Origin of the sequence: Uliginosibacterium sp. TH139, assembly GCF_002855595.1 — a bacterium.
Taxonomy (GTDB): domain Bacteria; phylum Pseudomonadota; class Gammaproteobacteria; order Burkholderiales; family Rhodocyclaceae; genus Uliginosibacterium; species Uliginosibacterium aquaticum.
In genome coordinates this window covers 1-56321 of record NZ_PKRR01000005.1, presented here as the reverse complement: position 1 = coordinate 56321, position 56321 = coordinate 1, and the positions used below count along the sequence as shown (strand labels likewise).

The following is a 56321-nucleotide window of genomic DNA, read 5'->3' as shown; positions in this document are numbered from 1 at the left end:
TCCTGATTCCTTATCTGGATGCGGTGGCCTACAAGGTCACTACCAAGGACATCATTCTCGATGTGCAGGAGCAGGAGGTGATCACGCGTGACAATGCGGTGATCCTTACCAATGCGATTGCTTTCATCAAGGTCACCGATCCGGTGCGTGCTGTGTATGGAGTGTCGAACTTTTCGGAAGCGATCCGCAATCTGGTGATGACGACCCTGCGCTCTATCATCGGCGAGATGGAGCTGGATGAGGCGCTGTCCTCCCGCGACAAGATCAAGGCCCGTCTGCGCGAGAGCATCGCGGATGAGGCCCTTGACTGGGGGATCAGCATCAAGACGGTGGAGATTCAGGACATCAAACCCTCTGAGTCCATGCAGCGTGCGATGGAGTTGCAGGCTGCCGCCGAGCGTGAGCGCAAGGCGGTGGTGACGCGTGCCGAGGGGAGCAAGCAGGCCGCGATCCTGGAAGCTGAGGCGCGCCTCGAGTCGTCCAAGCGCGATGCCAATGCGCAGGTGGCGCTGGCGACCTCCTCGGCCGAGGCCATTCGCCGGGTGACCGAGGCTATTGGCACGCACAGTACACCGATGATGTTTATCCTCGGCGAGAAGTACATCAGCGCCATCGAAAAGCTGGCTGCGTCCGACAACGCCAAGATGGTCGTGTTGCCGGCCGATCTGCAGGAAGTTGTGAAGCGCTTCGTGTCGCCGCGCAGTTAGTGGTGTTTTGGACTGTGTGGTGGAGCAATGAAAACGCCCCGGATAGGGGCGTTTTCATGGGGAGCGCTGACTGCGGGTCATCAGGTGCGGAGTTTTCGCACGCGCTCCGAGGGTGTGATGATGTCGGTGAGACGAATGCCGAACTTGTCATTCACGACTACCACTTCGCCTTGGGCGATGAGGGTGCCATTGACCAGCACATCCATTGGCTCGCCGGCCAGCGCATCCAGCTCTACCACCGAGCCGTGGGCCAGTTGGAGGAGATTGCGGATCGAGATGCGGGTACGGCCGAGTTCGACGGTAAGCTGCACCGGAATGTCCAGGATCAGCTCGTAGTCGTTCATGCTGCCGGGCTTGGCGCCGCCATCGAAGTTCTGAAAGGCGACCGGCTGAGCCAGCGCTGCGGCCTCCTTGGAGGCGGCTACGGCGTCGACATCGGCCTGCTCCTGCATGGCCGCAGCCCAGTCGTCTTCACTGATCTGCTCTTCGGCGGTGTTGCTGTCTTCTTCAGCCATGGCTGTCTTCTCCTTGCACGCCCAGCTTTGTGGCGATCAGGTTGATTTCGGTGTCTTCCGGGCGGATGAATTTCTCCACCCGCAGGGCGTAGTGGCCACCCTGCACGCCGTATTTGCATTCGAGTACCTTGACGCCATCGACATGGGCCTCGATGTTTTCCGGGATCTCCAGCGGAACGATATCGCCCACCTTGAAATTGACGAGATCGCGCAGGCTCACCTTGGTGGTGCCCAGATCGGCGACGAGCTTCACATCCACGCCATTGATCTGCTTGGACATGAGGCTGACCCAGCGCTTGTCCTGGGTGATGTGATCGGACTGCATCGAGCTGTAGAGGATGTCGCGGATCGGCTCGATCATTGAATACGGGAAGCAGATGTGCATGTCGGCTTGAGCACCGCCGAACTCCAGCGTGAACGTGGTGGCAACGACGATTTCGCTGGGCGTGGCGATGTTGGCGAACTGCGAATTCATTTCGCTGCGAATGTATTCGAACTGGATTTGGAATACCGGTGACCAAGCGCGTTCGTACTCGGCAAATACGACGCGCAGTAATCCCTGGATGATGCGCTGTTCGGTGGCGGTGAAATCACGCCCTTCGACCCGGGAGTGAAAGCGGCCGTCGCCGCCGAACATGTTGTCGACGACGAGGAACACCAGGTTCGGATCGAAAACCACCAGGCCGGTGCCGCGTAGCGGCTTGGCCATCACCAGGTTCAGATTGGTGGGGACGACAAGGTTGCGGACGAACTCGCTGTACTTCTGCACCCGGATCGGCCCTACCGAGACTTCCGCGTTGCGGTGCATGTAGTTGAATATGCCGATGCGCAGGTAGCGCGCGTAGCGTTCATGGATCAGCTCGAGCGTGGGCATGCGCCCGCGCACGATGCGCTCCTGGGTGGCGAGGTTGTACGAGCGTATGCCAGCGCCGTCTTCGCCGCCGTGCTCCGGCTCGTCGACTTCACCGGTGACGCCCTTGAGTAGCGCGTCTACCTCTTCCTGAGAGAGAAAGTCCTGGCCCATCTGGCGCCTCTATGCTTTCTGCGGGATCTTTACTGCACGATGAACTGGGTGAAGAACACGGATACGACCGGGCCGACCTCTTCCTCCTCGGCCCCCTTCTTCTTTTTGCCCTTCTTTTTCGGCGGCGGCTCCCAGCCGAGCACTTCGTTCATGATGTCCTTCATCTCCAGTGCCAGCTCTTCGCGTCCATCCGGAGTGGTAATTTCGGAGGCTTTCTTGCCCGAAAGCAGCGAGAGGATTTCGTGGCGGATCTGCGGCATGAAGGATTTGACCGTATCACCCACATGCGCATCGATGACTCGCACAGAGGCAACGACCTGCAGGAACTGCTCGCCGTTCTCGGGCTGCAGATTCACCGTAAAGGGCTCCAGCGGCATGAAGACCGGAGGCTTCTTGGGGTCGTAAGCGGGCCACTGGTGTTCGGCATGAGAGCTCTCTGCGGCGGCTTCTTCCTCGCCGTCAGCCGCCGCCTTTTTCTTGCCCAGCAACATGAATGCGCCACCACCAATCAACCCGAGTACCAGTACGGCCACCACGATCAGGATGAGCAGTTTCTTGCTCTTCTTGGGGGGCGCAGCCTCACCGTCTGTTGCATCGTCTTTCTTCGGGGCTTCCTTGCTGGTTGCCATGATTGCTTGTCCTCGTCCAGTTCTGAGATTGTGCTGCCTGGTGTCAGGCCCTCAAGCCTTGAATAACGGACGTTGGCGGCCCTTTATGAAGGGTATTGCCAGAAAACTCATGATTCCCTCAGGCGAAGGTGTCGATCATTCCGCTACCACTGCGGGCCCAGCTCGCGTGGCTGGCCGCCACCAGCGGCTCCAGACTGGTGGTATCGCGCTGGCCGTAGCTTCCGCCAGTGCTGCGCTGGCTGGGTGTGTCGCCCTGAGTCTGCTGGCCGCTGTTGCCGGCATTCACGTTGGCCTGGCCGAGCTGGATACCGGCATCGGCGAGCACTTCGCGCAGGCGGGGCAGGGCGTCCTGAAGGGCTTCGCGGGCGATCGGGCTAGCGGCCACGAAGCTGGCGCTGGCCTGATCGCCATTGAGATTGATCGAAACCTCGATACGCCCCATCTGCGGCGGGTTCAGCACGAGCTCAGCGCGGCCCTTGTCCTGGGTGGCGACCCAGCTGATCTTCTGGCCCACTTCATCAGCCCAGCCGCGCGTCGCGACCGGGGTGCTGACTTCGTGGCGCGGCACTACCTCGTTCGAGCGTGCTGGTTGCAGGCCCGGATGGGTCTGGCTTGACTGGCTGGCTTGAGTGGCCTGGTTCTGAGCCAGCGTCAGCTCGCTGGCGAAGCTGTTGCTACGGTCGCTGCCCTGGTCGGAAGCGCGGGCAGCTGTTGCCGCAGGATTGAACTCCACATTATTTGCGGTGGCTCGTTCGCTGATGCCGGCGCCTGCGGGCAGGTCCTTACCTTCCGCACCCCGCCGCGTGTCGGTAACACCAGTAGTGTCTGCGAGCCCTTTTCTGCTCTCTTCTGAGCCGAGCGTCGAGCCATTCGGGCCGCTTTGGGCGGCGCCTTGGCCGGCAAGGTTTGCCGCTGCCGCAGCAAGGGCTGCCGCTGCGCTTGCCGGATCCTGCAGGGGGATGGCCGCAGCGGGCTGATCGCTGAGCAGGGCCAGGGACGGATCGGTGGCCAGGGGTTCGTCCTCCGTACCGATCTCGTCCGAGTCGGACTCGGCCTGCGTTGCATGAGCGTCTCCTAGCAGCAGCGCCAGCTTGGCTGCATCGCCGGGCAGGGGGCTGGTGCTGTCTTCGGCCGTCTCCTCCGGCTTGCCCGAAGCCTGGGTGGAAGCCTTGTCCGGCAAGCCTTCTGCTTTGCTGGAGGGTTTGCTTTCGGTGGGCTTTGAGGCCTTCTCGGCGGCCTGGGTGCGTGACTTGAGAACCTGGGAGAAGCTCGGCTGGTCCGGCTGCCCGGTTTGTGCCGAACTGCCCTGTGGGGCGCCATTGCGCGGGGCGACCGGGGCGATTGCGGCAAGTGCGGAAACGGTGTTGGCGGCCATGGCCTGTTACCTCGATGTGCGGTGCTGTGTGCTCATCTCTGCAAGGGCTGTGCCAAGTGTCGATTAAGGACCCCGGCGGCAGGCATGAGGTTCTTCAGCTACCGCCTTCATCCTGTTGGCGGCGGTAGTGCTTGATCGCATGCTCGTCGCTGAGGCGTTGTTCCTGCTTGTTCTGGCGCTGCATTTCCTGCAGGTGCTGGCGCTGGCTGAGGGTGTCGAAAGCTTTCGCGCGGGAGTGTTCGGAGGCCCACTTTTCCTGACCTTTAACGGTGGCATCGCGGGAGTTGTCGACCATCGCCTGCTGAGCGCGGATGGCGTCGTCGAGTTTTCCAAGGAAGGCGCTGAAATTGCGCAGGGCGGAGAGGTCCAGGCCGTTACGCGACATCTGGGCGAACTTTGCGTAGTACTCGCTGCGGTACTGCAGCAACATGCCCAGCTTGGATTCACAGGCCTGCTCGCTGGAAATCAGCTCGCCGAGCCGGCGGGTGGCTTCGTCAACCCGGGTGTGGGCCAGATCCTGCAAGGTCTTGAGCGGACTTTTGTGCGTCATGGGTACAGCCTTACATCGTCAAACCAAAGAGCCTGTGCAGTTGCTCAAGGCTCTGCTCGTAATCGGCACGTTCTTCAATGGCCTGCTGCAGAAAGCGCTCGAGTTCCGGATATATGCGTACGGCCTCGTCGAGCAGCGGGTCGCCGCCGGGCTGGTAGGCGCCCACCGCGATCAGGTCGCGCGAGCGCTGGTATCTTGAGAATAGCTGCTTGAAACGCCGCACGAGATCGAAGTGGCTGGGCCGGATCAGGCCGTGCATGGCGCGTGAGATGGATTGCTCGATATCTAGTGCCGGGTAGTGGCCCTGATCGGCGAGGTTGCGCGAGAGCACAAAGTGGCCGTCCAGAATCGCGCGTGCCGAGTCGGCGATCGGATCTTGCTGGTCGTCGCCTTCGGCCAACACGGTGTAGAAGGCAGTGATCGAGCCGCCGCCATCCGGCCCGTTGCCGGCACGCTCCACCAGTGCCGGCAGGCGTGCGAAGACCGAGGGTGGATAGCCACGCGTAACCGGCGGTTCGCCGATGGCCAGGGCAATTTCGCGCTGGGCCATGGCATACCGGGTGAGTGAATCCATGATCAGCAGCACTTGCTTGCCCTGATCGCGGAAGTGCTCGGCAATGGTGGTGGCGTAGGCGGCGCCCTGCAGGCGCATCAGCGGGCTGGTGTCGGCGGGGGCCGCTACGACCACCGAACGCGCCAGGCCGTAGGCGCCGAGGTTCTGCTCGATGAACTCTTTTACCTCGCGGCCGCGCTCGCCGATCAGGCCGACCACGACTACGTCGGCCGAGGTGTAGCGCGCCATCATCCCGATCAGCACCGACTTGCCTACGCCCGAGCCGGCGAAGAGCCCCACGCGCTGGCCGCGGCCGACCGTCATGAGCGCATTGATGGCGCGAATGCCGACATCCAGGCTGTTGGTGATGGAGGCGCGCGCCAGCGGGTTGATCGGGCGGCTTTGCAGCGAGCGGGTCTGGGTGGTCAGCAAGGGGCCCAATGAATCGAGTGGCCGGCCGGCGCCATCCACCACCCGGCCGAGCATCTCGTCTCCCACCGGCAGGTGTTTGGCGCGGTCTGAGGCACGGCGGCGCGGCTCTACCCGCTCGCTGGCCGTCGGCGTGGGCTGCACGGGCTCGTTGGGCATGACTGGTGCGCCAGGCGCGAGGCCGATCACGTCGTCGGTGGGCATCATGTAGAGCTTGTCACCGTTGAAGCCGACGACCTCGGCCTCTACCGTGCCACCACCCGGCACCATCACGCGGCAGCCCGAACCCAGGGGCAGTTTGAGGCCAGCGGCTTCCATCACCATGCCGTTGATGCGGGTGAGCCGCCCGAGGACCTGGAAGGGCGGGGTGGCGCGGGTGAGCTTGCGGCAATCGCCGAGAAAGCCTTTCCAGACCGGAGCGAAATGTTCGCGCGAGCTCATGCGGCCTTACTCCTCGTCCAAGGCTGCGGCATTGCGACTGAAGTTCTCGACGATGCGGCGCCAGCGGGTCTGCAACTGGGCATCGATCTGGCCACCGGAGGATTCGATGATGCAGCCGCCGCGTGCGACCGAATCGTCCTCGGCGACGCGGTGGGCCAAGTCTTCGTAATGCTCGCCGACGTAGCGGCGCATCAGTTGCACGTCTTCCGGATTGACGCGGATCGTGGCGCTTTGCTGGGGCAGGTTCTGCATCGCTTCGCGTACCACTTCGAGCACGCTCTCGGGCTTGGCGGCAATGCTGTCACGCACCACCTGGCGGGCGATCTCGATGGCCAGCGCCTGGAGCTCTTCGGCGACCTCCTGGTCCACCTGGCCCAGCGCTTCGTCGAAAGACTGCACCAGTTGATGCAGTTCGGCCGCCTCCATGCGCCCGCGTGCACTGCCTTCTTCATAACCGGCGGCGTAGCCCTCGCGCTGGGCTTCCTGCACGATGCGTTCGATGTCTTCCAGCGTGGGCAGCTGCACTCCCGGAGCAATTTCCAAGGGGCCGCCGGGCGTGGCTGCTTCCATGACGGGGGGCTGCTCTGGTGCGGGCGGCGGAGCGTCGAACTGATCGAAGGCCAGGCGCTGATAGGCGCTGGAAGCCTGGCTGCGTGGGATGACTTCGGCCATCTATCGCGTCCCCTGTGGGAGCCATTTGCTTGAGGGCTCAGACGAAGGCATCGTCGCCTCCCTTGCCGCCGAGCATGATCTGGCCTTCTTCGGACAGGCGTCTGGCGGTCTTGAGGATTTCCTTCTGCGCCGTTTCCACTTCCGACAGGCGCACCGGCCCGCGCGATTCCAGATCTTCGCGAAGCATTTCGGCCGCGCGGCTGGACATGTTCTTGAAAATCTTCTCGCGCATTTCGGGGTTGGCGCCCTTGAGCGCGATGACCAGTTGGTCGCCCTGCACTTCGCGCAGGATGGTCTGGATGCCGCGGTCGTCGCAATCCATCAGGTTTTCGAATACGAACATCTCGTCGAGGATGCGCTGGGCGAGATCCGGGTCGTATTCGCGCACGTTGTCGAGAATCGCGGTTTCAGCCGCTGCACCCACGAAGTTGAGAATATCTGCCGCATGGCGGGTGCCGCCCATAGAGGCTTTCTTGAGGCTGGTGCCAGAGCCTGAGAGCACGCGGGTGAGCGCTTCGTTGAGTTCCTTGAGCGCAGCCGGCTGCACGCCATCCAAAGTGGCGATACGCAACAGCACATCGTTGCGCAGGCGTTCGGTGAAGTGGCGCAGGATTTCACCGGCGTGGTCGTACTCCAGGTGCACCAGGATGGTGGCAATGATCTGCGAGTGCTCGTTCTTGATCAGATCGGCGGCGGTGGCGGCATCCATCCACTTGAGGGATTCGATGCCCGCAGTGTCCGAACCTTGCAGCACGCGCGAGATCAAATTGGCGGCGCGTTCGTCACCAAGCGCCTTGGTCAGCATGACGCGGATCACTTCCTCGTCCGGCTCGATGTGCGAGCCGCGTGCTGCATGCAGTTGCAATTCCTCGATCAGCTTCTCAACGCGTTCGCGCGGCTGCGGCGTCATCTTGGCCATGCCGGCGCCGAGCTTCTGCACCTCGCGCGGCGACAGATGCTTGAGAATTTCCGCGGCCTCATCGCCCCCCAGGGTGAGCAGCAGCAGGGCGCTCTTTTCCAGCCCGTCGTTAGCGTCCTTCGCCACTTGCGCCTCCTCCCATCCATTCCTTGATCAACTGGGCGACCATCTTCGGATCCTTGGCCGCCACTTCGCGCGCACGCGCCAGCTTCTTCTCGAAACTCATCTTGGCGAGTTCCAGTTCCAGCACTTCCGGCGGGATGTCATCGTCCGTGCCCAGGGCGCCTTCTTCGCCACCCTCCGCCTGGGCGTTGTAGGCTGCAATCGCGCCTTCCGCCTCGGCGCCAATCGCAGGCTCCGGTTCGGGCGGCGCAAAGGTGCGCATCAGCGGCTGGATGACCTTTTTATAGACCAGCAGGATCACCAGCAGCAGTACCAGCCAGCGCGCCAGTTCCTTGGCAAGGTTGATGGCCTGCGGATCCTGGTAGATCGGCAGTGCGGCGACCTCTTCCCGTGCCGGATCAGTGAACGCGGTGTTGGTGACATTGATCGTGTCACCCCGTTTTTCGACGTAGCCAACGGCTTCGCGCACCAGATCATTGATCTTGCGGACTTCTGCCTCGCTGAGCGGGGCTGTCTTTACATTGCCCTTGGCGTCCTTCTCGGCCTTGTTGTTGACCACCAGTGCCACCGACAGGCGACGAACCTGGCCGACCGCACGTCGCACGTGGGCGACGGTCTTGTCCACTTCGTAATTGATGGTGGCGGTCTTGTTGGTGTTCAGCGGCACCGCCTGCGGGCCGGACTGTACGGCCTGGCCGGGCACGGCCGGCGTGGTGATCGGTGCGGTGGCGGGCACGGGGGGCTGGTTGGAGAGCGCGCCCGGCACGCCGATTGGCCCCGGCTGATTGGAGATGTTTTCGGCCGTCTGCTGGCTGCGTACCGCCGTATCGGGGCTGGGATTGGGCTTGTAGGTTTCAGAGGTCTGCTCGGCGGCGTCGAAATCCACATCGGCCATCACCTGAGCGCGGAAGTTGCCCGCCCCCAGTACCGGATCGAGGATTTTCTGGATGCGCGTGATGTAGCTCTCTTCAACGTTGCGCACGTATTCGAGCTGGGTGTCGTCGAGCGCCACGCCATCCTGCTTGCGTTGGCGGGCCAGCAGGTTGCCGTTCTGGTCGATCACGCTGACCTGATTGGCGGCCAGCTCCGGCACGCTGGAGGACACCAGGTGCACGATACCGGCCACCTGCGCCGCATCCAGGCGGCGACCCGGGCGCAAATTCACCACGATCGAGGCCGTGGGCTTCTGTTCGTTGCGCAGAAAGGCTGTCTGCTTGGGGATTGCCAGATGCACGCGTGCCCCGGCCACTGCGCCGATGGACTGGATGGTGCGGGCGAGCTCACCTTCTAGAGCGCGCTGATAGTTAACCTGTTCGTGAAATTGGGAGAGTCCCAGCTTCTGGGTTTCCAGTAATTCGAAACCGACCGAGCCACCGCGTGGCAAACCCTGGGCGGCGAGCGCGAGGCGCAGCTCGTTGGCGCGGGCCCCCGGCACCATGATCGTGGCACCGCCGTTTTCGACGCGATAGGGCACGTTCTGCTGCTGCAGCGCGGTGATGATGGCGCCGCCATCCTTCTCTTCCACGCCCGAGAACAGCACCGAGTAGGGCGGCTCCTGGCTCCACAGCCAGACCCCCACCAGCAGTGCCACCGCGAACGCAAGTGCCGCCGCACCGGCCATTTTCTGGCGCGGCGTGAGGCGGGCAAAATTGTCCATGATCGCCTGCAGCGGCGTAGTCGGCGGGTTTGGCAATGCTTCTTCGGCCATGTATCGCGCTCCGTTACGGCTACTTTGCAGCAGCCTTATTGACCACTTGTCAGTGGCCTTTTTCACGAGCGCATTCTGCGCCGGGGTCGGCAAGTGGCAGCGGGTAATAAACGGCAGTTTTTGCCGGTTAATCCGGGGCTCTGCGGGGCTGTGCAAGGCCTACAGTGGCGAGCATCCCGCCAAGTGCGTCACCGCTCATGAATCCGACTACGCCACCGATGGACGCTGCCAGTCTTGCCGAAGCCTTTCAGGCCTTCGCACGTGCTTCTGGCGAGCTGACCCAGGCTTACAACGGTCTGCAGGGGCAAGTGAGTGCGCTGACTGAGCGCCTCACCCAGCTGATGGCTGCCCTGCCGGCCGGCGTAGTGCTGCTTGATGCCAAGGCGGAAGTGGAGCAGGTCAACCGTGCGGCTCTGAACATGCTTGGCCAGGTGTTCGCCGGCACCCACTGGAGCATGCTGGCCGCCCGTTTCGAGCCCACCGATACGCCCGGCGAATACTTTCTCAATCATGGCAGCGAAGTCCGGCGCATTGCACTCTCGGAAAGCCCGCTGGACATGCATGGCGGGCGTATCGTGCTGCTACACGATGTGACCGAAGCCTGGCAGATGCGCATGCACAGCGCGCGCAGCGAACGCCTCGCGGCAATGGGCGAGATGGTGGCGAGTTTGGCCCATCAGCTGCGCACGCCGCTGGCCGCTGCTTTGCTCTACACCGGTCATATGGCTAGCACCGAGCTCGATTCTGCTGCGCGGGCCAAGGTGGCTGATCGTGCGCTGGAACGCCTGCGCCATCTCGAAAAACTGATTCACGACATGCTGATCTTCGCGCGTGGCGAAGCGCTTGGCCGCGAATCCTTCACCATCTGCGAGCTGGTGGGCGAACTTGCCGCCACCATCGAACCGGTTGCCGCACGCCGCGGTATAGCCTTCGAGGCCGATTGCCGGGCCGGACGGCAACAGCTCTTTGGCAACCGCAAGGAAATTTCCGGCGCGCTCATCAATCTGCTCGAAAACGCCCTGCAAGCCGTGACGGCAGACGGCAGGGTGAGCTTTACGGCACAAGTCGAAGAGAGCGGAGCGGTGTTCCGCGTGGAAGACAATGGCCGCGGCATCCCGCCGGATCTGCAGGAGCGCCTCTTCGAGCCTTTCTACACCACCCGTGCCGATGGCACCGGCCTCGGGCTGGCCATCGCGCGGGGTGTGGCCCGAGCCCATGGCGGTGAAATCGCTTTGCGCTCAACTTTGGGCGCGGGCAGTGAATTCACCCTGCGCCTGCCGCTGGCCCAGCCTGCCAATCCCTCCAATCCCCCCGAATCCAGCGAATCCGCCCTCACGGGAGCCCAGCCATCATGATCGAAACCCTCTCCATCCTCGTTGTAGATGATGATCCCAGTCTGCGCGATGCGATCAGCCTGATTCTGGAGTCTGCCGGCCACCGCGTGGTGCTGGCAGCCAGCGGACCGGAAGCCCTGGGCGCACTGGAGCGCGAGCGCTTCAATCTGGTTATCTCGGACTTGCGCATGGATCCGATGGATGGCCTTGAGTTGCTGGCCCGCATCCGCGCCGTGAATCCGCAACTGCCGGTGCTGCTGATGACGGCTTTTGGCGATGTGGACAAGGCCGTTTCGGCCATGCGCGGTGGGGCTTGCGAATTCCTAATGAAGCCGTTCGAATCCAGCGTGCTGCTGGAGAACGTGCGCCGCTACGCTACCGTCACGCCGAGCCAGGACGATATGGTGGCTGAAGATCCGCGGACCCGGATGGTGCTGGCCATGGCAGCCCGCGTGGCAGAAACCGACGCCTCGGTACTGCTCACTGGCGAGTCCGGTACCGGCAAGGAAGTCTTTGCGCGTTACCTGCACCAGCATTCGCGGCGCAAGAACGGCCCTTTCGTGGCGATCAACTGCGCAGCGATTCCCGAAAATCTGCTTGAAGCCACTCTCTTTGGCTACGAGAAGGGCAGTTTCACAGGCGCCCAGAGTTCGCAGGCCGGCAAGTTCGAGCAGGCCCAGGCTGGCACCATCCTGCTTGATGAAATTTCCGAAATGCCTATGGGTCTGCAGGCCAAGATGCTGCGTGTACTGCAGGAGCGAGAAGTGGAGCGTGTGGGCGGCAAGAAACCGGTGTCGCTGGATATCAGGGTGTTGTCCACGAGCAACCGCGACATGCTGCGTGAGGTGCAGGCCGGACGCTTCCGCGAGGATCTCTACTACCGCCTGAATGTTTTCCCGTTGGAGATCCCCAGTCTGCGCGATCGCCCGGCCGACATCCTGCCGCTGGCCCGCCATTTCATCACCCGTCATGGCGAACGGATCGGCAAAACGGCAAGAATTGCCGGCAGTGCGGCGGAAATTCTTGCCGCCTGGCGCTGGCCCGGTAACGTGCGCGAGCTCGAAAACACCGTTCAAAGAGCCCTGATTCTTGCCTCCGGTGACACCATCGTGGCTGACGACGTGAAACTGTGTCTGCCGGACTGGGGCAAGGCTTCACCACTGGATGCTCCGCAAGGCTTCAGTGGTTTGCCGTCGTCGCCGGCAGCAGCGCTGGCACCGTACTTTCAGACCCCGGCAATGCAGCAGGCAGGCGCTTCCGAGGCGACCCCGACCAATATGAAAGACCTTGAAAAACAACATATTCTCGATGTGCTGCGGGCGGTTGGCGGCTCACGCAAGAAAGCGGTCGAGAAGTTGGGGATTTCGGAACGGACCTTGCGTTACAAGCTTCAGCAATACCGGGATGAAGGCTGGGTAGAGCAATGAGGCTGGCTGGTTTGACACAGCGAAACATTTGGGCACAAAAACTGCTTAAACAGCTCAACTGAACGGAGCTTCACATGGACACTCGTGCAATCGAACAGATGATCGGCCAGATGCAGGCTGCCAGCGAAGTTGCTGGCGGCAAGGCATCCGCCAGCACGGCTGCCGGTGGTGCGGACTTCAGCGTTGCCCTGCAGAACGCGATGGCCGAAGTCAGCCAGGCCCAGCAATCGGCCCAGCAGATGGCACAGGATTTTTCGGCCGGCAACAGTGAAGTAAATTTGCAGGATGTGATGGTGAATCTGCAGAAAGCCAACCTTTCCTTCCAGCAAATGGTGCAGGTACGGAACAAACTCGTTTCCGCCTATCAGGACATCATGAACATGCAGGTTTAAGGACGTCCAGTGGAGTTCTTCCTGTGTGTTTAAGTTATTGAAAAAATAGTCTTTGTTGCACAAATTGCCTGCCCGCCAGCGTGTGGCCGATAGACTTGCAGGATGAGCAAGCCTTTGATGCCGAAGTACCGGACGAGCAACTGGTCGACCTACAACGATTCCTTGTGTCAGCGTGGCGCGTTGCTGCTGTGGATCAACAAGGACATGGAGTGGGCTGGCGCCCCCAGCGGCCAGCGCGGTCGCTCCCCATCGTTCTCGGATGCTGCCATCCAGTTCTGCCTGATGATCAAGAACCTGTACGGTCTGGCACTTCGGCAGACGACTGGCATGGTCAGAAGCCTGCTGAAGCTGGCCGGACTGAACTGGGATGTGCCGGACTTCAGCACCTTGAGCCGGCGCCATAAACACCTGCAAGTGACGCTGACGCATCAGCGACGAGGCGAGGCGCTACACCTGCTGGTCGACAGCACGGGCATCAAAATGCTGAGCGAAGGCGAGTGGAAGCGGAAGAAGCACGACGCGGACTACCGCCGGCCATGATGCAAGGTGCATCTGGGCATCAATGCACAGACCTTGGAGGTGCGAGCCACCGAGATCACCGCCAACAGCGTGGGGGATGCTCCGATGCTGCCGGCCCTGCTAGAGCAGATTCCGCCAGAAGAATCGTTGGCCAGTGTCGGCGCTGACGGTGCTTATGACACGAAGGCGTGCCACGCAGCCATTGCCAGCCGAGGGGCCAGCGCGCTGATTCCGGTGCGCAAGAATGCGCAACCTTGGAAAGAAGGGAGTGCGGGCGCCCGGGCCAGAAATGAAATTCTGCGAACCACCCAACGTCTGGGACGGACAATCTGGAAGAAGTGGAGCGGTTACCACCGGCGCAGCTTGGTCGAAACCAAGATGCGGTGCTTCAAGTTGTTCGGCGAGCGCGTGATGGCCCGCGACTTTGATCGGCAGGTCGCGGAGCTACAAATTCGCGCGGCACTGCTCAATCGTTTTACCCAACTCGGAACGCCTCAAACCGTGCGCGTGGCATAAATCCGTCTGGGGTCAGGGGAATTGCACCCTCGGGCTGATTTGTGCAACAAAGCCACATCGGGCCACAGTAGGCTGCGGTTTCCTCCCTTGAGGTTTGTCCGACGCCTGCCCGCACAGGCCTCGTCTGGCTTGAACCTTTGCGCGCGCAGGGGCAGACATCAGACAACCCTAAGCCATTGCTGCCGTTCGGCTGTATGACATATTCAGGCTGTTTTGAAGGCAAAGCAGACTTTTCTTTATGGAAAGGAACGAAGTTCGATCCAGCCAGAGGCGCACTGCTTCGTTGCAGGATTGATGATAAATTGGGCTCATGCGATTCCATGCCGACGGCCCTTCGATACCGGACATCCTCTTGGAACGATGTGATGCTGGTCGAGTTGTATTTCTGTGTTGCGCTGGAGTTTTGGTGCCCTCAGGAATGCCCAGGCTTACTTGCCAATGCTCACCATGAACAGCACTTCCGCGCAGTCCTTCCTCGCTCGTGTACGCGAAAGCCTGCCCAGCCTGCACCCTACTGAGCGCAAGCTTGCCGAGTTCATGCTCGATTTTCCCGGCGAGCTAGCCAGCTATTCGGCCTCGGAACTCGCGCGGCTGGCCGGCGTGTCGAATGCCACCGTGACGCGTCTCATCAAGCGCCTCAACTACCAGAAGTACGACGAAGCACGGCGGCAGGTGCGCGAGGAGAAGCAGACCGGCTCGCCACTGTTCCTCGCCGACCGCGCCACGGGCATCGAAAAGTTGTTTGAGGCGCGTGCCGAGCAAGGACAGGACAATCTGCAGCGCACTTTCGCGCGGCTCAGCGAGCCACAGGTGGCCGCCATCACGCAGACTCTGCTGTCGGCGCGCAAGGTGTGGGTGGTCGGCTTTCGCAGCAGCCATGCCGTGGCCAGCTACTTCCGCTGGCAGATCTTCCAGGTCAAGGAAGACATCCACGTCGTACCCCATGCCGGCGACACGCTGGGCGAATACATTGCCAGCATCACGCCACAGGATCTGGTCGTCATCTTCGGCCTGCGCCGCCGCCCGGCACACCTGCGCGACATCATTACGCAGACCGTTGCCACCGGCGCTCCTGTGCTCTACATCACCGACGAGGCGCTGGCCGAGCACAAGGAAGTCACCTGGCACATCCGCTGCGCCTGCACTGCGCCGGGCCCGCTCGACAACCACGCCGCTGTGATCGCCCTGTGCCACCTGCTGGCCAACTGCATCATGGAGACATCCGGCGCCAGCGGCCGCGACCGCCTGACGGCCATCGAGGCAGCGCACGATGCGTTTGGCGAGATGTAGGGCGCCAACGCAAAAGCGCGCACCTCGGTAAAGTGCTCGCTGCACTTAAGCGGGGCGCGGCAGGCCCGACACTACAAATCTCTGCCGCATATCGGCCCAGCTTTCGTGACGATTACCTGATCACCGCCTGAACCAAACGGCGTGTCAAGCCAACAGCCAAGGGCCTTGCGGGCGGAGCAGGGTGGTTTGTGCATGAAAATTATTTTTCATGAATTTTTTGGCATGAAAACAGCTTATCTCTGGCATCCCGGGACGCTCCGGTTTCTTTTCTGCCACGAGGTCTGCCATGCACATTGCTTCATCCGTCACCTCTCTCTTCCGCCAGCGCGCAGCAGCTCCCCGGCTGTTGCGTAGCGTGGCGCTCGCCGCTGCGCTGGCCTGCGCGATGGGCGCTGCCCACGCTGCCGGCACCTTGCGCGTCGCCATGACAACATCCGACATTCCTTTGCCCAACGGCCAGACCGATCAGGGCAGCGAGGGCATGCGCTTCATGGGCTATACCGTGTTCGAAGCACTGATCGGCTTCGATCTGTCGTCCTCGACCAAGCCGGTGACGTTGATTCCGGCGCTGGCTACTGAGTGGGCGGTAGATCCCAAGGACAAGCTGCGCTGGGTGTTCAAGCTGCGCCCCGGCGTCAAATTCCATGACGGCTCGGCCTTCAATGCACAGGCCGTAGTGTGGAACTACGAGAAGATCCTCAATGACAAGGCCGAGCAGTACGACCCCAAGCAAGCCGCACAAGGCCGTGGGCGCATCCCGACAGTCAAGGGTGTGAAGGCGATTGACGACCTGACTGTGGAATTCACGACCACTGAGGTCGATGCACTGCTGCCCTACAAGATTCTGTGGGTCGTGATGTCCAGCCCGGTGCAGTGGAATGCCGTCGGCAAGAGCTGGGACGCCTTCCTGCCCAAGGCCTCGGGCACCGGACCCTGGAAACTGCAAACCTACACCCCGCGCGAGCGCGCCGTGCTGGTGAAGAACACCGGCTACTGGGATGCCAAACGCGTGCCCAAGCTCGATTCAATGGTGCTGCTGCCGGTGCCTGATGCCTCGGCCCGCGTTGCTGCGCTGCGCTCGGGGCAGGTCGACTGGATCGAAACGCCGCCGCCCGATGGCATCGACAGCCTCAAGGCCGCCGGCTTCAATATTGTCAGCAACGTCTATCCGCATGTCTGGCCCTGGCACTTCTCGCGCGTCGAAGGTTCGCCATGGAATGACATCCGCATCCGCAAGGCGGCCAATCTGGCTATCGACCGCGAAGGCATGAAGGCACTGTTGGGCGGCATGATGGCCCCAGCCAAAGGCATGGTGCCGACGACCAGTGCCTGGTTCGGAAAACCGGGCTTCGATGTGAAATACGATGTGGCCGCAGCCAAGGCGCTGATGGCACAGGCCGGTTACTCGAAAGAGAAGCCGCTCAAGATCAAATCCATCATCTCGCCCAACGGCGGTGGCCAGATGCAGCCGATGCTGATGAATGAGCTGATCCAGCAGAACCTGGCCGAGATCGGCATCCAGGTCGAGTTCGATGTGCGTGACTGGAACGCCCTGCTCGCCAACTGGCGCGCTGGAGCCAAGGACCCCGGCACCAAGGGCGCTACGACCACCAACAGCTCCTACTTCAGCCAGGACCCCTTTACCGCGCTGATACGCCATGTGGATAGTGGCCTGATGCCGCCCAAGGGCACCAACTGGGGCTACTACAGCGACCCCGAGCTGGACAAGATCTTCGATGCCATTCGCACCGAATTCAACCCCGCCGCGCAGACCGCCCTGGTGGCCAAGGCACACGAGCGTTTCGTCAATGAGGCTCTGTTCCTGTTCGTTGCACACGATGTGGCACCGCGCGCGATGAGCAAGAAGGTGAAGGGCTTCGTGCCGCCGTTCAACTGGTATGTGGATTTCTCGCCCATCTCGATGGAGTAATGCGCGATAAACGGGCTGCGCACACGCCCAGCGTTGTTGGCTCGCTCGCCGTGCATGAGCACTGCTCTGCGCGAGCCGCCTAGCTGGACGCGCGCTCGATCCGCTTTCTCACACATTACGGGCTTGTCATTGTTCGAAATTGAAAGCCGGTAGGGTGGGCACGGTGTGCCCACGCGGTCTGTGAGTACTTCAACCCGCTACGCGTGGGCTCGCCGAGCCCACCCTACAGTTTCATCCCAGCAGCCAGCGACCTGAACCGGGCCAAGCACCATGCTCACCTACTTCCTCAAACGCCTCGCCTTCGCCCTGCCCATCGCGCTGGCGGTAAGCGCGCTGTGCTTCTCGCTGGTGTACCTCGCGCCGGGCGATCCGCTCTCGGCCGTGCTGCCTTCCGACGCCTCGCAGGAGATGATCGAGAAGGTCAAGGCCAGCTACGGTCTCGACAAGCCTATCGTTGTGCAATATGCGATCTGGCTGGGCCATGCGCTGCAGGGGGATCTGGGCCAATCAATCAGCACTGGTCGTGCTGTCGCGTCAGAGATCGGCGCTGCCATCGGCAATTCGCTGATGCTGGCGCTGCTGGCCTCGGGCATCGGCTTCACGCTGGGTGCCGCGCTGGGCGTGATCGCCGGTTACACCCACGGTTCAAAACTCGACCGCCTGCTCTCCGCCATCGCCATCTCGGGCGTGTCGATTCCGCACTACTGGCTGGGCATCGTGCTGGTCGCCATCTTTTCGGTAAAGCTCAACATGCTGCCCGCCATGGGCGCGGGCGCCAGCGATCTGTGGAACTGGGAACGCCTGAGCTACATGATCCTGCCCGCCATCACGCTGGCGGCGATCCCGACCGGCATTGTCATGCGCTCGGTACGCGCGCTGGTCGCCGACACGCTGGGTCGCGAATTCGTCACTGGCCTCGTCGCCAAGGGCATGGGGCGTGGTGTTGTTTTCCGCCACCTCATCAAGAACATCGCGCCAACCGCGCTGGCGGTCATCGGCGTGCAGCTGGGCTACCTCATGGCGGGCTCGATCCTCGTTGAGACGGTTTTCTCCTGGCCGGGCACCGGGCTGCTGCTCAACAACGCCATCCAGCAGCGCGACATCCCGCTGCTGCAGGGAACCATCCTCGTGCTCGCCATGTTCTTCGTTGGCCTTAACCTGCTGGTCGACATGCTGCAGCCGCTGTTCGACCCGAGGATCAGCCGCTCATGAGCACAACGATACAAACTCAGGGTTATTGGTCACGCGTGCTGCGCAAGCTCGCGCACGATCCGCTGGCGATGATCTGCCTCGCCATCCTCGTGCTGATCCTGCTTGGCGCCATCTTCGCGCCCTGGCTCGCGCCGGGTGATCCGTCCGTAGGTAGCGTCATCAAGCGCCTCAAGCCCGTCGGCACCGCAGGCCATCTGCTGGGCACTGACGAGCTGGGCCGCGACATGCTCACGCGCCTGCTCTACGGTGGCCGTACGACGCTGCTGATGGGCACCGTGCCGGTCGGCCTCGCCCTGCTCATCGGCGGTTCGCTGGGCATGCTGGCGGGCTTTGCCGGTGGGCGCATCAATGCCGTAATCATGCGCTGCACCGACGTGCTGTTCGCCTTCCCCTCGGTGCTGCTGGCAGTGGCGATTGCCGGTGCGCTGGGTGCCGGGCTCGCCAACACCTTGCTGGCGCTGACCATCGTGCTGGTGCCGCCGATTCTGCGGGTGGCCGAGAGCGCCACCACGCAGGTGCGTTCGCTCGACTTCATCGAAGCTGCGCGCGCCAGCGGGGCGGATGACTTCACCATCCTGCGCGTGCATGTGCTCAGCAATGTCATCGGCCCGGTGCTGGTGTATGCGACGAGCCTCTTGTCAGTCTCGATCATCATGGCGGCGGGCCTCTCGTTCATCGGTCTCGGCGCCAAACCGCCCACGCCAGAGTGGGGCCTGATGCTCAACACCCTGCGCAACGCGATCTACTCGCAGCCCCTGCTGGCAGCGCTGCCGGGCGTGCTGATCTTTGCCGTCTCGCTGTGCTTCAACCTGCTGGCCGATGGCCTGCGCAGCGCCATGGAGGTGAAGTGACATGAACGTTGTTGAAGTCAAAGGCCTCGCCAAACAGTTCAAGACACGCCAGAAGCGCTGGGGCGAAAAGCCGCGCGTGGTGCATGCGGTGTCCGACATCTCATTCGAACTCGCTGCCGGGCAGACGCTGGGCATTGTTGGCGAGTCGGGCTGCGGCAAGTCCACGCTGGCCCGCCTCTTGATGGGCTTGATCCCGGCCGACGGCGGCACGGTGCGCATCGCCGGCGTCGAGCTGCAACAGAACGCCTCGCAACTGAAGGCCCTGCGCCGCAAGATGCAGATGGTGTTTCAGGATTCCTACGCCTCGCTCAACCCGCGCATGAGCATTGAAGACGCCATCATGTTCGGCCCGCTGGTGCACGGCACCCCGCGCAGCGAGGCCCGCGAGCGCGCCCACAAGCTGCTGTCGCGCGTCGGCCTCGACCCGGCACGCTTCGCTTCGCGCTATCCGCACGAAGTGTCGGGCGGTCAGCGTCAGCGCGTAAACATTGCGCGAGCCCTCGCCCTGTCGCCCGAAGTGGTGCTGTTCGACGAGTCGGTGTCTGCACTCGACAAGTCCGTCGAGATCCAGGTGCTCAATCTCCTGCGCGATCTCAAGGAAGAATTCGGCCTCAGCTACCTCTTCATCTCGCACGACCTCAACGTCGTGCAATACATCAGCGATGTAGTGCTGGTCATGTACCTCGGCAAGATCGTCGAGATCGGCCCGGCGCAATCGCTCTACGAAAACCCGGCGCATCCTTACACGCGCGCCCTGCTCGCCTCCATGCCCAGCATGGACCCCGCACAGCGCACGACGAGCGCACCGATCACCGGCGACCCGCCCAGCCCCATCGACCCGCCCTCGGGTTGCCGCTTCCGCACGCGCTGCCCACATGCGCAGGCGATCTGTGGCGAGGCCGAACCACAACTCGCAATGCTGTCGGCCAGCGACATCCAGACCAATCCCCACCGCGCGGCCTGCCACATGCTGGTGTCGCAGTCCGGTCACAGCGAAAGTCCCGCCGCATGAGCACGCCGCTCGATCCACTCCACACTACGCTCGCCTCGGTGCGCGATCTCACCGTGCGCTTTCGCAGCGCACAGGGTACGGTCAGCGCCGTCAATGGCGTGAGCTTCGACATCGCGCCCGGCGAGGTGCTGGGCCTGATCGGCGAATCCGGCAGCGGCAAGAGCGTCACCTTGCGTGCGCTGATGAAGCTGCTGCCCGAAGACCGCACAACCATCGACGGCAGCATCATCGTCGGCGGGCGCAACATCATGGCGCTGTCGCGCAGCCTGCTCAGCGACTATCGCGGCGGCACCACAGCGATGATCTTTCAGGACCCCTCGCTCGCCCTCGACCCTGTCTACACCATCGGTCAGCAGATCGAAGAGGCCATCCGCCGCCACACCAAAGCTTCACGCAGCGAGGCCCGCGCACAGGCGCAGGAATATCTTGAGCTGGTGAAGATCCCGTCGGCCGCCGAGCGCCTGAAAAGCTACCCGCACGAGATGTCCGGCGGCATGCGTCAGCGCGCCATGATCGCGCTGGCCCTGTCGTGCAAGCCCAAACTCATCCTCGCCGACGAGCCCACCACGGCGCTGGATGCCACGGTACAGATCCAGGTGCTGCTGCTCCTGCGAGAGCTGCAGCAGAAGATGGGCACCAGCGCGATCTTCGTGACCCACGATCTGGGCGTCGCCGCCGAGATCTGCGACCGCATCGCCGTGATGTACGCCGGCCGCATCGTCGAGATCGGCACGGCCAGCGAAGTGCTGCGAAGCCCGCAACACCCCTACACGCAAGCCCTCATGGCCTCGACCATCCACGGCTCGATGCGCGGCCAGCGCATCACCGGCATCGCCGGCGCGCCGCCCGATCTGGCGCACCTGCCTGCCGGCTGCGCCTTTCGCGAGCGCTGCACGCGCGCTGGTGAGGGCTGCGCGCAATCGGTGCCTGCGCTGCGGGCCCAGGCGGCGCAGGCAGTTGCCTGCTTTTACCCCGGCACGGCACAGGCATGAGTATGTCGATCAAGCGCATCGCTCTGCTCAACCCCAATACCAATGCCAATACCACGCAGATGATGCTGGGCATCGCACAGCAGGCGCTGACGGCGGGTGTGCTGATTGAGGGGCGCACGGCGCCCACCGGCGAACCCCTCATCGTTAACGAAACTGCCCTCGACGCCGCCGCCCTCGTCGTGCAGGAATACGGCGTGCAAGTCGCCGCCGAAGGATTCGACGCCCTCATTATCTCGGGCTTTGGCGACCCCGGCCTGCTGGCCCTGCGCGAGCGTCTTGGCATCCCCGTCACCGGCATCGCCGAGGCCGGCATTGCCGAGGCTGCTGCCGGGGGACGTCGTTATGCCATCGTCACCACTACGCCAGCACTTCTAGATAGCCTGAGGCGTACTGCCGAGCAATACGGCCACGCCGACACGCTGATGTCGGTGCGCATCACCGCAGGCGACATGATGCACACCATGCAAAGCACCACGCGCATGGCCGCAGCTTTGCTAGAAAGCTGTCAACAAGCCATCCGTCTTGACGGTGCAGAAGCAATCGTCATTGGCGGCGGGCCGCTCGCTAGCGCTGCACGAATCATCGCGCCACAGCTGGACGTGCCACTTATCGAGCCTGTTACTGCCGCCGTGCGGCTCGCTGTGCAACGCTGCCGCGCATCAAATTCGTAGCACTGGGCTAGATCGCGCGGCATAGCACTTTTGATTGCCAATGCATTCGCCGGGCTATCGAGACGAGTTCAGCCGAACGACAGGCTCGGCAGCCACTGCGCGATCTACGGAAAGTGGGTCAGGATCGCGATCATCCACACCAAGGTCAGGATGAAGGGAGTCATGCTTTCAAAGACTTCCTTGATCTTGCCTTCGCTACGCGAGCCCTGGATGACGTAGAGCATCATGCCCACGGGTGGGCATGATCAGCGAGATTTCGCATATCAGCACCCTGAGCACGCCGAAGAACACCGGTCGATTCCTGCCGCGACGACCAGCGGGAACACCAGCGGCACAGTACCGACCAGCATGGGCAGGGTTTCGAAGAGCACGCGGTGGTGAACCGCATGGTGGCGTGGAAGGGGTTGTGCAGCATCTCGGGACTTTCCGTTGCTGGTGACGCTGGCGGTGAAGCAGGTCACGGTTTAATCCCAAGCGCTTGCACCAAGGCCTCAGTGCTCCGAAATCCGCGCAAGTCTTCGCCCGAGGCTGGAACTTCTCCGCCTGTCGGCCGTATTGCAGACCGCCGTATCATTCACCGGAGTGTGATCAGGATCTGCCGTGCAGGAATTGATCGTGCTGCTGGATCATCTGATCCGCACTGAAAGCTCAGACGAAAGCCCGCTGTAAACAACGTGATCAAGGTCTGCAGCAGGGGCGGAAATGGGTGCCAGCAATGCTCGGGCCGCCGCCGACACATTGTCTATCACCGGAAAAGGCAAGCGCTCTGCGAGCGCCTCGCCCATGCCCGCCAACGCTGCGCCTCCGATCAATACGATCTCGGCTTGCTGCGTCCGCACGCAATCCTGTGCGGCTGCGGCGAGCAGATCGAGGGCGCGCGCGCGATCTGCCAGCAGCTCGGCACCTGTCTCACGCAGTATATGGATGGCGGCCAATTTTTCGGCCACCCCTGCCGCCGCTGCGCGGCGCTTCAGGATAGGGCGCCAGCGCTCACCTCCGGTGATAATCGCAAAGCGTCCTAAAGTCGCCGCTTCGAGCATGGCGGCTTCGGCCAGGCCGATGACAGGGATGCCGGATATTTCACGCAAAGCTTCAAGGCCAGGATCACCAAAACACCCGATGACGATCCGGTCATACTCATTTGTACTGGTGGCCCAGGCGTCGAGTACTGCATGTGCCGCAATGGCATAGCCTGCCTCGGAGGCTATGTAAGCACCACCAAACCTTGCCGTGACGCTATCCAGCGCAAACGTCTGAGGCAAGTGCTCACGCAAATGGGCGTGCAGCATCTGTGTGACCTGTGTCGAGGTATTGGGGTTGATGACCAGGGCGCGCATGACAAAATTTACCGGAGCAATGTTTCGGGATCAGAATCAGCCGGAAAGAGGGCTACCGATAGCAGGTTTTTGCGTACGGTATTCATTCTTAGTCTTTCGCCGGAAAATTCGATGAGGTCAGTCCCCCTGCGGGGGACTGACTCCGGAAGACAGGGCCGAAAGGGAGGCCTATCTCATCGTCATGATGTTCAACCGTTCACGCCCAGGTTCGGCAGCCAGGTCACCAGCGCCGGGAAGGCGATCAGCAGCAGGGTGAAGAGGATCAGGATGGCGACGTAGGGCAGGGTGCCGCGTATCACGTCGCCGATGCCGCCGCCGTCGGGGCGGATGCCCTGTACGACGAAGAGGTTCATGCCCACGGGCGGCGTGATGAGGGCCAACTCGCACATCAGGATGATGAAGATGCCGAACCAGATCGGGTCTACGCCCAGCGCGGTGACGATGGGGTAGGTGATCGGTACGGTGGCGACCAGCATCGACATCACGTCCATGAACATGCCCAGCACGAGGTAGAACACGATCAGTACGAGCAGCATGGCGGTGGCCGAGAGGCCCAGCGACATGACCGATTGCGTCATCTTGTCGGCGACGCCCGATAGGCTGATCAGCAGGTTCAGCACGAAGGCGGCGGCGAGGATCAGCATGATCATGCCGGTGATGCGCGCGGTTTGCAGGAAGCAGTTTTCCAGCAGCTCCATGTTGAGCCGGCCGCTGCGCCAGGTGAAGAACAGGGCGGCCATGACGCCCAGTGCGGCAGATTCGGTCGCGGTGGCGATGCCGGTGTACAGGCTGCCCATGACGATGCCGAAGATCACGAAGGGCGGCACCAGGTGTACCAGCAGGGCGATGCGTTCTCGCAGCGGTGGCAGCTCTTCACGCGTCGTGTTGCCGCGCAGGATGGCGTTGAGGTAGATGTAGAGCATGAAGCTGCCGGTCAGCAGCAGGCCGGGGATGATGCCGGCCATGAACAGGCGGCCGATGGAGTTCTCGGTCAGCGAGCCATAGACAATCATGTTCACGCTGGGCGGGATGAGGATGCCCAGGGTGCCGCCTGCAGCAAGGCTGCCCAGTGCGTCGGACATGCGGTAGTTGCGTGCCCGCAGGGATGGCAGGGCCACCGTGCCGACGGTGGCGGCGGTGGCGACCGACGAGCCCGAGGTGGCAGCGAAGAGCGCACAACAGCCGATGTTGGTGTGCAAGAGGCCGCCGGGCATGCGCGAGAGCCAGGCCGACATGACCTGGTACATGCGGTCGGCCACGCCGCTACGCAACAACAGTTCGCCGAGCAGGATGAACAGCGGCGCGGCGGTGAGCAGGTTGTCGTTGAGCACGCCCCACAGCATCGAACCGCAGGAAGTGAGGAAGGGTGTGCCAAAGACCACGACGCCAGCACCGGCGCCGACCAGCACCATGGTGACGGCGATGGGGATGCCCAGCAGCATGAGGCCGATCATCAGCAGGAAGCAGAGTGAGAAGGAAAGGGTGCTCATGACTTCAGCTCCGGGCTGGCGGCAGTGCGGTGGGCGAGATCATCGAGTTCTTCCTTGAGTTCGTCTTTGGTGCTCTTGGGCTGGAATTCGTCGAGCAGGGCGTCGATGCGGCCCGTGAAAAGCAGTTGGCTGGCGCGTGCGGCGTAGATCAGTGCAAACAGCGCGAACACGATGAGGCCGGCATACCACAGGCCTTGCGGGTAGATGAGGGGCGTGGCCCAAGGGGTTTGCGAAGTGCTGCCGTACTCCACGGTCTTGACGATCACGCGGTAGCAGACGCCGATCAGCAGCAGCGCCAGTGCGGCGATCAACACGGCCGAGAGCCAGTTCATGAAGGCCTGCATGGCACGCGGAAAGCGTCCATGGAAAACGTCCACACGGATGTGGTTGCGCCCGACGATGGCGAGGCTGAAGCCGATCACGGAGCCGACGGCGAGGGCATAGCCACCGAGTTCGGCCGAGCCCTGGATCGACAGATTGAAGAGCTTGCGGACCACGGTTTCGATGGAAACCAGGACCGACAGCCCGAGAAAGACGAAGCCGAAAAGGTTCGCCATGATGCGTTCAAGCGTGCGCTGCATATCGTGTTCTCCGCGCGGTGCGGCGCGTGTTGGCGCCGCACCGTGTTGCTGCTGTTACTTGATGCCAACGACGGGGCCGACGGTCTTCTTCCAGTCGGCGGTACAGCCGGGGGCGGTCTTCTCGCAGGTTTCGGTCCAGGTGGGCAGAGAGACTTCACGCACGGCGTCACGCACCACGTCGATGTCACCTTCGGTCACCGGCACATTGGTCAGCTTGAACTTCTTGCCGAACTGGCAGGGATCCTTGCCGATGTTGCAGTTCATGGCGTCGGTGGCGAGTTCTTCCGAGTACTTCCAGATGTCGTTTTCGAGCTCGGTCACGGCGGCTTGCAGCTTGGCTTGCTGTGCCGGGGTGAGCTTCTTCCACAGACCCATGCCGACGCCGTAGCCGTTCATGGCGAACTGGATGCCCAGCGGCAGCACATGCGTCGTTACTTCAGGCCAGCCGGCCGAGTTCGATGCGCTCGGGCCGGTGATGGCACAGTCGACCACGCCCAGCGACAGGCTCTGGTGCGTTTCGTTGAAGCTCAGGGGGATCGGCGTGGCGCCGAGCTTCTGGAAGAACTTGGCGGAGTTCTGGTCGAAAACGCGCACCTTGAGGCCCTTGACGTCAGCGAGCTTGGTGATGGGCTTCTTGCAGAACAGCATCTGCGGGCCGGCCGGCCACACACTCAGCAGCTTGGCGCTGTAACGCGCCTGCAGGCGCTTGTCGAGCGTGTCAAAGTAGGCCTTGGTGGTGGCGCGCGCGGTCTTGAAATCGGGGTTGAGGCCCACGAGGTCGAAGCCCATGGTGAGCGGCTCGTCGCGCGAGATCTGCGCCATGCGCAGCGACACGATGTCGAACAGGCCGGAGTCGAGAATGCGCAGTTGTTCGGTGTCCTTGATGCCGGTGGTGTCGAGCGGCTTGTACTCGACTTCGAAGGGCAGGCCAGTCTTGGTGGCGAGCGCTTCGAAGAAGGGCTGTTCGCGGTTCTTCTGGATCATGCCGCCCGAGATGGGCTGGCCCATGACCTTGACCTTGATTTTCTCTTGCGCCATGACGGGGCTGCTGAGCAGCAGGAGCGCACAGAGCGGGGCGCTGAGCGCGGTGGTGAGGCGTGTTTTCATTGACGGACTCCAGTCGGGTGAGGGTGAGGTGAGACATGGCGAGAGAAGCCCACGTCGCGCTGGGCGGCGCGCAGGAACATCTCACGGTAAGCAGGGGCCAGTTGCGCGGCTTCGCTGCTGGCGTGTTGCAGGTTGGCGCTGTAGTCGGCCATCAGTGCGCGCGCCTCGGCGCGCAGGGCCTTGGCGTTCACTTTGCTGGCGATGCCGCCTTCGCAGACCACTTCGCCGTTCACGATGGTGGTGCGCACCGAGCTGCCGTCTTCGCAGAACACCAGTTGGCGACGCAGATCGTTGAGCGGGGTGAAGGCGTGCGTGTCGAGGTCGAGCAGGCTGATGTCGGCCAAGGCGCCTGCGCGCAGTTGCCCGAGTTCGTCGCCATAGCGCATGGCGCGTGCGCCACCGGCGGTCATGGCGTGCAGGATCTCGGGCGCGCGTGGCCAGTCGAGGTAGTCGGGCTCGGCAATGTTCTGCAGCAGGGCGGCGGTCTTGCCAGCCAGCCACAGATTGGTGGTGTCGTCGGTGTTCATCTCGTCGGTGCCGATGCACAGTGGCACGCCTGCATTGCGCAGTTGTCGCCAAGGCATCACACCACTACCAAGTCGCAAGTTGCATACCGGGTTGTGGGCGACCGAGGCGCCTGCTCCGGCGATCAATCTGATGTCCTCAGAATCGATCCAGATGGCGTGGATGATCATCATCCGCGCGTCCAGCAGGCCAAGGTCGTGCACATATCGCACGAGTGATTTTGCGTATTTGTCTTCGCCCAGTACGCGTTGCAGCTTGGTTTCGAGGATGTGAATGTTGAAGGGAAGGTCGTGCTGGCGCGAGAGGGCCGAGAGGCCTTCGAAGTAGTCGACGGTGACGCGTTGCGGGGCCGAGCAGGAGACCGCTGCGCGCAATCTGCCATCCGCTTTGCCATGCCATTTCTCGATCAGGTGCGCGTACAGCGACAGCAGCGCCAGCGAGGACTGGCGCGGCGCGGCGTCCATCGCGGCGCGATGCGCGGGCGTCAGCAGTTCGGCGAGGAAGGGGTACTTTTCATACTCGACGACGTTGGGCTGATCAATCGCGACGGTGGCGCGAATGCCCACATCAGCATAGGCCTGCATGATGGCGTCGATACTGGCTTTGCTCGCCACCGGCACGTGGTAAGCATCGTCATGCACCGCCGTGATGCCGCGCTGGAGCATTTCCAGTGCGCCCAGTGCGGTACGCACATAGACGAGTCTCTCGCTGTCTCCTCCATCTGCCAGAGGGGGCACCTCGTGCAGCATGAAGAGTTCGAGCGGCAGCCCGTCCAGACTGCCTTTCATCAGGTTCCCGGGCGAGTGGAAGTGCGCGTTGATGAGGCCCGGCATGGCCAGCAGACCCTCTGCATCGATCACGCGTGTGGCACCGGCCAGGTGCGGCAGGCCGGCGTCGGGCCCGATGGCGGCGATGCGATGGCCAAGGATCACGATGTCGGCGCGCGGCCATTCGCGATCTGCTGCATCAAGGCACAGTACGCGCGCGTTGCGGATGACGAGGCTGGTGCTCATGCGAAGAGCGATCCCCAGCGTGGCGCCGCAGCGTGCATGTCGGCGCCAATGGCGTGCAGGGCTGCCCAGACGCCCAGTGCAGTGGTGTCAAATACAGGGATGCCCAGTTCGACCTCCATCGGCGCAGCCAGCACGGCGGCCGGGAAGTTGGTGCACAGCGTGACGATGGCCTGCGGCCTGGCGGCGGCGACGCTGCGCATCATGTCGGCGATTTGCGCCAGGGGCACGCTGGCGTAGCTGAGATTGTCGGAGTAGCCAGCGTGCGCTTCGGCGATGCAGTCGTAGCCCTCGGTGTGCAGGCAATCGAGCGCGCCCTGCTGACCGGCGTCGGAATAGGGCGTCACCACCGCGATGCGTGTGATGCCACGCAGCGCAAGTGCCGTTTTGAGACCGAGAATTGAGGTCGTCGCCGGGATGCCGGTTTGCTGCTCGATGGCCGCTGCCAGCGCAGCATCATGCGCAAAGCCGATGCCCGCGCCCTTGCTGCCGTTCCACACCAGCACTTCGGGTTTGGCGTGAGCCAGCAGGGCGGCGGCGGCGAGGAATCCCTCTTGTGCGTAAGCGGTGGGCGACGGGTCGGTGCTGCCGAATACCGGCGTGCGCGAGAAGTGCGGCGACACCTCAGGCACATCACGCAGGATGCCCAGCGTGATCCGCTCGACCACGGTGTTGCCCGAAGGCGTGATGACGCCGATGAAGCGCTGCTGCGCGGTATAAGCCTCGGATGCGGAGGGTGCCATTGTCATCTCAGTACCCCAGCGCACGCGGCAGCGTGAGCACAAGTTGTGGGACGAACATGCACACCAGCAGCAAGGCGTACATGAAGGCGATGAAGGGCCACACATGCTTGGCCAGTTCGCCGAGCTTCAGGCCACTGACGCCGCAGATGACGAACAGCACCACACCCACCGGCGGCGTGAGCATGCCGATGACGAGGTTGAAGACGAACAGGAAACCGAAGTGCAGCGGGTCGATGCCGAACTTGATGGCAATGGGGTGCAGCAGCGGCACGAGCATGATGTAGGCCGCGTTCGACTCCAGAAACATGCCCACAACCAGCAGCACGACGGCGACCAGGATCAGGTACATCGTCGGGTCTGCGGTGAGTGACTGGATCAGCGCCAGCAGCTTGTGCGGCAGCATGTCGATGGTGAGCATGTAGGTCACCACCGAGGCGAAGGCGATCATCGCGCCCACCACAGACGATGTGATGGCGGTGCGGATCAGGGCTTCGGGCAGATCGCTGATTTTGAGTTTCTTCGTGATTAAGAAGCCGATGGCCAGCGCATACACCACAGCAATCGCTGAGCCCTCGGTGGCGGTGAACGCGCCGCCGACGATGCCGCCGATGACCACCACGGGCATCATGAAGATGATGATCGAGCGCTTGAGCTCGCGCAGCACCGCCGCGAGCGCGAACGGCTCGCCGGTGAGCGGAAACTGGCGCTTGTGGGCGATGATCGAACAGATCGCCAGCATGCCGACAACGAGGATCAGCCCCGGCACGATGCCGGCCATGAACAGGCCGCCGACTGATACCGAAGGCCCGGCCATGAAGGCATAGACGATCATCGCGCCCGAGGGCGGAATGATGGGCCCGAGGTTGGCTGCTGCCGCGCAGATGGCGGCCGAGAAGCCCGTGCCGTAGTGTTTTTTCAGCGAGGGCAACATCGTGGAACCCAGCGCGCTGGCATCGGCCACGGCGGCACCCGACACGGTGGATAGCCCCATGCCGGCCAGCACGGTGACGTGGCCCAGGCCGCCGCGCAGGCGACCGACGATGGTGTTCGCCAGATCGATCAGCCGTTCCATCATGCCGGCCTTGAGCATCAGCTCGCCGGCGAGGATGAAGAAGGGGATGGTCATCAGCGGGAAGGCGTTGACCGCACTCATCATGCGCGAGGGCAAGAGGTTGAAATCCACATCGCTGGCGATCAGGCCGCCGATCGCCGCCAGGCCCAGCGACAAGGCCAGGGGCATGCCAAATAGTGCGGCGCCGAAGAAGACGAGGATGATCAGTAGGCTCATCAGGAAAGCTCCGCTTGCAGTTCGGGATCCACATGGTGCGCACCGGTGATGGCTTGCCAGATTAGGTGCAGTGCGCCATGCACACCGCACACGCCCAGCGGCACGATGAACCAGGCGGCGCTGGCGGGCATCGAGGCCATCAGCTCATCCCACTGGTCCCAGGCCATCACGGCCGACTCTTTGGCCACCAGCAGCAGCATGGCCGCACCGAGCAGCGCCACAAGCCGCGCGGTCGCGCTGCGCAGATGGGCTGGGAAGCGCGCCACCAGCATCTCGATGCCGATGTGCGCGCCGCCCTTCAGCCCTAGCGGGATCGCCGTGAAGATGGACCACACGAAGCACAGCCGCGCCAGCTCGTCAGCCCAGTCCAGCGAGCTGTTGAAGAGGTAGCGCAGCACCACCTGGATCGACACGATGGTCACCATGACGACAATCTGTGCCACCAGCGCCCAGCCCACCGCCACATCCAGTGTCGCGATGAGCAGGGCTAGTGGGCGCAGCGGCCCGCTGGCGCGCATGGGAGTGAAACGGGTAGTGCCGTTCATGATGATGTCCTCGTGCGATGCGTCAGCAGATCAGTTGCTGGCCTTCTTTACTTCGGCCAGCACCTGGTCGACAAAGGCTGCACCGAGGCGCTTCTTCACGTCATCCACGACGCCAGCTGTGGCCTTCACCATCGCAGCGCGTTCGCTGGCGGGCATTTCAGAGTAGATCATCCCCTTCTTCTGCAGTTCGACCAGCGCATCGGAGTCAGCCTTCACTGCCACGCTGCGCTGCCACTTGATGGCGTTGCTCATGGCCGTGCGCAGGATCTTCTGGTGCTCGGGCGAGAGCGACTCCATCTTCTTCTTGTTGGCGATGACCGAGATAAAGTCAAAGAAGTGGCCGGTGTTGGAAACGTACTTCTGCACTTCGTAGAAGCGGCTGGCGAGAATCAGCGCGAAGGGGTTGTCCTGTCCATCGATGACCTTCTGCTCCAGTGCCGAGTAGACCTCCTTGATGTCCATCGGCAGCGGGTTGGCACCCAGTGCCCGGAAGGTGGCAAGGTGGGTCTCGATCGGCTGCATGCGGATCTTCAGGCCCTTGAGGTCGGCCATGGTCTTGATCGGCTTCTGGCTGTTGGTGACCTGGCGCAAACCCAGTTCCATGAAGCCCAATGAGGTGAAGCCTTTGTCGGCCATCTTGGCTTCAATGAGGTCGACGGCCGGGCCATCCATCACCTTGTAGGCCACTTCGCGGCTGGGGAACATGAAGGGCAGGCTCACCGCTTCGAGTTCCGGCACCGTGCGCGACAGGAAGGCCATGCCCACCCAGCACATATCGATGGTGCCCGAGCGCGTCTGCGTCACATTCTCTTGCGCGCCGCCTAGTTGCTGGTTGTCGAATACATCGACGATCAGTGTGCCCTTGCTGGCTGTGTCCACCTCTTTCTTGAACATTTGCATGGCCATTGACGATGAGTGGTCCGGCGCAAAATTGCCGGCAATGCGCAGCTTGGTCTGTGCGCTCGCGAGCCCGCTGAAACAGGATAGGGCGAGGGCAATCACGAGCGCGCGTCGGATGAGCTTGGGTTGCATGGCGATACTCCTTCGGAAGGTTGTTTCAATTCTGTTTTTGCAGATTGTATGCAATACACTAAGTTCGCTGTATTCAACGTGTCAAGCAATAAATGCTATGATAATCAACATGTTGTGTGCAGAAACCGTGCATTTAATTGGTGCGTTACGCCCAGTTGTGGTGCGGAATACTTGTCGTGACGGTGTTGTTTATGTACGCAATTTTGGTGCGTTGTTACAGAATGCATGGCCGGCTTTGGTGCAGGCTGCTCGTAAAACCGCGCTGACGTTGAGAGACGGGGATGCAATAAAGTGGCGCATGCCGAGCGAGGCGCAGAGAGCGTTCGCCGAATGAGGAGAAGAAAACGTGGCACAAGACGGTGCATCGCCCCGGAAACCCCGGGCCAAAAAAAATGAACGCCCCCTGAGTTCCGATGAAATTCATCAGCGGATTCTTGCGGCGATCATGGAGCACAAGCTGCCGCCGGGTACCCAGCTCGTCGAAGAGCGCCTGGCGCGCATCTTCAATGTGAGCCGTACCAAGGTGCGTGAGGCTATCGGCCGCCTGGTGCACGACCAGATCGCCACCAATATTCCCAATCGTGGCGCCTTCGTCAGCAGCCCCACAGCGCAGGAGGCGCGCGACGTGTTCTTTGCGCGCCGCTTGATCGAGACAACGCTGGTGCGCTCGGTCGCTCTGACGGCCACGGCAAAACAGATTCAGCAACTACGCAAACATCTTGAGCGCGAGACGGCTGCGCGGATGGGGAGTAACCCACTGGCCATCATTCCGCTCTCGGGCGAGTTCCATATCTTGCTCGCCGAGATATCGGGCAACAGCTTTCTGGTGCGCACCCTGCGCGAGCTTGAATCACTTACCGCACTGATCATCATCCTGTACGACGCGCCCGACGAACATCATTGCCCCTACGATGACCACCCAAAACTGGTGGACGCCATCGAAGCCCGCAACGCCGATCTTGCTGCCGAACTGATGCAGCACCACCTCGAACACGTCGAGCACTCGCTCAAGCTTGAACCGCCCGAGAGTGGTGAGGTGGATCTCGAGCGAGTGTTTGCGTGATGAGCCATTACTCACATCCGCTCACCGCGCCCTGTGGGAGCGGGCCATGCCCGCGACCGGTTGCCAACAACGTGTCACGCTGATTATTGGACGAATCGTTTCGCGGGCATGGCCCGCTCCTGCATCCGGCGTCTGTGCGGATGAGCTAAGCGACAGAGAACCGAAAGCCTTCCCATGCGCATCCTCCTGATCAACGCCAACACCTCCGACTTCGTCACCCAGAAAGTCGCCAGCGCTGCGCGCGAAGTGGTCTCGCCCGGAACCGAAGTCGTCGCCGTTACGGGTGAGTTCGGCGCGAATGTGATCGCTACGCGCACCGAGCTGGCCATCGCCAATCACGCCTGCCTTGATCTTCTCGCCAAGCATGCCGAAGGCTGCGACGCCGCCGTCATCGCCGTTTCCTACGACGTTGCCCTGTGGGCCGCGCGCGAGATGCTCGACATCCCCGTCATCGGCATCACCGAAGCTGCGCTGCTCACCGCCTGCCAGCTCGGTACGCGCATCGGTGTCGTGATGTTCGGCCCGCGCGTGCTGCCGGTGTATCAGGAACTCGCCGCGTCCTACGGCTTCGCCTCGCGCATCGCCGGCTGGCGTGGTGTCGATACCAGTGCGCCGTATGCCGCTGGCAATCAGGACGAAGCCGACCGCCTTGCCATAGCCGCCGCCAATTCACTCGTCGAGCAAGAGGGCTGCGAGGTTGTCGTGCTCGCCGGTGCTGTGATGGCCGGCGTGCCACAGCGCCTGCAGGCGCAGGTGCCTGTGCCCGTGATTGAAGGCGTCAGCTGCGCCATGCTGCAGGCCGAATCGCTGGTTCGCCTGAATCCCATCAAGCCCCGCGTCGGCAGCCTCGCCGCGCTGCCCGCGCGCGCGCAGGTTGGCCTCAGCGATGCACTCGCTGCCCGTTTCAAGGACGCCCCATGAAATTTACCCAAGCACCCATGCCCCTGCCGCTGCGCCAGCACGGCCGCTACGACTACAGTCCGATCACCGAGCGGCCCGACTTCAGCTGGCCCGGCGGCAAGCGTCTCGCCGTATTCCTCGCGCTCAACCTGGAGCACTACGCCTTCAACGAAGGCATTGCCGAAGACCTTGTGCCCGGCATCCCCGCACCAGATGTGCTCAACAACTCCTGGCGCGACTATGGCAATCGGGTAGGCGCTTGGCGCCTGCTCGATCTGTTCCGCGAGCTCGACCTGCCGGTGACGCTGCTCATCAACTCCGCGCTCTACGATGCCTGCCCGCCGCTCATCGCAGCCTTCCGCGAGGCCGGTGCCGAAGTTGCCGCGCATGGCCGCACCAACTCCGAACATCAGGCCGGCTTTGACGAAGCCACCGAGCGCTCCCTCATCTGCGACGTGCGCGACAGCATCGCCGCCCACGAAGGCACACCGCCTGCTGGCTGGCTCAGCCCCTGGATTGCCGAGACGGCAGTGACCCCCGACTTGCTGCACGAAGCGGGCTACCAGTACCTCATGGACTGGTGCATGGATGACCAACCTGTGTGGCTCAACACGCGCGGCGGCCGCATCCTGTCGATGCCTTACCCGCAGGAGATCAACGACAGCGCCGCCATCATCGGCCGCCAGATCGGCGCCGAAGAATTCGCCGACATGATCGTCGACCAGTTCGACGAGATGTTGCTGCAGTCCGCCGAGCAGCCGCTTGTCATGAGCGTGGCGCTGCACTCGATGATCATCGGCCAGCCTTTCCGAATGCGCCATCTGCGCCGTGCGCTGGCGCATATCGCGGCGCAGCGGGAGCGTTGCTGGCTGGCGCGAGCAAAAGATATCGCCAGTCACTTCGCGACTCAGCAGGGGGGTTGAATAGCCCTGTCCGTACAGGCGCAAGCCGGGCGTGTGGTGAGCTCAGTCGGCTGATTCAAACACCAGGTCTTGCGCGCCTTGCCACAGGCATTTTTCGCCCAGTGCGCGAAGGTTTTCGCGGCCTTCGGTGATGCTCAGGAAATGGTTGCCGGCGAGCTGGCCGAGTTTGCTGGAGAAGCAACAGGCGCCATAGGCGAGGATGATTTCGGTCTCGCTGTAGCCGCCGGGGTAGAACAGGATGTCGCCCGGTGCAGGATGGCTGCTGGCGTTTTCGAAGCCGACGCCCAGATCAAAGTCACCCATGGGAATCCAGCAGCCTTCGCCACTCCAGCGTACATGGATGAGTTTCTGCGTATAGGGCAGCAGCTTTTCAAAGGCGGCGACGGTGAGCGGCGCGGCAGGGTTGGCTTCGGCGATGAAGTTGAAGCCGCCGGCTGTGATGCGGATTTTCATGGGCGGATTATCTGGTGTGGGCTCACAGGCTGAAGGCGATGCTGGCGCGACCCAGTGTCTCCCCCTTGGCATCGGTGAAGTGTGAGTCGAAACTGTGCGGTGCGGGTGCAAAGTGCATGCCGTTCCAGGTGCCGGTGGTCACGATGTCACCCGCTTGAACGCCGCCCCAGTCCAGCGCACCGGAGCTGGCCCACCAGGGCAGCAGGGTGAAAGGGTCGATGTGTGGGTGGCCACCCGTGCGCTCGGCGACGAGTTGCCCATCAATAAAGCTGTGCGCGCTCAGCGTGCTCCAGTCGAGCCTTCGCCAGTTTTGGATGGAATCACCCAGCACGAAGCTGCCGTGCAGCATGCTGTCACCAAGGCAGGCAATCGGCCCGGCGGCAGCATAGTCAGCCAGAGCGGTGTCCACGATCTCGATGGCGACATGAGCCGTGTCGATGGCGTCCAGCACCTCGTCATACGCATAGGGTGTGGCGCGGGGGGGGAGCGCTTTGCCAAAGCGCACGGCAATCTCGGTCTCGATGCCGAAGCAGCGAAAGCGCGCTTGCGGCGTACTGGCGCCAGTGAAAAGGATTTCCGGCATTGCGGCGCGCACAGGGGTGGGCTGATCTGAACTGCCGCCAATCTTCCATGCCTGCGGCCTGACGCTAGCCTTCTGCGCCTGCCATACCGCAGCTTGCACTGCATAGGCTTCGCTGCGAGTGAGCACTTGTAGCGCGGCAAAATCGCCCGGGGCAAGCGGCTGTTTGCGCTGGCGTGCGGCGATCAGGCGTTCGGCAAGGGTCTGGATCTGAGTCATGTTTTCAGGCGTTGCTGCGTACTCTGGGCTTGGCCGGTGCAGGCAGATCACAGGGCAGGAACTGACCGTGCCCCTGTGCCCCGAGAAAGCTGCCGGCATCGGCGACTACTTTACCGCGGGACAGCGTGGTGCGCGGCCAGGCCTGCACGCACTGGCCCTCGTAGGGCGTGTAATCGACGGCGTGGTGCAGGTCGGCATTGCGGATGATGCGCTCCAGCCCGGTATCCCAGATCACGAGGTCGGCGTCAGCGCCAATGGCAATCGAGCCTTTGCGCGGGTAAAGGCCGTACATCTTGGCGACATTGGTGGAAGTCAGCGCGACGAACTCGCAGATATCCAGACGCCCGCTCAGCACGCCGGCCGAGAACAGCAGTGCCAGGCGTGTCTCCAGCCCCGGTATGCCATTCGGAATCTGGTTGAAGGCGGCATCCTGACCGGCGACGAACTTGCCTTGCTGATCATCGAAGCGGAAGGGCGCGTGGTCAGACGAGAACACGGCAAATACGCCTGATTGCAAGCCATCCCAGATTACTTGCTGGTTGGCCGCGTCGCGTGGCGGCGGGCTGCAGATGCACTTTGCGCCGTGGTGATCGTGCTCGCCGAGCCCCAGGTCGTCCGCCGTAAGGAAGAGGTATTGCGGACAGGTTTCGGCATACACCTTGAGGCCTTGCGCCTGTGCCCACTGGATTTGCTCGACCGCTTCGCGGCCTGAGACATGCACGATCAGGATCGGCACGTCGACCAGCTCGGCCAGCGCGATGGCGCGGTGTGTGGCCTCGCGCTCGACGAGCATCGGGCGTGAGGCCGCATGGTAGGTCGGCGCAGTCTTGCCGGCGGCCAGCAGGCGCTCGGTGAGCCAAGCGATGCAGTCGCTGTTTTCGGCATGCAGCATGACCATGGCGCCTTCGTCGCGGGCGACCGAGAGTACCTCGAGGATCTGGCGGTCGTTGAGCTTGAGGTCGTCGTAGGTCATGTAGATCTTGAACGAGGTATAGCCTTCGCGGATTAGAGCGGGCAACTCTTCCGTCAGGATCTGCGGCGTGGGGTCGGAGACGATCAGGTGGAAGCTGTAGTCGATGCAGGCTTTGTCGCCGGCGCGCTGGTGATAGTCCTCCACTGCGGCACGCAGGCTCTGGCCCTTCATCTGGCAGGCGAAGGGGATCACCGTGGTGGTGCCGCCGCAGGCCGCCGAGCGTGTACCGGAGAGGAAGTCGTCGGCCATGACCGAGCCATCGTTCATTGGCTGATCGAGGTGGCAGTGCCCGTCCACGCCACCGGGCAGCACATAGCGTCCGGCCGCGTCGATCTCTTCGTGGCCGGGGGCCAGGTGCTGGCCTAGTGCGGCGATGCGACCGTCCTTGATGCCGATGTCAGCATCGAATACATCCGCAGCCGTGACGCAGCGTGCGTTGCGGATCACCAGATCGAAATCAGCCATCACTGAACCTCGGTGAACAGACGGCCCCAGCCCGTGATCTGCGTGGTGTCATAGCCCTGCATGCGCAGCATCTTCCACACCACGGTGCTGACCGTGTCGTAGATGGCGATGCCGTGCGCGGTCTCCCAGGCCTGAGCCAGATGGGCCGCTTTGAGGTTGGTGCAGAAGGTGGTGATGGCCTCTGGCTTGGCGGCGGCCACCGCGGCCACCATCTCGCTCAGCTGGGTCTCGCTGACTTCGGAAAAATCGAAGTTCACGCAGATGCCCAGGTGGCGTTCGGCGATGCACTGCATGCCTTCGCTGGCGAAGTTGCTGAGGATCTTGGCCTGCACATCGTCGAGGTATGGAGTGACCAGGCCCAGCGTCGTGCGGCCGGTCTTCTCCATGATTTCCTTGAGCGCCAGCGTGGAGGTAGTGGCGGGGATGCCTGTGGCATCTTCGATACGGCGACACAGGATGCGATCTGCTTCAAGCCCCAGCCAGCCCGATGAGGTGCCGCTCCAGCCGATGCACTGCACCTTGGCATCGGCGAGCAGGCGTGCGGCGGCGAGGATTTTTTCGTCGTCGAACTGGCCCAGCGCCAGCGGTTTCAGCGAGATCTCGGTGACCGGGAAGCGCGCGAAGTGCGCGGACACGCCGGGCGCAGCGGCGCAGAGCGCGCTGGTCAGCGGTTCCAGCGAGGTGTTTGAGGATGGGGTCAGAATGCCCAGCAGGGTGCGTGGCGTGCTCATGGACGGGTCTCTTTCCGAGCCACAAGTGCGGGCTCTTGAATGTTCAAAAAATTGTGAACAATTCTAGCAAGAGACGGGCCAGAAAAAGTGCGTGATCCGCTTCATTCTGGCCACGGCAGCGCTGGCTGGGCGAAACCGCTCAGGCGAACATCTTTTCCCAGTCGATATCGACTTTCTCGTCGACCGAGAGCTTGAGTTCGTTTTCCACATGTTGCAGGTGGTGCAGCATGAGCGAGACGGCGGTGGCTTCGTCCTTGAGCTCGATGGCCTCGACGATACGGATATGCTCATCCTCGGGGCAGGCAGGGGTTTGCGGCGAGTCGTAGAGCGCGATGATGAGGCAGGTTAGCGGGCATAACTCGTCCATCAGTTTGCTGATGTAAGGGTTGCCACTGAGCTTGGCGAGCAGCATGTGAAATTCGCCAGAAAGCTTGATGAGCGCACGCCGGTCGTTGGCCAGACGCGCCTCTGATTCCTTGGCGATATGGGCGCGCAGTCGGCGCAGTTCGGCTTTGCCGGCGCGGTCGATGACCTTGCGCACCACTTCCGGCTCGAGCAGGCGGCGGGTGGCGAAAAGCTCTCGCGCATCTTGCACCGAGGGGCTGGCAACGAAGGCCCCGCGATTCGGGTAGAGCGTGACCAGGCCTTCCTTGGCGAGCACGGTGAGGGCGTGGCGAACCTTGGTGCGGCTGACCTTGAAGGCTTCAGCCAGACGCTCTTCGGCGAGCTTCACGCCGGGGGGCAGGCGATGCTCCATCACGGCGTTGGTGATGCGCTCGGCGATCACGGCGATGTCCGATTTTTCAGACTTGGCGATGGTGTTCATGGGCAGGCGGGAGCAGGCTTGAGATTGAAGATTTGCGCGGATTGTACGCGTCGCGTACGTGGGGCACATAAAGTCATGGAATGATTGTTCACAATCGTGCGCCGTGCTGGTGCGATTATGGTGTTTTTGCACCACTCTGTGCCGGCCTGCCCAGCAGTACCGCGAGGCCGCTGAGGCCGCAGGCGACCGCTAGTGCAAGATAGGTGCTGCGCATGCCGATGCTGCCCAGAGTGAATAGCAGCGGGGCAGTCACCAGACCGGCATAGCTGACGGTCATCGTGGCGCCTGTCCACGCAGCGGTGCGGCTCGGGCCCGCCCGGCGCGACAGCTCGGCCAGCAGCAAGCCATTCCAGCCCGAGGCGAGAAAGCCGACGACGAACATCAGCAGATACAAGAGCGCACTGGCCTGCCCGGCCGGCATCAGCGCAAGGGTGATGACGCTGAGCGCGATGCCGGGGCCGATCCAGCCCAGCGCACGCGCGGTACTGGTGGCGCGGCGCGCCCAGGTACCGAGCAGGATCCGCGCGAGCAGCCCGGCTCCCTGGGCAGTGGCAAGCAGGGTGCCGGCGATGGCGGGGGTGAGTTCCAGAACGCGCACCAGATAAGAGAAGGCAAAACCATTGATGGCGATCTGAATGGCTGCATAACTGGCCGAGAGGGCAAGCAAGGCGGGCATGCCGGGGCTGCGGCATTGCGCGGCCAGTGTCGGCAGCAAGGCGTGGCTGAAATTGCCCGCGCTGTTGGCGTCGGACAAGGGGATCTGATCAATTTTGAGTTGCGATATCAGGGCGGCCATAAGCACGAGGCAGAGCAACGCCAGCAGCCCGAAAGCGGCCGCCCGGTTGTATTCCATCAGCATTGGCAGGCACAGCGAGGCGGCGATGGCCCCCCACTGGTTGCCGGTCTGGCGCAATGCGATCACCCCGTTGCGCTGTGCGGGCGTGGTGACGCGTACCAGACTGGCCGAACTGGCCGCGGTTTCAGGGCCGAAGGCCAGCCCCAGCAGGATCGCAGCAGGCCATACCGTGATGCTCAGCGGCAAACTCAGCAGCAGGCTGGCCAGCAGTACGCAGCCTACGCAGACGATCGTGACCTGTACGCCACCCCAGCGCTGACATAGTCTGCCGGCTTGCGAGGCGCCACAGGCGCCGAGGCCGAAGATAAGTACGTTGAGCCAGCCGAGTTGTGTGACCGGCAGGCCGATCAAGGGAGCGGCAATGCCCAGACCGAAGATGCCGGCCGCGATCACGGCTTGTACAGCCGTCATGCTGGCGAGGGCAGGCCACAGCAGGGCACGCTCCTTGCGAGTGGAGTTTCCGGGGCGCGTCTCAGGCATGCGACTGCACTCGACAATCAATCTGATGAGGGGACTGGATATGGCTGGTGGAATCTCGATGCATGGTGTGGATGTGGCGCGCGGCATTCCTGCGCGTGGCATGCAGGTGGAATTGTGGATGCTGGCGCCGGAGAATCGCCTGCTCGGCAGCGGCACGCTGAGTGATATCGGCGTGTGGGAAGACCCGGTGACGCGCACCGACGCCATTGTGGCGGGCACCTACGAGGCGCGCTTTAATGCCGGTGCCTATTTCGAAGCGAGCGGCAGCGTGCCGGGCATTCTCGACGTCGTACCCTTCCGCTTCGTGATTCGTGATCCGTCGCAGCACTATCATCTGCCTTTGAAAATGACGCCTTGGGGCTATTCCTTGTTTCGCGGGGCCTGAGGGCTGTGCCCCTTCTTTCGCTTGCGGGAGAGGGGCTAAGGGAGAGAGTGCGCGCCTCAGCGCATGCGCTTCGTGATGCCGGTCAGTTTCTCCATCACGATCATCAGGATCAGGGTGGAGAAGATCATCACGCCCGAGAGTGCGGCGATGGTCACGTCGAGTTTGCCTTCCAGGTCTTGCCACATGCGGATCGGCAGCATGTCGGTGCGGGCGTCGCGCAGGAAGAGCGAGACCGGCACGTTGTCAAAGCTGGACATGAAGGCGATGAAGGCGCCTGCCGCGATGCCCGGCGCAATCAGCGGCAGGGTCACTCGGCGGAACGAGTACCAGCGATCAGCGCCCAGACTGGCTGAACTCTCCAGCAAGGTGGCCGGAAGTTGTGCCAGCGCCGCGACCGTGGTGCGCATGACGTAGGGGATGCACACAACGGTGTGGCCGATCACCAGCGTGGTGACCGAGGCGCTCATGCCGAGCTGACTGAAGAAGATCAGCGCCGCCAGACCGAAGGCCAGTGCCGGCAGGATCAGGGGCGACATGAAAAATGAATCCAGCACGCGGGCCATCAGCTTTTCTGAACGTGCGATGCCCAGTGAGGCAGAGACCCCCAGCACGACGGAGAGAAATGTTGTGAGGCTGGCAATCTTGATGCTGTTCCAGGCTGCGAAGTGCAGTTGCCAGGCTTCGAACAGGGCTTCGTACCAGCGCAGCGAGTAGCCCGGGGGCGGGAACTTGAGCGAGAAGCCGCTGGTGAAAGAGACGATCAGTACGACCAGCGTCGGCGCCATCAGCAGGATGACGGAGAGCAGCGCGAGGCTCCACAGGGTGAAGCGCAGGCTGAGGTCGGAGATGCTGTTGCGATGGCCGAGTGTCATGTTGTCGCGTAGCCTTTCGAGAGTCGGCCGAGGTAGTTGAAGATGCTTACGCAGCCCATCACGGCGATCAGGAAGATCAGCGAAATGGTGGCGGCATAGGGCCAGTTTTGCAGTGTCGAGGCCTGCTGGTAGATGTACATCGGCATGAACAGCATCTGCCCGCCGCCGATCAGCGATTGCGAGATGAAGGCCGTGATCGACGCCGCGAAGGTCAGCAGGCAGCCGGCGATGATGCCGGGCAGGGTCAGTGGCAGCGTGACTTTTATGAAGGTGCGCCAGGCGCTCGCGCCGAGGATGGATGACGCGTCTTCAAGGTTGGGTTCGAGGCGCTGCAGCGTGGTGATCAGCGGCAGCACCATCAGCGGCAGCTGCACATTGGCGAGCGCGACGACGAGACCGGGCCGCGTGTAGATAAGCTTGAGAGGCGTCTCGATCCATTCCCACTGCAGCAGCACCGAGTTGATGATGCCCTGGCGGCCGAGGATCACGATCCACGCAAAGGTGCGCACCACCACGCTGGTCAGCAGCGGCAGCACGATGATCATCATCAGCACGGACTGCATCGTGGAATTGCTGCGCACAAAGGCCCAGGCGAGCGCGTAACCCAGCACCAGACATAGCAGAGTGACCTGCAGGCCCAGCCACAACGTGTCCGCAAGGATCGGCAGCGCAAAACCTTCGGTGAAGAACTTGGTGTATTGGGCGATGCCGAATTCGGTGAGCGAGGTGTCGTTGTGCAGGCTGATGAAGAGCAGCAGCATCAGCGGCGTGAGGAAGAAAACAACGAAGAACGCCGCCAGAGGCATGGCGAAGCGCAGGCCGTAAACGGTGACCGGATTGAAAGTGCGCACGGGCGGTGTCCTGAAAAGTTTGTCCGATGGGTTTGTTGGAATTCAAGCGAATCAGCCGCGTGGAATCCGTAACAAATGGAGCGAGCGCGCCGCTGGCCGAACTTGCCAACTAAGGGCTCGCGCAGAGCAGTGCTTTCGCACGGCGAGCGAGCCATCTTTTACCCAAATGCCGCCAGCGGCGCGCGCAGCCCGTTTGTTGCGGATTCCTAGAGCTTGATTTCCTTATTGAAGCGCTCAATCCAGCCAGCACGCTGCTCGTTGATCTTCTTCCAGTCCTGGAACAGGAACTTCTTCTTCATCTCGGCGTGGTCCTTGGCCAGTGCCTTGGCGATTTCGCCTTCCATATTGACCTTGGTGTTGGTCGGCACGACGAGGTAGGGCGCCTGCATGAGCTTGCTCTGCACTTCGGGCGACATGGCCGCTTCGATCAGTGCGATGGCCAGCTCGCGGTTGGGCGAGTTCTTGACGACGTGGATGGTGGTCTTGAAGGCAATCGCGCCTTCCTTCGGAGCGACCCATTCCACCGGCACGCCTTGCGCCTTGAGAATCTGGATGGCATTGAAGTTGCCCGGGCTGATGTCGATTTGCCCTTGCTGGAACAGCGAGGCGAGCTGGCCGGGGTTGGCGGCGACGGCGGCGAGGTTGGGCTTGAGTTCCTGGATGGCTTTGAACGCAGGTTCGATGTTCGATTCGGAGCCCCCCTTCATCTTCGCGAGTTCGACCATGAAGCCCGTGCCCAGCGTGGAATTCATGTTGGTGATGCCGACACGACCCTTGAACTCGGGCTTCCACAGATCGAGCCAGGAGGTGGGGGCTTTCTTGACCGTCTCGGGGTTGTAGGTGAGGCCGACGACCTGGAAGAAAATCGCCGGGCCATTCACCTCCTGTGCCTCGGGGAGCAAGTCCTTGAAATACTTGCTCTTGGCGACCGGATAGGGCTCGACCAGATCTTGCGCAACCGCGGTGAGCGCAGGACCCGGATCGTGCAGCATCACATCGATGGGCGGGTTGTTGCGGGCAGCCGTGACTTTGGCGATCTGGTCGACCGACAGCATCGGGTCGAGCGAGATGTCGGCGTTGTTGTTGGCCTTGCGGAAGGCGGGCACGAGCACGGCCTTGTGCGCTTCTTCCCAGCTGCCGGTGAAGGTGGCGAAGACGAGGCGGCGTGCCTGTGCATGAGAGATGCCGGGGAACATCTGCGCGGCGGCGAGGGTGAGCGCCGTTTGCAGGACGCGGCGACGACTGAGGTCCATGTAAAGCTCCTTTCGGGTCAGATTTGGTGTTCAGATGTGGGCTGGGAAAACCTGGATGGATGTGGCGGCCAGCGGACTGACCTGGATGCGTGTGCCTGCGGCACGGGGTTCGAGGCCGGGAAGCCGGGGCTCCGAGGTCTTGATGCGCAGGCCGTCGTCGGTGACGACCTCGTGCACGATGGTGGGGCCGAGCGGCATACCCAGTTCGACTGTGGCGGGCATGCCAATGCCATCATTTCCCAGGCGCAGACTCTCCGGGCGGATGCAGGCAATCACCGCACTGCCTTCACTCAAGGTTTCGCGGGGTGCGGCACAACGCAGGCGCTGACCGTTGGCGAGCTGCACTTCGCATTCGCTTGCTGACACTGAAGCCAAAGAGCCATGCAGCTGGTTGGCGTTGCCGACGAATTGATTGACGAAGAGGCTTTGCGGGCTGTCGTAGATTTCGGATGGCGTGCCGAACTGCTCCAGCTTGCCGCGATTGAGCACGGCTACGCGGTCGGACATCGACAGGGCTTCTTCCTGATCATGCGTGACCATGATGCAGGTGGTGCCAGACTGACGCTGGATTCGCTTGATCTCGATCTGCATGTCCAGACGCAAGCTCTTGTCGAGCGCGGCAAAGGGCTCGTCCAGCAGCAGGATGCGCGGCTCCACCGCCAGCGCACGTGCCAGCGCCACGCGTTGTTGCTGGCCGCCCGACAGTGCGCGCGGCAGGCGGTCTGCAAGATGAGCCATCTGCACCAGCTCCAGCATTTCGCCGCAGCGCTTTTTCTGAGCGGCACGGTCTTCGCCGCGCGCGGCCAGACCGTAGGCGATGTTTTCCGCCACGCTCATGTGCGGGAACAATGCGTAGTTCTGGAACACGATGCCGACGGCGCGCTTGTTTGGTGGCAAATCATCAATCGGCCGGCCGCCCACAATGACGCGGCCCGAGGTCTGCTGGATGAAGCCCCCGATGATGCGCAGCAAGGTCGTCTTGCCGCAGCCTGAAGGGCCGAGCAGCGAGACCAGCTCGCCGGCGGCAATTTCAAGCGTTACATGATCGACGGCGACCGAGCTGCCGTATTGGTGAAGGATGTCGTCCAGCGTGATGCTGAAGCCGTGGCCAGGAGTGCTCATGCTCGGGTACGAAAATTGAGTGATATGTGTTTATTAGCAAGTGCAATGCCAGTTTGTTTTTTGATTTTGATGAACAGTTTTTGTTTAAAGTTTATGTTTTAAAAACATTGGCTTATAAGTTTTGCTTGATGGTTGTAGAGTAAGGCTGTCACAATTTTGTACACAATTTATTCAACTAAACATTGCACTAAATTCGGGCCTGAAACCGGTGTTCTGGACGTCTTTGGTGCGTGCTTGTAAGAGTTCGGGAGTGAGCAAATGCAGATCGAATGGATGAAGGCGCGCGATATCGCCTGCCTGGTTCGAGGGGGCGAAATGAGCGCGCAAGCGATCGCTGCGGCGGTGTGTGATCAGGTCGAGCGCGAGAATCCGGCGCTCAATGCGCTGATTTACTTTGACCGTGCAGCCGTTCTGGCCGAAGCGGCGGAGGTGGATGCGAGGCTGGCGGCGGGCGAAGACCTGCCACTGGCGGGTGTGCCCTTCACGACGAAGGACAATCTGTGGGTGGGCGACCTGCCGGCCACGTTCGGCTCACGCTTGTTCAAGGATTTCGTGGCGCCGCGCGATTCCTGGTGCGTGGCGCGCCTGCGCGCACTGGGCGGCGTGATGCTGGGCATTACCAACTGTGCCGAGTTCGCCTGCATGGGTATCACCAATAATATGCTGCATGGCGTGACACGCAATCCTCTGGATCTGAACCGCACGCCCGGAGGTTCATCAGGCGGCGCCGTGGCAGCGGTGGCGGCAGGCATGGGGCCGCTGGCGCTGGCCACCGATGCGGGTGGTTCGACGCGGCGCCCCGCTGCCCACACCGGACTGGTCGGCTTCAAGCCTACTCTTGGCGCGGTGCCCAACCCCTGGGGCTTTGACGACCCTAGTCACATGCTGTCGGTGATCGGTCAGGTCGGGCGCGATGTGGAAGACGTGGCATTGATGTTTGACGCGCTGGCCGATTTTGACGCACGTGATCCGCTCTCGCAGCCTGACTTTGCGAAATTGCGCGCGATGCCCACGCTGAAGGCGCCGCTGCCAAGGCTGCGCATCGCGTTCTCGCTGGACCTGGGCTGTGACTTTGCGATTGACGACGACGTTGCGGCAGCCATGCGCGCTTCAGTCGAACGCTTGCGCGCAGCCGGCTGGCAGATCGACGAAGCAAGCCCGGAATGGCCGGCTTCGGCACGCGAGTACCCTTTGCTGGTCTTGCAGCAGGCAGAGCTGGCGGCGATGTTCAGTGAGGCGCTGGTAACTGCGCCGGAAGATATTTATCCCAACATTGCGGACCAGATCCGTCTAGGCCAGCAGGTGACCGGCTCGCAACTGGCGGCTGTGTTGATGCTGCGCGACAAGCTTGCTCAGGCGTTGGCGGGCTTTTTTGAGCAGTATGATCTTTTGTTGTGTCCGACCTCACCGGTCGAAGCCTGGCCGGTCGAGCTTTTCGGCCCGCCCGTGATTGGCGGCCGTCCGGCCGGCCCGCGCGGGCATGCCGCCTATACACCGCTGTTCAACTATTGCAACGTGCCGGCGGTGTCGATTCCGTGTGGTAAAGGTCGCCAGGGCTTGCCAGTTGGCCTGCAAATAGTAGGACCACGGTATGCCGATGCGCTGGTTTTGGCCGCGGCATGGCAAATAGAAAAAACTTGGCACGCGTGAAGCCGCTGTTGCAGAGTAGGGGCCAACACCGGTCATTCCTATGGACAACACGCGCTCTATCCTTTTATCCCTAGCATCGGACGTCCTTGTCAGCCGATGCTGCTGCTCAACGCAGCGAGGTTCGCAACGCAAAGGCCTCTGCAAAGCCAAGCCAGAACGGCAGAAATGGCCTCCCTTCGGAACTTGGGTTCAGGCTGCATCTGAAGATAGTTGGCTGAGCGCATGAAGCGGTCGCTCTGGCCGACGATTCGGGGAAGCGGAGTTTGGCGAGTCGCGTTGGTGAAGTCGTAGCGCGCCAGATTGGCTAGTAGCTCTTCGGTGCGGCAGCGCATGCGGTGGACTCCGCATTTGTGCCGGATGCGACAAATGAAAACGGACTGTATCCCGTGCTGGAATACAGTCCGTCTGACGTTCATGGCGCGATCAGGCTTGCCGGGCGTCCTGGCGGCTGGCGGCCTCCAGTGAGGCCAGCGCGCTCATGTTGACGATGCGGCGCACCGTGGCGACCGGGGTCAGTACGTGCGCCGGAAGTGCGGTGCCCAGCAAGATTGGGCCAACGGTGAGGCCGTGGCCGGAGGTGGCTTTCAGCACATTGAAGGTGATGTTGGCGGCATCCAGGTTGGGCATTACCAGAAGGTTGGCTTCGCGCGTCAGCGTCGCCTGGGGATGATTGCTGGTGAGGATTTCGTACGAGAGCGCGGCGTCGCCATGCATTTCGCCATCGATTTCGAAGTCAGGATCCCTGGCGCGCAACAAGGCCAGGGCTTCGCGCATCTTGTGCGCGCTGGGTGAGTCATCACTGCCGAAGTTGGAGTGTGATAGCAGCGCGGCGTGCGGCGCGAGGCCGAAGCGGCGGATCTCGCGGGCGGCCAACAGGGTCATCTCGGCCAGTTGTTCGGCGCTGGGGTCGTGGTTGACGTAGGTGTCGCATATGAACAGGTTGCGCTCGGGCAACATCAAGAGATTGAGTGCTGCCAGTGTGTTCACGCCCTGGCAGCGACCGATCACGCGAGTCACCACGTCGAGGTGGCGGCGGTAGCTGCCGGTGGTTCCGCATAGCAAGGCATCCGCTTCGCCACGCTTGACCAGCATGGCTGCCAGTACGCTGGCATTCTGGCGCACAGCCAGCTGAGCTGCCTCACGGCTGACGCCTTCGCGCCAGCCCAGCGCGTAGTACGCGTCGGCGATTGCGGGCAGACGGGCGTCATTCTCGGGGTCGACCAGTTCGAAATCACGGCCTGCTGCCAGACGCAGACCGAAGCTCTGGATGCGCTCCGCGATCACGCTGGAGCGGCCAATCAGTATCGGGCGGGCCAGACCTTCGTCGACCACGATCTGCAGTGCACGCAGTACGCGCTCGTCCTCACCTTCCGCGTAGACCACGCGTTGCGGACGCTTCTGTGCGGCATCGAATACTGGTTGCATGACTGAGCTGCTGTGATAGACAAAGCGCGACAGGCTGGCACGATAGGCATCCATATCGGCGAGCGGACGACGCGCCACGCCACTATCCATGGCGGCTTGTGCAACGGCGGGTGCCACCGCCACGATGAGGCGCGGATCGAAAGGTTTGGGGATCAGATATTCCCGGCCAAAACGCAGTCCTCGAGCGCCATAAGCCTTGGCCACCACATCAGGAATCTCGGCATGCGCCAGTGCGGCCAGGGCGCGCACTGCTGCGAGCTTCATGGCTTCGTTGATGGTTGTGGCGCCTACATCCAGCGCGCCCCGGAAAATGAAGGGGAAACACAGCACGTTGTTGATCTGGTTCGGGTAGTCCGAACGCCCTGTACCGACGATGGCATCCGGCCGTGCTTCAAGCGCTAGTTCGGGCAAAATCTCAGGTGAAGGGTTGGCCATGGCAAAGATCAGCGGATTGGCCGCCATGCGTTTGACCATGTCCTGGGTCAGTACGTTGGCTGCCGAGAGGCCGAGAAAGATGTCCGCGCCATCAATGATTTCGGACAGTGTGCGTGCCGAGGTCTCTTGCGCGTAGCGCGCCTTGTTGTCGTCCATGCACTGTGTGCGGCCCGCATAGACAACGCCATACAGATCAGTGATCCAAACGTTCTCGCGGCGTATGCCCAGGCTTACCGCCAGATCCAGGCAGGCCAGAGCCGCAGCACCGGCGCCACAGGTGACCATCTTGATCTGGCCAATATCCTTGCCCACTAGTCGCAGGCCGTTGAGGATGGCGGCCGCTGCGACGATGGCGGTGCCATGCTGGTCATCGTGAAACACTGGGATGCTCATGCGCTCGCGCAGCTTCTGCTCGATGTAGAAGCACTCTGGCGCCTTGATGTCTTCCAGATTGATGCCTCCAAAAGTCGGCTCCATGCGGGCGATGGTGTCGATCAGTGCATCCGGGTCGTTTTCGGCCAGCTCGATATCAAATACATCGATGCCCGCGAATTTCTTGAACAGGCAGGCCTTGCCTTCCATCACCGGCTTGCCGGCCAGTGGGCCAATGTTGCCCAGGCCCAGCACTGCCGTGCCGTTGGTGATTACCGCTACCAGATTGCTGCGCGAGGTCAGCGTGTCGGCGGCCGTTGCGTCGGCAACGATGGCGTTACAGGCTTCGGCGACGCCCGGCGAGTAGGCCAGTGCCAGGTCACGCTGGGTCAGCATGGGCTTGGTCGGCGTGACCGAGATCTTGCCGGGCTGGGGGAAGCGGTGATAGTCGAGTGCGTCCTGCTTGAAGTTTTCGCTCATGATGAATGGGGGCCTAGTGTCGTTTTGTCGTGAAGGAAGAAAGTGGAAAACACCGCAGGACAGGCCGCGATCATCGGCTGAGGCTGATGGGCTGACGCGGGCGGGTCAGCACATCGGGCTGGAGAATTTCGTCGAGCTGGCTCTTGCTGAGCAGGCCGTGCTGCAACACAAGCTCGTAGACACTGCCACCTGTGAGCAGGGCTTCCTGAGCAATCCGGGTCGCATTTTCGTAGCCGATATAGGGGTTCAGTGCGGTTACCAGCCCAATCGAGTTTTCAACGCTGCGGCGTAGTGCCTCGCGGTTGACGGTGATGCCGCGCACGCAGCGCTCGGCAAGGGTCAGGCAGCCGGCGCGCAGGTGCGTCACGCTCTTGAAGAGGCTGTGAGCGATGATCGGTTCGAAGGCGTTGAGCTGCAATTGGCCGGCTTCGGCTGCGAAGCTGATGGTGAGATCGTTGCCGATCACCTCGAAGGCGATCTGGTTCACCACTTCCGGAATCACCGGATTGACCTTGCCCGGCATGATCGAGGAGCCCGCCTGCATCGGTGGCAGGTTGATTTCGCCGAGACCGGCACGCGGACCGGAGGACAGCAGGCGCAGATCGTTGCAGACTTTGGAGAGCTTCACTGCGACGCGCTTGAGCACGCCCGAGAGCTGTACGAAGGCACCGCAGTCCTGTGTGGCTTCGACAAGGTTCGGTGCAGTCAGTACCGGGATGCCGGTGATTTCGGCCAGACGTTGGCGGACCAGCGCGGCGTAGTCGGGGTGGGCATTGATGCCTGTGCCGATCGCTGTGGCGCCCAGATTGATTTCGCAGATCAGCAGTGATGCTTCGCGAAGACGGGCAATGTCTTCACCGAGCATCTCTTCATACGTGGAGAACTCCTGGCCGACAGTCATCGGCACCGCGTCCTGCAACTGGGTGCGTCCCATCTTGAGCACGTCGGCGAACTCGCGGGCTTTGTCACCGAAGGCATCGCGTAGAACCTGCATGGCTGCGATGAGGCTTTGCACGCCCATGTAGCCGGCCAGCTTGAGCGCTGTGGGATACACGTCATTGGTGCTTTGACCCATATTGACGTGTTCGTTGGGGTGTAGCTGGCTGTACTCGCCCTTGTTGAAACCGTGGATCTCCAGTGCGCGATTGGCGATTACTTCGTTGGCATTCATGTTGGTTGAAGTGCCGGCGCCGCCCTGGATGACGTCTACCACGAACTGCTTGTGCAGGGCTCCCGCGCGGATCTCTTCGCAGGCGCTGATGATGGCGTCGGCGCGAGGCTTGTCGAGCAGGCCTAGGTCGTGGTTGGTAAGGGCTGCAGCCTGCTTGATGGCGGCCAGGGCGTGAATGAGTTCGGGATAGACCGAGATCGGTGTGCCGGTGATGGGGAAATTCTCGATCGCCCGCAGGGTATGCACGCCGTAGTAGGCGTCAGCGGGAACGTCGCGATTGCCGAGCAGATCGTGCTCACTGCGGGTTTGAATCGGATTCATCTTGTTCTGCCTGCTATTGGGGTATTGGAATCCTAGGCAGGAAGTTGGCGCTTAGCGTGACTTAATGCAAAACTCGCATGAAAGCGCGCACAATCCGTATCGTGTTCAACTTTTCGGCAGGCTTCGAGCGTGCCTTGCCGTCTGCTCAGATCGTCGGCAGTGCGGTATGCGTGACGTGTCGCCGCAACTGCAATGCAGATACGATGGATTGAAGACTTCCTGACGCTGGCGGATGCGCGGGCTTTCTCCAAGGCGGCCGAAAGTCGCAATGTCTCGCAGCCGACCCTGAGCCGTCATGTGCAGGCGCTGGAAGACTGGCTCGGCGTCCAACTCATCGACCGCCGCGAGCACGGCGTGCAGCTCACGACGGCCGGACGGATCTTCCGTGGCTTTGCGGCGGACATGCTCAAGCGCACCTACGAAATGCGTACCGTGCTGCGTGGGCAGGTGCCGAGCAAGGGCGATACCGTGCGTTTTTCGGTGGCTCACACACTCTCTCTGACCTACTTCCCGCGCTGGCTGCGGAGTGTCAAGGAGAGGCTCGACAGTAATGTGATCACGCGTGTTGGCGCGGTCAATATCCCTGAGGGCGTTGCTGCGTTGATCGAAGGCGCCAGTGATCTGTTGATCATCTACCATCACCCTCAGTTGCCTATCCTGCTGGATCCAAAGCGATTTTCCTATCTCCCCCTGGGGACTGATCGCCTCCTGCCTTTCTCCGCCCCACGCGAAGATGGTGGCCCCCTGTTTTCGCTGAACAAGGCCACATTCAGCGCCATTCCCTTCCTGGCTTATGCGCCAGGCAGCTATCTCGCCCACGCGGTCGAAATGATCCTGCTCGGCGCGCCGGAGCGCATCCCGCTGGAGCGCAACTTCGATACCCACATGGCCGAGGCGCTCAAGGCCATGATCGTTGAAGGACATGGCCTGGGCTGGTTGCCGGAGAGCTGTGTGACCCATGAGCTTGCCGAGAAACAACTGGCTGTCGCCGGTTCGCCGCAATGGAGTTGTCCGCTGGAAGTGCGCCTCTATCGTGCCAATGACAACGGTAGCCAGATGGCCGAGCGGATCTGGAATCTGCTGCAACAGGAAGCGCAAAAATAGTCTCTCAGCGTGTTTTGCTGATGCGTTGGTGATGTGGTGTAAGCAGATAGCTCTGACCAGAGAAATACATGCAAGTGACGCTTACGAATCGACATAGATGTGCACCTGCTGCGCAAAAAAAAAGCGCCTTCCCTTGCCGGGTGGCGCTTTTAAAAGAGTTGTGTGATCCGCCCGTTGGTGGGCGGGTTCAGCCGCGTCAGTCGACGATCAGGCGGTTGTTCTTGAGCATGTCCTGAATCACGGCATTGTCACTGAGCAAGCTGGCAGTGCCGTCGTTGAGCAGATTCACGCCTTGAAGCACGATGGTCTGGTCCTCCTTGGTCGCATCGTAAGTGCCGCTCGTAAAGCCGCCAGTGCTGCTGATATGAACCACGGTGTTGCCATTCGAAACCTCAAAGTGCAGGTAGTTGCTCAGGTTGCCTGGGTCAACGCCGAGGTGGCTTTCGCCGCTGAGCAGATCGCGCAGATCGAGCACATCACCATCTGCCTTGCTGAAGTCGGTGACCAGATCCGTGGTGCTGGAGAGGCCGATGCCGGCCGCCACGCCATACACATTGCCGTCAAGCGCAGCCGTGGTGCCGGAAGCACTAGCCTGATCATTCAGTGACCAGGCGAACACGTCGGCACCCAAGTCACCGCGCATCACGTCGTTGCCCGCGCCACCTTCGAGACGGTCGTTACCTTCTCCGCCACGCAGTGCGTCGCTGCCGCTGCCTCCGACCAGATAATCGTCCCCCACTCCGCCATAGAGAAGATGGGTACCACTACCTGTGCCGATCAATGCGTCGTTGCCTGTACCACCATTGGCAAGATCACCATAGGCCTTGTGGGTGGCGTCTGCGACGGTGAGCAGACCGTTGCTGTCGGTCATGCTGGCATCTGCCGTCGTCATGAAAGCAGAGGCAGCGAGCTCAGTCTGAGTCGCTGTGCCGCTGGCGTCTCCTGTGCGGACCACATCGTGGCCCGCGCCGGCCTCGATGTAGTCATTGCCTGCCAGACTCTGAATCAGGTCTGCCGCACTGGTACCGCTCAGCGAGTCTGCGCCTGTGGTGCCGCTGATCGTTGAGGACGTCGAGTAACTGTCGCTTGCTCCATTGATCGTGATCGTCAGCGTGCTGGTACTGGTGAGACCTTCCGTATCGGCGATGGTGTAAGTGATGGAGTCGGTCAGTGTCTGGCTAGTGTTGAGGGCGTTGACGCGTGCGTCGTCGTTGTTCAGCGTGTAGGTGTAGCTGCCATCCGCGTTAATGTGGAAGTAGCCATACAGGCTGGCGACATCCGCGCCGAGCAGGGCTGACTGCCGGTTAACAGCAGTGACGGTGATGGCGTCGCCGTCCGGATCGCTGTCATTGCTCATGACATTGCCGCTCACCACATAGCTGCCCGAATCCTCGACCACGCTGGCGGTGTCGTTAGCCGAGACCGGCGCATCCTGAACAGGGGCTACCGGAATGGTCAGGGTGGTGGAGTTGGTCGCCAGTTCGCCGGTGGCGTTTTCCTTGCTGGTCAGCGTTAGCTCAAGACTGTAGTTGCCAGAGAAATTGAGTGGCGGCGTGATCTTGAGCGTGCTGAGGTTCCAGCTGGTGATGTTGACCGAGGTATTACCGCTGGTAGCGGTGAAAGTATTGGTGCCATCGGTCAGCACGGTGCCAACAAGCAGGTCGGTGGCGACCAGGCTGACCATCGATTCCGAACCATCGCTGTCGGAAAGCGAGATCGTGATCGGCGAGATGGAGATGGCCGTGTCTTCAACGCCGCTGTTGCTGACCGGATAGTAGCCGGCGGTCGAGCTGCCGACGACCGCATCGTGAACGCCTCCCGCGGCCTCGACCGCTGCCAGTGAGCTGTAGATGAGGAAGTTGCTGCTGGTGAGCTCCAGTGCGGTGCCGCCATCAACCGAGAGGTAGGGCTTGAAGGCGCCAATGCTGTTGCCGTTATAGACCGCCCAGTCGATGGTGTAGTAACCGCTAACGGTGACGGTGTAACTGGTCGCGGTGATGTTGCCCCAGCTGTTGTATTGCTTGGCCATCAGCACCGTGCCCCCCACCACCAGCAGCGCGGTGTCATCCATGTAGGAGCTGAAGGTGTAGGTGTGACCCGCCTCTAGGTAGATGAGACCGGTGATCCGTGTCGCGCCGTCGGTGGGGATGCCGCTCGGATCGCTGTTGGTGTTGGCGGTGTAGTTCTGAGGCGTAGTGGAGATCGTGGTCGAGCTCGCCGTGTTTGCGTCGAGCAGGGTCAGCAGGCTTTGCACTTCGGCAAGCGTGTCCACCGTGGCGGTGGAGATGTTGCCGATGCTCGTGTACTGGCGCACGGTCAGACCATCGCTAGCCGGCGGTGTAACGATCAGCGTGGAGCCATCGATGACGGATACACCGCCCACCGTGAGCTTGGCGTCGTCGGCAACCGGGGTGATGTCGATGGTGACGGTGCCGGTCGCACTGCTGGTCGTCGTGCCGTCGTAGCCCTTGAAGGTGAAGGACGCATAATCGTTCTTCATGTTGCCGGTGCCTGAGGCGCCGTAGATATCCGCACCCGATTCGTTGCTGTCCGGCACGAAGCGGAAGTAGCCGGAGTCGATGTCACTCTTCGAGATGTTCTGCCCGGCGGTGACCGAGACCCAGGCGCTTCCGTTGTAGTACTGCAGCGTGCCGTCGCTAGGCAGGGTGCTGACCTGCACATACAGGGTATTCGACGTATCCACATCCGAGATGCCGAACTGCGACCAGGAGAAAACATAGGACGTGTCTTCGGTGCCGGTCACCGCGACGCTGGTCGCACTGATTACCGGCGCATCGTTGGCGCCCGTGATGGTGATGGTGAGCGTGGAGGTGTCCGTGCCGGTGGAGTAGGTCTCTCGGTAGACAATGGTTTCGGTAATGCTCTGGCCCGCGGCGAGGTATTGCACTGCCGAATTGTTCACGGTGTAGGTGTAGGCGCCGGTCGAGGTGATCGTGAGCGTGCCGTAGTTGGTGCTGAAAGCCGTACCGACGGTTTGCGTCACCCCTTCGAAGCTCACCAGTGAGACCGACTTCGTGTTGCCCTGGTCATTGGTCAGCACATTTCCGGTCAATGAGGTCGTCGCATCCTCGGTGAGCGTGCCGGCGTCAGGGTCGGCATTGCCGGTGGTCGAGGTCTCGGCGATCGTGATCGTCGTGACATCGGTGTCGGTCAGCGAGCCGTCGCTGCTGGTCATGGTCAGATCTGCAGTGCCGGTCGTGCTGGCAGACGTGGTGCTGAACTTCAAACCGTTTCCGGCCGCGTTCGTGCCGGTTGTCAGCGCCAGGTAGGTGTTGATGGCAGTGAGGGTTCCTGTCAGCGTCAGGGTCTGGACACCGCCCGTTGTGGAGGTGCTGGAAGTGACGCCGGAGGCGGTCGAGCCGGTGGCGGCCAGTGTCCCATAGGCCGTGCTGACCTTGAAGGTCACCGTGATCGTCGAGGTGCCCGCATCCACGTCGGTGACAGACATTCCCCCCAGTGAGATGTAGGTCGTGCCCGTGGTCGGTGCCGAGGTCGAGAAAGTCTTGACCGTGTTCACCGGCGCGTCGTTCACCGGCGTGATGCCGAGCGAAAGCGTGGAGGAGGCCGACGTAGAGCCATCTTCCAGTACCGAATAGGTAGCTGTCGGAACGGAGCCGTTGTAGTTGCTTGCCGGTGTGAAGGTGTAAGCACCGTTGCTGCCGATCCTGAGGCTGCCTACGCCAGTGATCGTGGCTGTGGCGCCGGCTGAATAGGTCGTGCCGTTCCAGGTAAAGCTGCCGACGGTGAGCGCGCTGTCTACATCAGTGTCGTTGCTCAGCACATTGCCACTGACCGCCGTGTCTTCATTGGTGGTCGCGCTGTCCGCCGTCAGCACTGCAGCATCGTTGACCGGTGTGATCGTGATGGTCCGTGTGTCGACGTCGGTCAGTGCTGCGCCACCGGTGTTGCCATTGTCATTGGTGGTCATGGTCAGCGTGACCGCTGCCGTGGCGTTGCTGGCTGGGGTGAAGACCGGCATGGAGCTGCTGCTGGCCAGATAGGCGTTCAGACTGCTCAGAGTGCCCGTGAGCGTGAGTGCTGAAGTGCCGCTGCCGCTGATGGTGACGCCGGAGCCGGAGGTGGCAGCGAGGCTGCCGCTGGAGACGTTCAGGGTCACACTCATGCTGCCTGAGGCGGCATCAACGTCCGCGACAGATAGACCACTCAGCTTGAGGGCCGTGTCTTCGACGGTGCTGTAGGACGTGGCAAGGCTGTTCACCGGCGCGTCATTGACGGGCGTAACGGTAATGCTGACCGAATCGTTGTCCGTGAGTGTGCCGCCGCTGCCAGTATTTCCGCCGTCACTTGTGCTCATGGCGAGCGTGTCTGTGCCATTGAAATTGCTGTTGGGCACGTAATTCACGCTGGCGGCCAAGGTCGCATTGATCTGCGCCACCGTGCCGGTGAGGGTCACGATGCTGCTGCCGCTGCCGGCAATGCTTGCGCCGCCGCCGCTGACATTCAGGACGCCGTTGTTCACGACTAGCGTGACTGTTAGCGAGCCTGTGCCGGCATCCACATCGCTGATCGAGAGGCCGGTCAGGGCTTTGCTTGTGTCTTCCTGCGTAGTGAAGGAGGCCGGCATCGTGTTCACCGGCGCATCATTGACAGCAGCAACCGTGACATTGACGGTAGCCGTCTCGCTCACACCGCCGGAGGTGACGGTGTAGGTGAAGGAAGCCGCGCCGTTGTAGTTGGCTGTCGGCGTGAAGTCCAGCGTGCCATCGGCCTTGAGGGTCACCGAACCATTGGTGACGGCGACCGAGCCACCCACCGCGATGGCTGTGCCATTGATGGCGGTGATGGTGTGACCGCTGTTCTCGAAGCTGTCGTTGCTATTGACATTGATATTGACCAGCGTGTCTTCGTTGGTCGTCACCGTGTCATTGGCAATATCCGCCACCGGATTGACGGTGATGGCAATGCTGTCGGTATCGGAGA

The 56321-nt window shown here is 62.2% G+C and carries 52 protein-coding genes and 1 pseudogene (1 of these 53 running past the window's edge); 19 read left to right on the top strand and 34 right to left on the bottom strand.

What is annotated here, in order from left to right; translation table 11 throughout:
• A protein-coding gene (locus tag C0V76_RS12875; protein ID WP_101942876.1) for an SPFH domain-containing protein crosses the window boundary here: on the top strand, positions 1-707 show its 3' portion. The gene continues 145 nt to the left of window position 1, outside the view; the window shows 707 of its 852 coding nt (coding positions 146-852); its start codon lies beyond the left edge, outside the window; it ends in the stop codon at positions 705-707.
• Positions 708-787: 80 nt separating this feature from the next.
• Here C0V76_RS12875 and fliN read toward each other — a convergent pair whose 3' ends face one another.
• The 9 genes from fliN to fliF form a co-directional block, all read right to left on the bottom strand.
• The gene (gene fliN / locus C0V76_RS12870; RefSeq protein ID WP_101942875.1) at positions 788-1222 is read right to left on the bottom strand and encodes a flagellar motor switch protein FliN; all 435 of its coding nucleotides are present in this window, start codon (positions 1220-1222) and stop codon (positions 788-790) included.
• Positions 1215-2246: a flagellar motor switch protein FliM gene (gene fliM / locus C0V76_RS12865; protein WP_101942874.1), complete on the bottom strand. Its 1032-nt coding sequence runs from the start codon at positions 2244-2246 to the stop codon at positions 1215-1217. The genes fliN and fliM overlap by 8 nt, the downstream gene beginning before the upstream one ends.
• 29 nt (positions 2247-2275) lie before the next feature.
• Positions 2276-2875, bottom strand: coding sequence for a flagellar basal body-associated protein FliL (fliL, locus tag C0V76_RS12860; protein WP_101942872.1), 600 nt, complete (start codon positions 2873-2875; stop codon positions 2276-2278).
• A 118-nt stretch (positions 2876-2993) separates the two neighbouring features.
• A complete protein-coding gene (locus tag C0V76_RS12855; protein WP_101942870.1) occupies positions 2994-4250 on the bottom strand; it encodes a flagellar hook-length control protein FliK in 1257 nt (418 codons plus the stop codon).
• Positions 4251-4344: 94 nt separating this feature from the next.
• Positions 4345-4800, bottom strand: coding sequence for a flagellar export protein FliJ (gene fliJ, locus C0V76_RS12850; protein ID WP_101942869.1), 456 nt, complete (start codon positions 4798-4800; stop codon positions 4345-4347).
• Positions 4801-4810: 10 nt separating this feature from the next.
• Complete coding sequence (fliI, locus tag C0V76_RS12845; protein WP_101942867.1) at positions 4811-6223, bottom strand: flagellar protein export ATPase FliI; 1413 nt, start codon at positions 6221-6223, stop codon at positions 4811-4813.
• A gap of 6 nt (positions 6224-6229) precedes the next feature.
• Positions 6230-6895 (bottom strand): FliH/SctL family protein, encoded by a 666-nt coding sequence (locus C0V76_RS12840; protein ID WP_101942866.1) that lies wholly within the window; start codon positions 6893-6895, stop codon positions 6230-6232.
• 37 nt (positions 6896-6932) lie between these two features.
• Positions 6933-7940: a flagellar motor switch protein FliG gene (gene fliG / locus C0V76_RS12835; RefSeq protein WP_101942864.1), complete on the bottom strand. Its 1008-nt coding sequence runs from the start codon at positions 7938-7940 to the stop codon at positions 6933-6935.
• A complete protein-coding gene (gene fliF, locus C0V76_RS12830) occupies positions 7924-9645 on the bottom strand; it encodes a flagellar basal-body MS-ring/collar protein FliF (protein WP_101942863.1) in 1722 nt (573 codons plus the stop codon). Before fliF ends, fliG begins: the two co-directional genes overlap by 17 nt.
• A gap of 197 nt (positions 9646-9842) precedes the next feature.
• On the opposite strand from fliF, the gene C0V76_RS12825 reads away from it, so the two are divergent.
• From C0V76_RS12825 to C0V76_RS12805, 5 genes and pseudogenes are all read left to right on the top strand, one after another.
• On the top strand, positions 9843-11000 hold the full coding sequence (locus tag C0V76_RS12825) for a PAS domain-containing sensor histidine kinase (protein WP_101942862.1): 1158 nt from the start codon (positions 9843-9845) through the stop codon (positions 10998-11000).
• Positions 10997-12406: a sigma-54 dependent transcriptional regulator gene (locus tag C0V76_RS12820; RefSeq protein ID WP_101942861.1), complete on the top strand. Its 1410-nt coding sequence runs from the start codon at positions 10997-10999 to the stop codon at positions 12404-12406. Before C0V76_RS12825 ends, C0V76_RS12820 begins: the two co-directional genes overlap by 4 nt.
• A 74-nt stretch (positions 12407-12480) precedes the next feature.
• A complete protein-coding gene (gene fliE, locus C0V76_RS12815) occupies positions 12481-12798 on the top strand; it encodes a flagellar hook-basal body complex protein FliE (protein ID WP_101942860.1) in 318 nt (105 codons plus the stop codon).
• 102 nt (positions 12799-12900) lie between these two features.
• A pseudogene (locus C0V76_RS12810) lies at positions 12901-13833 on the top strand (IS5 family transposase).
• 447 nt (positions 13834-14280) lie between these two features.
• Positions 14281-15123, top strand: a complete 843-nt coding sequence (locus tag C0V76_RS12805) for a MurR/RpiR family transcriptional regulator (protein ID WP_101943188.1) — start codon at positions 14281-14283, stop codon at positions 15121-15123.
• 144 nt (positions 15124-15267) lie between these two features.
• On the opposite strand, the gene C0V76_RS19935 is transcribed toward C0V76_RS12805, so the two are convergent.
• Positions 15268-15411: a hypothetical protein gene (locus tag C0V76_RS19935; protein WP_158239243.1), complete on the bottom strand. Its 144-nt coding sequence runs from the start codon at positions 15409-15411 to the stop codon at positions 15268-15270.
• Between C0V76_RS19935 and C0V76_RS12800 the strand changes: the two genes are divergently transcribed.
• The 6 genes from C0V76_RS12800 to C0V76_RS12775 all read left to right on the top strand — a co-directional run bounded on the left by C0V76_RS12800 (position 15410) and on the right by C0V76_RS12775 (position 21791).
• Entirely contained in the window at positions 15410-17053 is a 1644-nt protein-coding gene (locus C0V76_RS12800) for an ABC transporter substrate-binding protein (protein WP_216821734.1), read from the top strand. The two genes, C0V76_RS19935 and C0V76_RS12800, sit on opposite strands and share 2 nt — an antisense overlap.
• A 270-nt stretch (positions 17054-17323) precedes the next feature.
• Entirely contained in the window at positions 17324-18265 is a 942-nt protein-coding gene (locus C0V76_RS12795) for an ABC transporter permease (RefSeq protein ID WP_101942858.1), read from the top strand.
• On the top strand, positions 18262-19116 hold the full coding sequence (locus C0V76_RS12790) for an ABC transporter permease (protein WP_101942856.1): 855 nt from the start codon (positions 18262-18264) through the stop codon (positions 19114-19116). Before C0V76_RS12795 ends, C0V76_RS12790 begins: the two co-directional genes overlap by 4 nt.
• Position 19117: 1 nt before the next feature.
• Positions 19118-20128 carry an ABC transporter ATP-binding protein gene (locus C0V76_RS12785; protein WP_101942855.1) on the top strand — a complete coding sequence of 337 codons (1011 nt, stop codon included), beginning with the start codon at positions 19118-19120 and terminating at the stop codon, positions 20126-20128.
• Positions 20125-21120 carry an ABC transporter ATP-binding protein gene (locus C0V76_RS12780; RefSeq protein ID WP_101942854.1) on the top strand — a complete coding sequence of 332 codons (996 nt, stop codon included), beginning with the start codon at positions 20125-20127 and terminating at the stop codon, positions 21118-21120. The genes C0V76_RS12785 and C0V76_RS12780 overlap by 4 nt, the downstream gene beginning before the upstream one ends.
• A gap of 2 nt (positions 21121-21122) precedes the next feature.
• A complete protein-coding gene (locus C0V76_RS12775; RefSeq protein WP_101942852.1) occupies positions 21123-21791 on the top strand; it encodes an aspartate/glutamate racemase family protein in 669 nt (222 codons plus the stop codon).
• A 104-nt stretch (positions 21792-21895) separates the two neighbouring features.
• Here C0V76_RS12775 and C0V76_RS20345 read toward each other — a convergent pair whose 3' ends face one another.
• From C0V76_RS20345 to C0V76_RS12730, 10 genes are all read right to left on the bottom strand, one after another.
• Complete coding sequence (locus C0V76_RS20345; protein WP_256376417.1) at positions 21896-22018, bottom strand: hypothetical protein; 123 nt, start codon at positions 22016-22018, stop codon at positions 21896-21898.
• Between the two features lie 399 nt (positions 22019-22417).
• Positions 22418-23128 (bottom strand): aspartate/glutamate racemase family protein, encoded by a 711-nt coding sequence (locus tag C0V76_RS12770; RefSeq protein ID WP_101942851.1) that lies wholly within the window; start codon positions 23126-23128, stop codon positions 22418-22420.
• Positions 23129-23316: 188 nt separating this feature from the next.
• A complete protein-coding gene (locus C0V76_RS12765; RefSeq protein WP_101942850.1) occupies positions 23317-24618 on the bottom strand; it encodes a TRAP transporter large permease in 1302 nt (433 codons plus the stop codon).
• Positions 24615-25199 (bottom strand): TRAP transporter small permease subunit, encoded by a 585-nt coding sequence (locus C0V76_RS12760; protein WP_101942848.1) that lies wholly within the window; start codon positions 25197-25199, stop codon positions 24615-24617. Before C0V76_RS12760 ends, C0V76_RS12765 begins: the two co-directional genes overlap by 4 nt.
• A gap of 54 nt (positions 25200-25253) precedes the next feature.
• On the bottom strand, positions 25254-26306 hold the full coding sequence (locus tag C0V76_RS12755) for a TRAP transporter substrate-binding protein (protein ID WP_101942847.1): 1053 nt from the start codon (positions 26304-26306) through the stop codon (positions 25254-25256).
• Complete coding sequence (locus C0V76_RS12750; RefSeq protein ID WP_101942845.1) at positions 26303-27844, bottom strand: amidohydrolase family protein; 1542 nt, start codon at positions 27842-27844, stop codon at positions 26303-26305. Before C0V76_RS12750 ends, C0V76_RS12755 begins: the two co-directional genes overlap by 4 nt.
• Positions 27841-28584 carry an Asp/Glu/hydantoin racemase gene (locus tag C0V76_RS12745; protein ID WP_101942843.1) on the bottom strand — a complete coding sequence of 248 codons (744 nt, stop codon included), beginning with the start codon at positions 28582-28584 and terminating at the stop codon, positions 27841-27843. Before C0V76_RS12745 ends, C0V76_RS12750 begins: the two co-directional genes overlap by 4 nt.
• A 7-nt stretch (positions 28585-28591) precedes the next feature.
• Positions 28592-29872, bottom strand: a complete 1281-nt coding sequence (locus C0V76_RS12740; RefSeq protein WP_101942842.1) for a TRAP transporter large permease — start codon at positions 29870-29872, stop codon at positions 28592-28594.
• Entirely contained in the window at positions 29872-30417 is a 546-nt protein-coding gene (locus C0V76_RS12735) for a TRAP transporter small permease (protein ID WP_101942841.1), read from the bottom strand. Before C0V76_RS12735 ends, C0V76_RS12740 begins: the two co-directional genes overlap by 1 nt.
• A gap of 30 nt (positions 30418-30447) precedes the next feature.
• Positions 30448-31449, bottom strand: coding sequence for a TRAP transporter substrate-binding protein (locus tag C0V76_RS12730; RefSeq protein ID WP_101942840.1), 1002 nt, complete (start codon positions 31447-31449; stop codon positions 30448-30450).
• Positions 31450-31795: 346 nt separating this feature from the next.
• Between C0V76_RS12730 and C0V76_RS12725 the strand changes: the two genes are divergently transcribed.
• The 3 genes from C0V76_RS12725 (at position 31796) to C0V76_RS12715 (ending at position 34335) form a co-directional block, all read left to right on the top strand.
• A complete protein-coding gene (locus C0V76_RS12725; protein WP_256376416.1) occupies positions 31796-32512 on the top strand; it encodes a GntR family transcriptional regulator in 717 nt (238 codons plus the stop codon).
• Between the two features lie 174 nt (positions 32513-32686).
• The gene (locus C0V76_RS12720) at positions 32687-33433 is read left to right on the top strand and encodes an aspartate/glutamate racemase family protein (protein WP_101942837.1); all 747 of its coding nucleotides are present in this window, start codon (positions 32687-32689) and stop codon (positions 33431-33433) included.
• Positions 33430-34335, top strand: a complete 906-nt coding sequence (locus C0V76_RS12715) for a polysaccharide deacetylase family protein (RefSeq protein ID WP_216821733.1) — start codon at positions 33430-33432, stop codon at positions 34333-34335. The genes C0V76_RS12720 and C0V76_RS12715 overlap by 4 nt, the downstream gene beginning before the upstream one ends.
• 42 nt (positions 34336-34377) lie before the next feature.
• Here the strand turns inward: C0V76_RS12715 and C0V76_RS12710 are convergent, their stop codons facing one another.
• The 6 genes from C0V76_RS12710 to C0V76_RS12685 form a co-directional block, all read right to left on the bottom strand.
• Positions 34378-34788, bottom strand: coding sequence for a DUF3830 family protein (locus C0V76_RS12710; RefSeq protein WP_101942834.1), 411 nt, complete (start codon positions 34786-34788; stop codon positions 34378-34380).
• Between the two features lie 22 nt (positions 34789-34810).
• Positions 34811-35587: a fumarylacetoacetate hydrolase family protein gene (locus C0V76_RS12705; protein ID WP_158239242.1), complete on the bottom strand. Its 777-nt coding sequence runs from the start codon at positions 35585-35587 to the stop codon at positions 34811-34813.
• Positions 35588-35591: 4 nt separating this feature from the next.
• Positions 35592-37025 (bottom strand): dihydropyrimidinase, encoded by a 1434-nt coding sequence (hydA, locus tag C0V76_RS12700; protein ID WP_101942831.1) that lies wholly within the window; start codon positions 37023-37025, stop codon positions 35592-35594.
• The gene (locus tag C0V76_RS12695; protein ID WP_101942829.1) at positions 37025-37756 is read right to left on the bottom strand and encodes an aspartate/glutamate racemase family protein; all 732 of its coding nucleotides are present in this window, start codon (positions 37754-37756) and stop codon (positions 37025-37027) included. Before C0V76_RS12695 ends, hydA begins: the two co-directional genes overlap by 1 nt.
• Positions 37757-37895: 139 nt before the next feature.
• The gene (locus C0V76_RS12690; RefSeq protein WP_101942828.1) at positions 37896-38582 is read right to left on the bottom strand and encodes a GntR family transcriptional regulator; all 687 of its coding nucleotides are present in this window, start codon (positions 38580-38582) and stop codon (positions 37896-37898) included.
• A 115-nt stretch (positions 38583-38697) separates the two neighbouring features.
• Positions 38698-39918, bottom strand: coding sequence for an MFS transporter (locus tag C0V76_RS12685; protein WP_158239241.1), 1221 nt, complete (start codon positions 39916-39918; stop codon positions 38698-38700).
• 40 nt (positions 39919-39958) lie between these two features.
• Here C0V76_RS12685 and C0V76_RS12680 point away from each other — a divergent pair, with 40 nt between their 5' ends.
• Positions 39959-40303 carry a hydroxyisourate hydrolase gene (locus C0V76_RS12680; RefSeq protein WP_101943185.1) on the top strand — a complete coding sequence of 115 codons (345 nt, stop codon included), beginning with the start codon at positions 39959-39961 and terminating at the stop codon, positions 40301-40303.
• 56 nt (positions 40304-40359) lie between these two features.
• Here C0V76_RS12680 and C0V76_RS12675 read toward each other — a convergent pair whose 3' ends face one another.
• From C0V76_RS12675 to C0V76_RS12660, 4 genes are all read right to left on the bottom strand, one after another.
• On the bottom strand, positions 40360-41175 hold the full coding sequence (locus C0V76_RS12675) for an ABC transporter permease (RefSeq protein ID WP_101942826.1): 816 nt from the start codon (positions 41173-41175) through the stop codon (positions 40360-40362).
• On the bottom strand, positions 41172-42026 hold the full coding sequence (locus C0V76_RS12670) for an ABC transporter permease (protein WP_254048238.1): 855 nt from the start codon (positions 42024-42026) through the stop codon (positions 41172-41174). Before C0V76_RS12670 ends, C0V76_RS12675 begins: the two co-directional genes overlap by 4 nt.
• Positions 42027-42232: 206 nt before the next feature.
• Positions 42233-43279 carry an ABC transporter substrate-binding protein gene (locus C0V76_RS12665; RefSeq protein WP_101942825.1) on the bottom strand — a complete coding sequence of 349 codons (1047 nt, stop codon included), beginning with the start codon at positions 43277-43279 and terminating at the stop codon, positions 42233-42235.
• Positions 43280-43309: 30 nt separating this feature from the next.
• Positions 43310-44401, bottom strand: a complete 1092-nt coding sequence (locus C0V76_RS12660) for an ABC transporter ATP-binding protein (RefSeq protein ID WP_101942823.1) — start codon at positions 44399-44401, stop codon at positions 43310-43312.
• 258 nt (positions 44402-44659) lie between these two features.
• Here C0V76_RS12660 and C0V76_RS12655 point away from each other — a divergent pair, with 258 nt between their 5' ends.
• The gene (locus C0V76_RS12655; protein WP_216821732.1) at positions 44660-46051 is read left to right on the top strand and encodes an amidase; all 1392 of its coding nucleotides are present in this window, start codon (positions 44660-44662) and stop codon (positions 46049-46051) included.
• 89 nt (positions 46052-46140) lie between these two features.
• Here C0V76_RS12655 and C0V76_RS12650 read toward each other — a convergent pair whose 3' ends face one another.
• From C0V76_RS12650 to aspA, 3 genes are all read right to left on the bottom strand, one after another.
• Positions 46141-46383 (bottom strand): hypothetical protein, encoded by a 243-nt coding sequence (locus C0V76_RS12650; protein WP_101942822.1) that lies wholly within the window; start codon positions 46381-46383, stop codon positions 46141-46143.
• Positions 46384-46474: 91 nt separating this feature from the next.
• Complete coding sequence (locus tag C0V76_RS12645) at positions 46475-48763, bottom strand: NADP-dependent malic enzyme (protein WP_101942821.1); 2289 nt, start codon at positions 48761-48763, stop codon at positions 46475-46477.
• Between the two features lie 70 nt (positions 48764-48833).
• Positions 48834-50255, bottom strand: coding sequence for an aspartate ammonia-lyase (gene aspA, locus C0V76_RS12640; protein ID WP_101942819.1), 1422 nt, complete (start codon positions 50253-50255; stop codon positions 48834-48836).
• A 77-nt stretch (positions 50256-50332) separates the two neighbouring features.
• Between aspA and C0V76_RS20340 the strand changes: the two genes are divergently transcribed.
• Both C0V76_RS20340 and C0V76_RS12635 read left to right on the top strand, forming a co-directional pair.
• Positions 50333-50467: a hypothetical protein gene (locus tag C0V76_RS20340; protein WP_256376415.1), complete on the top strand. Its 135-nt coding sequence runs from the start codon at positions 50333-50335 to the stop codon at positions 50465-50467.
• A complete protein-coding gene (locus C0V76_RS12635) occupies positions 50448-51359 on the top strand; it encodes a LysR family transcriptional regulator (RefSeq protein ID WP_101942818.1) in 912 nt (303 codons plus the stop codon). Before C0V76_RS20340 ends, C0V76_RS12635 begins: the two co-directional genes overlap by 20 nt.
• A gap of 196 nt (positions 51360-51555) precedes the next feature.
• Here the strand turns inward: C0V76_RS12635 and C0V76_RS12630 are convergent.
• Positions 51556-56321 (bottom strand): S-layer family protein (locus tag C0V76_RS12630; RefSeq protein ID WP_143707425.1); only part of this gene is annotated, 4766 nt, incomplete at its 5' end.

What these genes read in the sequence shown, in the direction of transcription:
- C0V76_RS12665 (WP_101942825.1), bottom strand. Translation starts at nt 43,279, where the DNA reads ATGGACCTCAGTCGTCGCCGCGTCCTGCAAACGGCGCTCACCCTCGCC.
- C0V76_RS12785 (WP_101942855.1), top strand. Translation starts at nt 19,118, where the DNA reads ATGAACGTTGTTGAAGTCAAAGGCCTCGCCAAACAGTTCAAGACACGC.
- C0V76_RS12715 (WP_216821733.1), top strand. Translation starts at nt 33,430, where the DNA reads ATGAAATTTACCCAAGCACCCATGCCCCTGCCGCTGCGCCAGCACGGC.
- C0V76_RS12790 (WP_101942856.1), top strand. Translation starts at nt 18,262, where the DNA reads ATGAGCACAACGATACAAACTCAGGGTTATTGGTCACGCGTGCTGCGC.
- fliM (WP_101942874.1), bottom strand. Translation starts at nt 2,246, where the DNA reads ATGGGCCAGGACTTTCTCTCTCAGGAAGAGGTAGACGCGCTACTCAAG.
- C0V76_RS12780 (WP_101942854.1), top strand. Translation starts at nt 20,125, where the DNA reads ATGAGCACGCCGCTCGATCCACTCCACACTACGCTCGCCTCGGTGCGC.
- C0V76_RS12730 (WP_101942840.1), bottom strand. Translation starts at nt 31,449, where the DNA reads ATGCAACCCAAGCTCATCCGACGCGCGCTCGTGATTGCCCTCGCCCTA.
- C0V76_RS19935 (WP_158239243.1), bottom strand. Translation starts at nt 15,411, where the DNA reads ATGGCAGACCTCGTGGCAGAAAAGAAACCGGAGCGTCCCGGGATGCCA.
- C0V76_RS12655 (WP_216821732.1), top strand. Translation starts at nt 44,660, where the DNA reads ATGCAGATCGAATGGATGAAGGCGCGCGATATCGCCTGCCTGGTTCGA.
- C0V76_RS12840 (WP_101942866.1), bottom strand. Translation starts at nt 6,895, where the DNA reads ATGGCCGAAGTCATCCCACGCAGCCAGGCTTCCAGCGCCTATCAGCGC.
- C0V76_RS12720 (WP_101942837.1), top strand. Translation starts at nt 32,687, where the DNA reads ATGCGCATCCTCCTGATCAACGCCAACACCTCCGACTTCGTCACCCAG.
- fliJ (WP_101942869.1), bottom strand. Translation starts at nt 4,800, where the DNA reads ATGACGCACAAAAGTCCGCTCAAGACCTTGCAGGATCTGGCCCACACC.
- C0V76_RS12660 (WP_101942823.1), bottom strand. Translation starts at nt 44,401, where the DNA reads ATGAGCACTCCTGGCCACGGCTTCAGCATCACGCTGGACGACATCCTT.
- C0V76_RS12750 (WP_101942845.1), bottom strand. Translation starts at nt 27,844, where the DNA reads ATGAGCACCAGCCTCGTCATCCGCAACGCGCGCGTACTGTGCCTTGAT.
- fliL (WP_101942872.1), bottom strand. Translation starts at nt 2,875, where the DNA reads ATGGCAACCAGCAAGGAAGCCCCGAAGAAAGACGATGCAACAGACGGT.
- C0V76_RS12740 (WP_101942842.1), bottom strand. Translation starts at nt 29,872, where the DNA reads ATGAGCCTACTGATCATCCTCGTCTTCTTCGGCGCCGCACTATTTGGC.
- C0V76_RS12825 (WP_101942862.1), top strand. Translation starts at nt 9,843, where the DNA reads ATGAATCCGACTACGCCACCGATGGACGCTGCCAGTCTTGCCGAAGCC.
- C0V76_RS12635 (WP_101942818.1), top strand. Translation starts at nt 50,448, where the DNA reads ATGCAGATACGATGGATTGAAGACTTCCTGACGCTGGCGGATGCGCGG.
- fliI (WP_101942867.1), bottom strand. Translation starts at nt 6,223, where the DNA reads ATGAGCTCGCGCGAACATTTCGCTCCGGTCTGGAAAGGCTTTCTCGGC.
- C0V76_RS12675 (WP_101942826.1), bottom strand. Translation starts at nt 41,175, where the DNA reads ATGACACTCGGCCATCGCAACAGCATCTCCGACCTCAGCCTGCGCTTC.
- C0V76_RS12800 (WP_216821734.1), top strand. Translation starts at nt 15,410, where the DNA reads ATGCACATTGCTTCATCCGTCACCTCTCTCTTCCGCCAGCGCGCAGCA.
- fliF (WP_101942863.1), bottom strand. Translation starts at nt 9,645, where the DNA reads ATGGCCGAAGAAGCATTGCCAAACCCGCCGACTACGCCGCTGCAGGCG.
- C0V76_RS12710 (WP_101942834.1), bottom strand. Translation starts at nt 34,788, where the DNA reads ATGAAAATCCGCATCACAGCCGGCGGCTTCAACTTCATCGCCGAAGCC.
- C0V76_RS12795 (WP_101942858.1), top strand. Translation starts at nt 17,324, where the DNA reads ATGCTCACCTACTTCCTCAAACGCCTCGCCTTCGCCCTGCCCATCGCG.
- hydA (WP_101942831.1), bottom strand. Translation starts at nt 37,025, where the DNA reads ATGGCTGATTTCGATCTGGTGATCCGCAACGCACGCTGCGTCACGGCT.
- C0V76_RS12680 (WP_101943185.1), top strand. Translation starts at nt 39,959, where the DNA reads ATGGCTGGTGGAATCTCGATGCATGGTGTGGATGTGGCGCGCGGCATT.
- C0V76_RS12805 (WP_101943188.1), top strand. Translation starts at nt 14,281, where the DNA reads ATGAACAGCACTTCCGCGCAGTCCTTCCTCGCTCGTGTACGCGAAAGC.
- C0V76_RS12705 (WP_158239242.1), bottom strand. Translation starts at nt 35,587, where the DNA reads ATGACTCAGATCCAGACCCTTGCCGAACGCCTGATCGCCGCACGCCAG.
- C0V76_RS20340 (WP_256376415.1), top strand. Translation starts at nt 50,333, where the DNA reads ATGAAAGCGCGCACAATCCGTATCGTGTTCAACTTTTCGGCAGGCTTC.
- C0V76_RS12760 (WP_101942848.1), bottom strand. Translation starts at nt 25,199, where the DNA reads ATGCAGCGCACGCTTGAACGCATCATGGCGAACCTTTTCGGCTTCGTC.
- C0V76_RS12855 (WP_101942870.1), bottom strand. Translation starts at nt 4,250, where the DNA reads ATGGCCGCCAACACCGTTTCCGCACTTGCCGCAATCGCCCCGGTCGCC.
- C0V76_RS12645 (WP_101942821.1), bottom strand. Translation starts at nt 48,763, where the DNA reads ATGAGCGAAAACTTCAAGCAGGACGCACTCGACTATCACCGCTTCCCC.
- fliN (WP_101942875.1), bottom strand. Translation starts at nt 1,222, where the DNA reads ATGGCTGAAGAAGACAGCAACACCGCCGAAGAGCAGATCAGTGAAGAC.
- C0V76_RS12735 (WP_101942841.1), bottom strand. Translation starts at nt 30,417, where the DNA reads ATGAACGGCACTACCCGTTTCACTCCCATGCGCGCCAGCGGGCCGCTG.
- C0V76_RS20345 (WP_256376417.1), bottom strand. Translation starts at nt 22,018, where the DNA reads ATGATGCTCTACGTCATCCAGGGCTCGCGTAGCGAAGGCAAGATCAAG.
- C0V76_RS12765 (WP_101942850.1), bottom strand. Translation starts at nt 24,618, where the DNA reads ATGAGCACCCTTTCCTTCTCACTCTGCTTCCTGCTGATGATCGGCCTC.
- aspA (WP_101942819.1), bottom strand. Translation starts at nt 50,255, where the DNA reads ATGAATCCGATTCAAACCCGCAGTGAGCACGATCTGCTCGGCAATCGC.
- C0V76_RS12695 (WP_101942829.1), bottom strand. Translation starts at nt 37,756, where the DNA reads ATGAGCACGCCACGCACCCTGCTGGGCATTCTGACCCCATCCTCAAAC.
- C0V76_RS12755 (WP_101942847.1), bottom strand. Translation starts at nt 26,306, where the DNA reads ATGAAAACACGCCTCACCACCGCGCTCAGCGCCCCGCTCTGTGCGCTC.
- C0V76_RS12650 (WP_101942822.1), bottom strand. Translation starts at nt 46,383, where the DNA reads ATGCGCTGCCGCACCGAAGAGCTACTAGCCAATCTGGCGCGCTACGAC.
- C0V76_RS12820 (WP_101942861.1), top strand. Translation starts at nt 10,997, where the DNA reads ATGATCGAAACCCTCTCCATCCTCGTTGTAGATGATGATCCCAGTCTG.
- C0V76_RS12770 (WP_101942851.1), bottom strand. Translation starts at nt 23,128, where the DNA reads ATGCGCGCCCTGGTCATCAACCCCAATACCTCGACACAGGTCACACAG.
- C0V76_RS12775 (WP_101942852.1), top strand. Translation starts at nt 21,123, where the DNA reads ATGTCGATCAAGCGCATCGCTCTGCTCAACCCCAATACCAATGCCAAT.
- C0V76_RS12690 (WP_101942828.1), bottom strand. Translation starts at nt 38,582, where the DNA reads ATGAACACCATCGCCAAGTCTGAAAAATCGGACATCGCCGTGATCGCC.
- fliE (WP_101942860.1), top strand. Translation starts at nt 12,481, where the DNA reads ATGGACACTCGTGCAATCGAACAGATGATCGGCCAGATGCAGGCTGCC.
- C0V76_RS12745 (WP_101942843.1), bottom strand. Translation starts at nt 28,584, where the DNA reads ATGGCACCCTCCGCATCCGAGGCTTATACCGCGCAGCAGCGCTTCATC.
- C0V76_RS12685 (WP_158239241.1), bottom strand. Translation starts at nt 39,918, where the DNA reads ATGCCTGAGACGCGCCCCGGAAACTCCACTCGCAAGGAGCGTGCCCTG.